We start from the raw sequence: 57671 nt of genomic DNA, 5'->3' as shown, positions 1-57671 counted from the left end.
CGGACCTTGCCCCCTTCATCGAGGCAGAAGGCGGGCAGGCCTTTCTGGATGAGAACTTCTCGCCGAACATGGCGGCTTTGGGCCGGATCGACGGCACGCAATACGGCCTTCCGGTCAACGCCTCCTCGCCCATCATGTTCGTGAACGCCGATCTGGTTCGCGCGGCTGGTGGCGATCCTGCGGATATGCCCAAAACATTCCCCGAGCTGATCGAGCTGGCGACAAGGATCCACGCCATGGACGACAGCATCGCCGGCATGTCCTATGACATCGCCGGATGGCCAGATGACTGGCTGTGGCAGGCCATGATCTACCAGCAGGGTGGCACGCTGGTCGATCAGGAAACGGGCAAGGTGGCCTTCGACAACGAGATCGGGCTGAATGCCCTGACCATGATCCGCCAGATGGCGGCCGAAGCCGGCGCCCCCACCTTTGACTGGGATCAGGCACGCCAGCAGTTCGGTGCGGGCATGACAGGTGTCCTGTTCACGACCCCCGCGCATGTGCAGACAATCGAAGGGCTGGTCGGTGACCGGTTCGAACTGACCACCACGACCTTTCCGCTGGATGACCCCGAAAAGGGCGGCGTTCCGACGGGCGGCAATTCGGCGGTGATGCTGACGCAGGATCCGGCCAAGCAGCAGGCCGCGTGGGATTACATCAAATGGGTCACCGGCCCCGAGGCCCAGAACACGATCGTGCGGATCACCGGCTATCTGCCCACGAACCTGCGCGCCACGGGCGAGGATTACCTTGCGCCCTATTATGCAGAGCATCCGAATGTGGCCACGGCGGCCAAACAGGCGGAACGTTCGCTTCCATGGGCGGGCTATCCGGGCGGAGACTCGGTCCGTATCTGGCGCACACAGCGTGACATCATCGGCAATGTGATGCGCGGGGACATCACGCCCGAGGACGGGCTGGCCCAACTGGTCGAACAGACAAACGCCCTGATGCAATAGGCCCAATGACATGGCATGCGGGGGGGTGAATTTCCCGCATGCCATGCGCGGAGAGAACGATGAAGATCATCCACCTTACCGACACGCATCTGATGCCGTCCGGCATTCTGGCGAACGGCATTGATCCCGAACAGAAACTGCGCAGTGCAATCACCGATATCTGCGCGCGCCACTCCGATGCCGATCTGCTGGTGATCACCGGCGATCTTTGCAACCACGGTGATGCCGAGGCCTATGCCCTGCTGCGCGACATCCTTGCCCCGGTTCCGTTTCCGGTGCGCCTGATGCTGGGCAACCATGACAGACGCCCCGAATTCATCGCCGCGTTTCCCGATCATCCGCAGGACGGAAACGGGTATATCCAGTCCTTCATGGACACGGACCACGGGCGGTTGCTGTTTCTGGATACCCATGCCGAGGGTATGAGCGGGGGCGTTTATGATGCCCCCCGACTTGACTGGCTGGAGATGGCGCTGGCCGGGGCGGGCGCGCTGCCCGTGACTGTGTTCCTGCACCATCCGCCCGTCAACGACGGCATCCGCCATTTCCGCAACATCAGCCTGCATGACGATGGCGCACTGCTGTCACGCCTTGCTGCCCATCCGGCAGGGGTGCGCCATGTCATCTTCGGCCATATCCATATGCCGATGGTCGGAACCAGCCCCGAGGGCATTCCGTATAGCTCTGGCCAGTCCTGCACGCATCGCTTCATTACCGATATCGACCTGCCCGATCCGTGGTGGACCGATGGCAATGCGGTGTACCGTATCCTCATGATTGACGATCTGGGCTTCAGGGCCTTTGGCGCCGAGGTGGGGGAACGTCCGATGACCCGCGCCCGGATCTGCGCGGGCCCGTAACCGGACCTGCACAGGCGGCACGGGCAGGCATGTTCCGATGGTAAAGGGGGCGGTTTTCCGTCCCCTTTTCGTCATCTATTGACCGCCCCGGAATTTGCGGGCCTAAGATGGGGTGCGGTGGCCGTGCGTATTGCGTCCGGCTGAAAAGGGAACGGGGTGCGAAACCCCGGCTGCCCCTGCAACTGTAAGTGAGGAGCAACCTCGGGAATACACCACTGGCACATGTGCCGGGAAGGTACCGGGGGCGTGTCGAGCCACGAGCCAGGAGACCTGCCGCCCATGCAACCGCCGAGAGTATCGGCAAAAATGCCGTCAGGACGGACGGCAAGGAGACTTGAATGCATATCGAACCCGGCGTCGTGGACGGCGCAAAAATGGTTCTGGCCTATGGTACGGCTGCTGCGGCAGGCGGCTACTCGCTCAAACTCGTGGCGGAGGATCTGAAGTCACATTCGATCCTGTCATTCGGCCTGCGCAGCATTCTGGCTGTTGCGGCCATTTTCGTATTCTTTGAGGTGCTTCCGCATTTCGCCGTCGGCGTATCCGAGGTGCATTTCATCCTTGGGACAACGATCCTGCTGCTGTTGGGAACAGGCCCTGCGGCGGTCGGACTGGCGGGCGGGCTTCTGGTTCAGGGCCTGTTCTTTTCACCGACCGACCTGCCGATGTACTTTGTCAACGTCACGACCCTGTTGTTCCCGCTGTTCGCGATCCACGCATTGGCAGGGCGCGTCATTCCTGCACAGAGGGCCTATGTCGACTGCAGCTATGGCGATGTGCTGAAGCTGTCGTTCGCCTATCAGGGCGGCGTTGTGGCCTGGGTGGCGTTCTGGGCGATCTATGGTCAGGGGTTCGGGGCGGAAAACCTGTCCGCAGTGGCAAGCTTCGGCAGCGCCTATCTTCTGGTGGTGCTTGTCGAACCGGTTGCGGATCTGGCCATTCTGGCCGCGGCCAAGCTGCTGCGGAATAGCGGGCAAAGCGGGCTGTTCACGCAGCGGCTGTACAACCCGGCCTGATACGGCCAGGTCGCGGAACGGGGTTACGCGCCCCGATGGTTATCGTGAAAGGGGGCGGTTGCAGGATGCACCGCCCCCTTTTTCAAATCAGATGGCAAAGGTTACCAGATTTTCCTGCGGTCCCGGCTCGGTAATATCCAGGGTGATCTTGTGGCTTCCGAACCGTGGCGATGTGACCGTCAGCGTGATGGTCCCGACCTCTCCGGTCAGCCGCAGCCACGCGCCCGAGGTGCCGCCCGCCAGCACCGTCATTTCGGGCCCGATCAAAGTGGCCGGACCCTCGACGTGCAGCGTCAGCGGATCGTTCAGGAACAGCATCTTGTTTCCCGCCTGATCCAGCGCGCGGAAGATCACGCGGATATCCTCGCTTGCATCGGCCTCGGCGGTCCATACATCGGGGACGATCTCCAATGTGGTTGGCGTGCTGTCGCCGGGGAAGATCCGTTCCGCGACCTTCTCTCCGTCCAGATATCCGGTGATGCGCCCGCCGTGCCAGCTTTGGCCCCAGTGGCCCAGCTCATCCGCCGAGAAGTGCCGGTCGTCGATGATGATGGGCGGATTGGGCAGGTGGCCGAAGCGTTCGCGATCCGGCCCCACACGTTTGACCACATCGGCAAAGACCAGTTCGACCTCGTCGCAGTTCGTCAGGATGACCAGCGGCAGAACCCCCCCGATATTGCGCTCTCCGCGCGCCCAGACCGTGACGGGTTCCATGACGATCCCTTCGCTGGCGGGCTTCTGGCTGGAATAGGCATAGGCTGCGAATTTCGGTTCGCGGAAAATCGTCATGACGCCGTGGTGGCAGATGCGGTCGCCCGCGCCGAAATCCTTGTGCGTGTTGTAATCGTACATGCACCAGCCGATGCAGCCCGAGATGCTTGGATCGGCATAGGCGGCGTTGAGCACCTCCAGATGCCGGATCGCATGTTCGGACTGATGCGCCTCGGGATCGCCCGCCTTGGTCGGGAACATATGGCCGTTATATTCGGTGATGAGATAGGGCACAGGGTGCGGCAGGCCCGTCACCTCGGGCTGCGTGCGTAGCGCCGTGCGGGGGCGGTTGGTGCCCGGTATCTCGAATTCGCCCAGCACGAAATCGTTCATCGTGTACACATCCTCCAGCAGTTCGCTTTCGGTGATGTACCGCACGCCCCCCGTCGGGCGGGTGCTGTCCAGTTCGCGGGCCGTGGCGTTGGTGCGCAGGTAGAAATCGCGATTGTCGAAACTTTCGTTGATCCGCACACCCCAGATGATGATGGAGGGGTGGTTCCAGTCCCGTTCGATCATCCGGGCGACGTTCTGCACGGATTCGTCCTGCCACGCGGCCCCGCCGATATGCTGCCAGCCGGGAATCTCCTCAAAGACCAGAAGCCCGATGTCATCACAGCGGTCCAGAAAATACGTGCTTTGCGGATAATGCGATGTGCGCGCGATGTTGCAGCCCAGATCGAAGCGCAGGATCTCGGCGTCGCGTTCCTGTGCGCGTTTGCCCTGCGCATAGCCGGAATAGGGAAAGCTCTGGTGCCGGTTAAGCCCGCGCAGCTTCAGCGCCTCGCCGTTGAGCTTGAAGCCTTCGGGCGTCCAGTCCACCTGCCGGAACCCGAAGCGGGTCAGCGTCCGGTCCCCGCTTTGCAGCGTGATGTCGGCCGTATACATCGCGGGCGTGTCGCAGGACCACAGGGTGATGCCGGTCAGATCCGCAATCGTGACCTTGGCACGATCATCCGCGATCTCGGCCGTGCCGCGACCGACCTCGGTGCCGCTGGCGTCGAAGATGACCGCGGTTGCCGTGCCCTGTGCCCCTTCGGTCCACAGGTTCAGCACGACCGTTTTCCGCGCTGCCAGAACCTCGGGGGTTTCGATCTTCACGTTGCGGATATGGGCCTTGGGCAGCACCCGCAGCCAGACATCGCGGTAGATCCCGGCATAGGTCAGATAGTCGATCCGCCCGCCGAAGGGCGGGATCTGCGGGTTCTCCGTCCCGTCGATCCGCACGGTGATCCGGTTGGCGCCGCGCGTCAGATGCGGCGTCAGGCGCGCGGTAAAGGGCGTGTAGCCATCGGCATGCCGGATAACCTCGGTCCCGTTGCACCACACTACGGCATCGGCCATCGCGGCGTCGAACCGCAGTTCGACCTCTGCGCCCTCCCATTCCGCGCACCAGTGCAGATCCCGCTGATAGGTGAAAGCGTGCTGATAGGCGGTTTCGTCGAAATAGTTCAGCGGCAAATCGACGGCATTATGCGGCAATGTAACCGCCACACCGCCCAGATCGGCCTTGATCCAGTCAGGATCGAACCCGTCTCTGAAGGACCATTCCGTATTCAGTTTCTGGTTGTTACGCATCTTACCACTCCGCAAAACTGCCGTCGGCATGGCGCCAGACGGGGTTACGCCAGCGATGGCCATTGGCGGCCTCGCGGCGGACTTTGTCCTCGTTCACCTCGATCCCGAGGCCCGGCCCCTGCGGAATGCGGGCATAGCCGTCCTCATAACCGAAGACCTCGGGGTTGGTCAGGTAATCCAACAGATCCGACCCTTCGTTGTAATGAATCCCAAGGGATTGTTCCTGGATGAAGGCGTTGTAGCACACCGCATCCAGTTGCAGGTTCGCCGCCAGCGCGATCGGCCCCAGCGGGCAGTGCAGCGCCAGCGCCACGTCATAGGCCTCGGCCATGCCGGCGATCCGGTAGGTTTCGGTGATGCCGCCCGCGTGGGACGGATCGGGCTGGATGATGTCGACAAAGCCTTCCTGCAGGATCTTCTTGAAATCCCAGCGGGTGTAAAGGCGTTCGCCAAGCGCGATCGGGGTGGAGCAGTGGTTGGCGATCTCGCGCAGCGCCTCGGCGTGTTCCGACAGCACCGGTTCCTCGATGAACATCAGCCGGAACGGTTCCAGTTCCTTGGCCAGAACCTTGGCCATGGGGCGGTGCACACGCCCGTGGAAATCGATGCCGATGCCAAAATCGGGGCCCATCTCGTCGCGGATCGCCTGCACGCGTTCCAGCACCTGATCGACCTTGGCGTGGCTGTCCACGAACTGCATCTCTTCGGTGCCGTTCATCTTCACGGCGGTGAACCCCCGCTCGCCGCACTCCCGTGCCATGCGTGCGGTATCGCCGGGGCGGTCCCCACCGATCCAGCTGTAAACCCGGATCCTGTTCCGCAATTGTCCGCCAAGCAGCGCGTGGACCGGCTGGCCCAAGGCCTTGCCCTTGATGTCCCACAGCGCCTGATCGATGCCCGCGATGGCCGACATATGGATGCCGCCGCCCCGGTAGAAGCCCGCGCGGTACATCACCGTCCAATGGTCGTTGATCAGGCGCGGGTCCTTTCCGATCAGGTAATCCGACAGTTCCTCGACCATGGCGGCCACGGTCTGCGCGCGCCCCTCCAGCACCGGTTCCCCCCAGCCGGAAATGCCCTCATCGGTGCTGATCTTCACAAAGCACCAGCGGGGCGGGACGATGAAGGTCTCTATTGCCGTGATTTTCATATTGGCCTCAGGGCGTGAAAGGGTGGGTGGAATGATGCGTCCCGATCAGGAAGGCATCCGCGACAAGGCGCAGCGGCGCCAGATCGACATCGCTTTGCCCTGCGGCGACCAGCTGCGCAAAGCGGGCATAGAGGCGCGTGTATTCCCGGTTCTCGCCGGAATGCAGCACGGTCCCGTCGATGCTGGCCTGTGCGCCGCCATCATCCAGCATCAGCGTGCCCTGATCGGTTTCGAACCGGATGCGCCAGATTTCGTCCTTCGCCAGCCGCCAGTCGAAGGTGGCCGTGATCGGAACGCCCTGCGCCGACAGGTGCAGATCCGCCGCGATGGGCGTTTCGCGGCCCTGCGGGATGTGCAGATCGGCGCGCAGCAGCACGACATCGGGCACAAGCGCCGTCAGGATCGACAGCGCATTGATGCCGGGATCGAACACACCGAGCCCCCCTGCCTTCCAGATCCACTCCTGCCCCGGATGCCATTTGCGCACATCCTCGCGCCATTCGATCGTGACGGATCTAAGGGTTTTGCCCGACAGCCACGCGCGCGCCGCCCCCACCGCGGCGGCCTCTCTCGAATGCCAAGTGGCGAAAAGAGTCAGCCCGCGGGCCTGCGCCGCATCCCGCAGCGCCCCGATTTCCGACAGCGTGGCCCCCGGCGGCTTTTCCAGCATCAGATGCCGCCCGGCCTGCAGGGCCGCCATCGCCAGATCGAACCGCCCCTGCGGAGGGGTGCAGAGCGAGATGGCCGCAATCGCGGGTTCCGCCGTCAAAAGCGATGGCAGATCGGGATAGCTCGCAACCCCGTCCAGCCGGGCATTCCGCGAGGCGATGGCCGCAAGCTGCATTCCCGGGTTCGCCGCGATCGCGGGCAGATGCTGGGCGCGGGCGATGGTGCCCAGCCCGACCAAACCGATATCCAGCATCAGCGCACCCGCAGCCCGTTGTCGGCGCGGAACACGAAGCAATCGGCGGGGTCGTATTCCAGCCCCACCATCGTGCCACCTGCAGCCTGCAGGCGTTGATCGGTTTCCACGACCAGCCGTTCGCCCGAAGGCGCGCTCAGATGCGCATAGGTGACAGAGCCGAGGTTTTCGGCATGTTCCACGCGGTAATTCCCTTGTGCCGTGATCCGCAGCGCATTGGGCCGCAGGCCGACTTCGACATCCACGCCGTTCCGCGGCATCGCAATCGCGGGCTTGATCCGCGCGTTGTCCAGCCCCGGAACGGTGATCACACCGTCCTGCACCGTGGCCGCGACGAAATTCATCGCCGGAGAGCCGATGAACCCGGCCACAAAGCGGTTGTCGGGATCATCGTAGAGATGCATCGGGGCACCGACCTGTTCGATATGGCCCGCGCGCAGAACGACGATCTTGTCGGCCATCGTCATGGCCTCCACCTGATCATGGGTGACATAGATCATCGTGGCGCCGATCTCGCGGTGCAGGCGCGCGATCTCGGTGCGCATCTCCACCCGCAATTCCGCATCGAGGTTCGACAGGGGTTCGTCGAACAGGAACACCTCCGGCCCCCGCACGATAGCGCGGCCGATGGCCACGCGCTGCCGCTGCCCCCCCGACAGGGCGCCGGGCTTGCGGTCCATCAGCGGGTCCAGCTTCAGGATGCGTGCGGCTTCGTTCACCTTGGCAAGGATGTCCGCCTTGGGGTGGCCATTCATCTTCAGGCCAAAGCCCATATTCTCACGCACCGTCATATGGGGATAGAGCGCGTAGGTCTGGAACACCATCGACACGCCGCGCGCCGCCGGATCGGCATCGGTCACATCCCGCGCCCCGATGGTGATGGAACCGGCGGTGGTTTCCTCCAGCCCCGCGATCATCCGCAGCAGGGTCGATTTCCCGCAACCGGACGGGCCGACGAACACGCAGAATTCGCCCTGTTGAACATCCAGATCAACTCCATGGATGACTTCGACAGCGCCATAGCTTTTGACGACCTTGCGCAGGGTAACTTGGGACACGTAATTTCCTCCCACAGGTGATGTGATGTCGGCTTTCCCGGTGGCCCCTGTTCAGCGGCCTTCCGGAACGCGCCGGTTATTGTTCGGGAAAGCGCCAGGCATTCGCCGCCTCTGCGATGTTCCGCGCGGTCTGCAGCACACGGGGGGCATATCCCTCCAGTTTTGCCCGATCGTGTGCATTGGCCGTGGTGATCGATAGCGCGCCAAGCACGCGGTTCGTCTGTGACAGGATCGGGGCGGCGATGCAGACGATGCCGGGTTCATGCTCCTCGTTGTCCCACGCGAACCCGCGCGCCCTGATGGCCGTCAATTCCGCCCGCAGCATCTGTTCATTCGCCAGCGTCGTGGGCGTGAAGGCATGAAAGGAGGTGCGTGCGATGGCATCCGCCAGCTTGTCCTCGGGCAGATAGGCCAGCATCGCCTTGCCCACGCCGGTGCAATAGCTGGGTCCGACCTTGCCCGATTGCGAGAACATCTCCACCGGGCGGGCCGCGTTCCGTTTGTCGACATAAAGCACCATGCCGCGTTCCAGCTGGGCCAGGTGAATCGTCTCTCCGGTTTCGGTGGACAGCGCATCAAGAAAGGGCGCCGCCACCGGCGCAAGGCTGCTTTGCGCCCATGCCGAATGCGCAAGGCGCACAAGGCGCAGGCCCGGCGCATAGGTTTGCCGGTCCGCGTCGAAGGCCAGCATGTCCTGATTGGTCAGTGCCTGCAGGAACCGATGGAGCGTTGCCTTCGGCAGTGCCGCCGCCTGCAGGATCTCGGCGAATTTCACCGGACGGGCGAATCCGGCCACCAGATCCAGCACGGCCAATGTCCGCCCGACCGTTCCGTCCTCTTTTGCCTTGTCGCCCTGCAGGGCGGCAGGGTTCTGGTGCTCGGTCATCGGTTCCTCCCTCCTCAGCCCGCTCCGTTCGATATTGACAGACTGGACGATTCGGCAGAGTGTTTCAATATACAATATCATGTTCCAACATGCGGAACTAATATTGACCGGAATTGCTTTGGGAGGAGCAAATGAAATTTAGCAAATCAGCCTTGTTGGGCGTGTTGATGCTGGGTGTGGCCATGCCCGCCATGGCGCAGCAGCGCACATTGACGATCAACAGCGATGCGTCCGATCCGGCGCCGAAGGCGGCTATCGACGCGTTGATCGCCGATTTCGAAGCGGCGAACCCTGATGTGAACGTGGTGCTGAACCTGTTCGACCATGAGGGTTACAAAACCGCGATCCGCAACTTTCTGACTGCCGACAGCCCCGATATCGCCAACTGGTACGCGGGCAACCGGATGGCCCCCTTCGTGAACTCGGGGCAGTTCATGGATGTATCGGATGTCTGGGCGGAAAACGGTCTGAACGAGAGCCTCGGCTCGGCCGCGTCATCCATGACGATCGACGGCAAGCAGTGGGGCGTTCCCTATACCTACTACCAATGGGGCATCTATTATAACAAGGACGTGTACCGGGCTGCGGGCGTCGAGGTGCCCAAGACTTGGGACGAGTTCGTTGCCAATTGCCAGCAGTTCCAGGCAGCAGGGATCGATTGCCTGACCACCGGATCAAAGGCGCTGTGGCCGACGGCGGGGATCTTCGATTATCTGGATCTGCGCACGAACGGCTACGAGTTCCACCAGCAGCTGACCAGTGGCGACATCCCGTGGACGGATGACCGTGTGAAGGCCGTCTTTGCCGAATGGGCCAAGGTGCTGCCCTATACGACCGCAAACCACGCGGCGCTGGATTGGCAGGACGCGGCCGCGCTTCTGGTGCAGGGCAAGGCGGCCAATTACGTCATCGGGAACTTTGCCGTGGCCACCTTCAAGGATGGCGGCATGACCGATGACACGCTTGGCTTCATGCCGTTCCCGGAAATCACGCCCGGTCTGCCCCGCGCCGAAGAGGCGCCGACCGACACGATGCACATCCCCGCAGGCGCGAAGAACGTGGCCGATGCCAAGGCCTTCCTTGCCTTCATCGCCAGCGCCGAAGAGCAGACCAAGATGAACGAGACGCTGGGGCAGCTGCCGATCAACAAGGATTCGACGGTGGGCGACGATCCGTTCCTTCAGGCCGGGTTCGACCTGCTGAGCACCGCCGATGGCGGCATCGCCCAGTTCTTCGACCGCGATGCCTCGCCGGAAATGGCCAAGGTCGGCATGGAGGGCTTCCAAGAATTCATGGTCAAGCCGGACCGTGTCGATGCGATCCTGGAGCGGCTTGAGAAAACCCGCGCCCGCAGCGCCCGTTAAGCGCGACCGAAACCATCGGGGGCAGGGCTGCCTTGCCCCCGACCGACGACAGATCCGAGGGGGGAGCCTTGGCCATGGTGCCATCAACTGCAAAACACACCTTAACGCCGCGCAAGCGCAGATCACGGCAATCCTTGGCGCCCTGGCTGTTCCTCGCACCGGGTTTTGCGATGTTTCTGGTCTATGTGATCATTCCCGTATTCCAGTCGATGTGGGTGTCCTTCTTCGAATGGGACGGGCTGAGCCCCAAGATCTGGATAGGCCTTGGCAACTATGTCGAGCTGTTCGACGACGAGGCGTTCTACACCTCGCTCAAGAATAACGTGATCTGGCTCGCGCTCTATATGCTGGCGGTGCCGGCGGGGCTGATGATCGCGCTGTTCCTGAACCAGACGGTCCGCGGCATCCGCATCTACAAATCGCTGTTCTTCTTTCCGTTCGTGATCTCGCAGGTGGTCGTCGGGCTGATCTTCTCGTGGTTCTACGCGCCTGATTTCGGCCTGTTCTACAAGCTGATCGAATGGATCACGGGATCGCAGGTAGCCATTCTGGCGGATGAGAATCTGGTGACCTACGGCATCATCATTGCCGGGCTGTGGCCGCAGATCGCCTATTGCATGATCCTCTACCTCACTGGCCTGAACGCAGTGGCCCCCGACCAGATCGAAGCGGCCCGCCTTGATGGTGCGAAGGGGATGAAGATGCTGTGGTATGTGGTGCTGCCACAGCTTCGCCCGGCCACCTTCATCGCGCTGGTGGTCACGGTGATCGGCGCGCTGCGCAGTTTCGATCTCGTCTCGATCATGACATCGGGCGGCCCCTACGGCTCCAGTCGGGTTCTGTCCTACTACATGTATGAACAGGCGCTGTCGGAATACGGCTACAGGATGGGCTATGGCGCGGCGATTGCCGTGGTGCTGTTCGCAATCATGATGATCTTCATCTCGGGCTTCATCTGGAAGATGTGGCGCGACGAAAAAGGAGCGCGCTGATGTTCCCGCGTCCAATCCAGAGCCTGTCGCCGACCGCGCAGCGCGCCTACAAGATCGCGCTGCCGGTGATGCTGATCCTGTGGCTTCTGCCCTTGCTGGGCGTCGCCATGACCTCGGTGCGCCCGTCATCCGATCTGGCGGCCGGCAATTATTTCGGCTGGCCCTCGGCGCTGGCGTTCGACAACTACCTGACCGTTTTCAAGAACACCGCGCTCGATAAATACCTGCTCAACAGTTTCAAGGTCACGATTCCCACGGTGATCGGGGCCGTGGGCCTGTCGTGTCTGACGGGGTTCGCGCTGGCCATCTACAAGTTCCGGGCCAATCACCTGCTGTTCTTCATGTTCGTGGCGGGCAACTTCGTGCCGTTCCAGATCCTGATGGTGCCCGTGCGCGATCTGACGGTCAGCCTCGGCCTCTACAATTCCATTTCCGGCCTCGCCCTGTTTCATATCGCGTTCCAGACGGGGTTCTGCACGCTGTTCATGCGCAATTTCATCAAGGGTCTGCCCTTCGATCTGATCGAGGTCGCGCGGGTGGAGGGGGTCACCGAATGGCAGATCTTCCGCCATGTGGTGATGCCGCTGATGCGTCCGGCCATCGCGGCGCTGTCGGTCTTGGTGTTCACCTTCATCTGGAACGACTATTTCTGGGCGATGGTGCTGACCACGGGCGCGGATACGCAGCCGATCACCGCCGGGCTCAACAGTCTGAACGGCCAGTGGATCGCGGCGTGGAATCTGGTGTCCGCGGGGTCCATCCTTGCCGCCCTGCCGCCCGTTCTGATGTTCTTTGCGATGCAGCGCCATTTCATCGCAGGTTTGACCTTGGGGGCCGTGAAGTGAGCCAGCCACAGATCTGGCATCTGGGTGATGCCTGCCAGAGCCTTGTCCTTCTGGCCGAAAACCACGAGCTGCCGCAGATCGTCTATTGGGGGGCGCCGCTGATCGGCGCGTATCCCGCAGGCGCGCACCGGATGGATGTGACCGGTGGGATGCTGGACCGGAACCCGGACCTGTCGATCTGCCCGGAGGCTGTGCGCAGCTTTCCGGGGCAGGCGGGCCTTCGGGCGCGGTCGCAGGACGGGGCGATCCTTTTGCCGCGCTTCGGGTTCGAGGGGGCGGAGGAGGGGGAGAACACCCTGACCCTCAGCTATCGCGACGGGGGGCTGCGCTATGTCGCAACCTTCGGCATCAACCCCCGCACGCATGTCCTGACGGCGCAGGCATCGGTGGTGTCGGACCGCCCGATTCATCTGGACTGGCTGGCCGCGCCGGTCTTTCCCGCGCCGCAGCTTGCGGATGAGATGATCGATTTCTCGGGCCGCTGGATCGGTGAGTTCCGGATGCAGCGGCATCGCTGGCGCGCGGGCATCCATGCGCGCGACAACCGGACGGGCCGGACGGGGCACGAACATTTCCCAGCGATCCTGCTGCCCGGCCGGGGCGCGACCAATACCGGCGGCGAGGTTTGGGCGCTGCATTACGGATGGTCCGGCGGCCATGGCATGATGGCCGAGGAATTGCCCGATGGCCGCCGCCAGATCCAGTTCGGCCATGCCCCGCAGACCGAGCATGGGGCCGCCACCGCGTTCCAAACAGCGCCGCTCTATGCCGCCTATTCGGCCCATGGTCTGAACGGCTGCGCCACCGCGTATCAGCGCCACCTGCGCGACGAGATCGTGACGTGGCCGCACCCCGAACGTCCGCGCCCCGTGCATTACAACTGCTGGGAGGCGATCTATTTCGACCATTCGCTGACCGCGCTTCGCGACATCGCGACCCGCGCCGCCGATCTGGGGGCCGAGCGGTTCGTGCTGGATGACGGCTGGTTCGGGCGCCGTGATGACGATACCTCGTCCCTGGGGGACTGGACGATCGATCCGCGCAAATATCCCGAAGGGCTTGGCCCGCTGATCGACCATGTCCACGGGCTGGGAATGACGTTCGGGATCTGGTTCGAGCCGGAAATGGTCAACCCCGACAGCGACATCTACCGCGCCCATCCCGATTGGGCGCTTGGCCCGGCGGATCAGGGGCTGGGGCGGCAGCAGATGGTGCTGGACATGTCGCAGCCGGATGTCCGCGCCTATCTTCATGGCCGGATCGCGGCGGTTCTGGAGGCCCATGACATCGATTATATCAAATGGGATCACAACCGCGTCCTGCCCTATGCCGATGCGGCCCAAACGCGCGGCACCTATGCGCTGCTGGATTGCCTGCGCGCCGATTTTCCGGGGGTGGAGATCGAAAGCTGTGCCTCGGGCGGGGGCGGATCGATTTCGGGATCATGGCCCGCACCCAACGCGTCTGGCTGTCGGACAGCAATGACGCGCTGGAGCGGCTGCGTATCCAGCACGATGCCGCGCTGTTCCTGCCGATGGCGGTGACCGGCAGCCATGTCGGCCCGCGCCATTGCCATACCTCGGGGCGGGTGATCGACATCCGGATGCGCGCATGGGTCGCGGCGGCCCGGCATATGGGGTTCGAAATGGACCCGCGCGAATTGACAGAGGACGAGGCGGCGGTGCTGCGCGATGTGACCGCGTGGTGGAAGGCCAACCGCGACTGGATGCGCCGCGCCGATATCCTGCGGCTGGAAAGCGCGGACCCGGCGGTGATCGCCGAACAGCAGCTGGCCGAAGACGGGGCGCGGTTCGTCGTGTTCGCGGGCCGGGCGGAGAGTTCGGAACAGATCCTGCCCCGGCCCCTGCGCCTGACGCAGCTTGACCCAGAGGCACGATACCGTATCACCCTGCGCAACCGCGCCGATGCGGTGGGCCTGTCGCGCGGGGCACCGGCGCTGAAAACGGGCGATCTGATCCTGACGGGTCAGTATTTGATGGGGCAGGGGATCAACCTGCCTTGGAGTTTCCCGCTGACGATGTGGGTTTGCGAGGGAGAAAGGCTATGACATCCGATCATTGGATCGCCGCCGATTGGGGAACGACGAACCTGCGGCTTTGGGCGATGCGCGGCGCAGAGATGGTGCATCAGCGCGCCTCGGCTCGGGGGATGGGCGGCTTGAACCGGACCGAGTTCGCGCAGGTCCTTGCGGATGAAACCGCCGATTGGGCCGAATGGGCCGGGGCCGCAATCGTGGCCTGCGGGATGGTCGGTTCCCGTCAGGGCTGGCACGAGGCCCCCTATGCCAAGGCCCCCACCTTGGCGCAGACGCCCTTGGCCAACGTGCCGGGCACCAGAGTCTGGATCACCTGCGGCGTATCGCAGGACGATCCGGCGGATGTGATGCGCGGCGAGGAGACGCAGATCGCGGGCCTGCTGGCGGCGCGCGCCGATTTCGAGGGCGTGGTCTGCCTGCCCGGCACCCATACCAAATGGGCGCATATCTCTGCCGGAGAGATCTGCTCGTTCCAAAGCTTCATGACCGGTGAGGTGTTCGAGCTGTTGGCCGGAAAATCGGTTCTGCGGCATACGGTTGCATCCTCTTGCGCCACGGAGGAGGAAGCCTTCGATGCCGCGGTGAACGATGCGCTGGCACAGCCGCACCGGGCCTATGGGCGCCTATTCCAGCTGCGTGCAGGGGCGTTGATCGGTGATCTGTCGCCCGAAACGGCACGGTCGACGCTGTCGGGGCTGCTGATCGGATGGGAACTGGCGGGGGCCAAACCCTACTGGCTTGGCCAGGAGGTTGCCCTGATCGGCGCGCCCGCGCTGGCGGCCCTTTATGCGCGCGCGCTGCGACATCAGGGCGTTCAGGTCAGCGAGGCGGATGCAGAGGCGGCAACCCTTGCGGGGTTGCACCGCGCATGGAAACGGATCGGAGAAACGGCATGAATCTGGTAGCAATCCTGCGCGGGCTGACCCCCGCCGAGGCCGTGGACATTGGGGCGGCCCTTGTCGGGGCCGGGATCACTCGGATCGAGGTTCCGATGAACTCGCCCAATCCGCTGGACAGCATCGCCGCCCTTCAGGCACGGTTCGGGGATCGGGCCGCGATCGGTGCAGGTACGGTGCTGACAGTGGCGCAGGTGTCGCAGGTGGCCGAAACCGGGGCGCGGCTGATCGTGTCCCCCAATTGCAACGTGGAGGTGATCCGCGCATCCAAGACGCGTGGCATGGAAAGCTTTCCGGGCGTGATGACACCGACCGAGGCCTTTGCCGCCATCGACGCGGGGGCGGATGCGCTGAAGCTGTTTCCGGGCGATCTGATTGGCCCCATAGGCCTGCGGGCGATGAAGGCGGTGCTGCCGCCCGACATGCCGCTTTATGCCGTGGGGGGCGTGACGCCCGCGAACATGGCCGACTGGCTGGGGGCAGGCGCCACAGGCTTCGGCATCGGCTCGTCGATTTACAAACCGGGGGACAGCGCCGAGGTCGTGGCGGGCAAGGCCGAGGCGCTGGTGGCCGCATGGAAGAACGCGCAATGACGGCGGCGGTCTTTGATCCGACGCCCTGCGTGCTGGGAGAGGGTGCCTTGTGGCACCCCGACAGCCAGAGCCTGATCTGGTTCGACATCCTCGGGCGCCGCATGTTCCAGCGCGGACAGTCGGGGGCGGCGCGACAGTTCCAGTTCGACCAATATGTCTCGGCGGCGGGGCGTGTCACCCCCGACAGCGTGATCCTTGCATCGCAGAATGCGCTGAACCTCCTTGATCTGCGGACGGGCGCGCATGAGGTGCTGGTGCCGCTGGACGCCGAAAACCCGCTGACCCGATCCAATGACGGGCGCGCCGATCCGCAGGGTGGTTTCTGGATCGGGACGATGGGGATCGCGGCCGAACAGGGGGCCGGGGCAATATGGCGCTATTACAAGGGGGAATTGCGCCGTCTTTTTCACGGCATCAGGATTCCCAATTCGATCTGCTTTGCGCCCGATGGCGGGCATGCGTATTTTTCTGATACGGCCCTGTCGATCATCCACAAAGTGCGCCTTGATCCCCAAGGCTGGCCAATGGGTGAGCCGGAGGTGTTTGCCGATCTGCGTGCCGAAGGGCTGAATCCCGATGGTTCGGTGGTGGATGCAGAGGGGGCCTTATGGTGCGCACAATGGGGTGCGGGCCGTGTGGCGCGCTACGATACGAACGGAAAATTCACCGATGCGGTGGCTTTTCCGGCTGTGCAGATCAGCTGCCCTGCCTTCGGCGGCGCGGGGCTGACGACGTTGTTTGCAACCTCTGCCGCCGAGGGGATGGCACAGCCGGGGGAGCAGGACGGCGCGGTATTTGTCGCCGAAGGTGTTGGCAAGGGGCAGGAAGAACATATCGTTTTGCTGTGAAGAGATCTCGGGGTCTGACCGGGGGGCGGGGGTCTGCCCGTTCTTGACACGAAAGGTCTTGTCGCAAACGTTCAGGCAATCCGATGGTGCCCGCAGCCACGGCACAATTATGCTGCTGGTGCAGCAAACTGTTGTGCGGTGGTGAGGCCGTTGAGGCTGAACTGCCCTTCCCTGATCATGTAGGCCGTCTTGACCGTGGCATCCGCAAAATGAAACGTTTTGGGCCTCTTCGTCAGGCCGGTAATCTGTTTTATGGAGCAATGATATTACCGAAGTATGCGAGCTGCAGAACCGTGATGGTCTTTCCAGCTATGGTAAACTTGAGGATCACATAGACACGCTCTAACTCGGCGAGGTTGGCACAGCTTTTGTCGATGATGCCCCCGGATCGGCACACCGTTCGCATCGACCGGCTGTTGATAGCGTAAAATCGAGGGTATTCTTGTCGCGGACGACAGCCAGATACAGATATGTCCACTTGCACTCAACATTCAGATACATTTCGTTCGCGCGCCGCAAGAGGGCAGTTGGTCGTTTGATGGCTTGGGGATTTGCCGCGATCAGGGGCACGTTTTTGCCGCCCCATCGGTTCGATGCTCAGTGATTTACGCTGACACTGCGGTTGGCCATGAATTGGTGCAGATCACGGTATGACACGCGGTGCCGGACGTGGAAAAAGACCGCATGCAGGATGGTGGAGTTTGGGAAATTGCGCGTCCTAGACGTCGATCATCTTTCCGTCCCAATCGTGCGTTATCCGACTAAGGGCTGGCGGCGCGCGGAGTTTACGGCATTGCCGCTTGGCCTATCCATTCCCAATTCGCGTCCATTGCCGGGGTCATGCCAAAGGCCCATCCGTTTCCGGAAGGGCCTTCTATCGTGATCCGTGCAGGTGCGGATGCCTTAGAACCGCATTGTCGCCTCAAGGGTGATCGTACGGCCCGGTTCCCGCAGGGGGATAAACCCGAATCCGCTGTCGGCATAATCCACGCCATATGTCGCGCGGTCCGAATACTGCTGGTCGAACAGGTTGGCCACACCGGTGCGGACGGTCATTGCAGGAATGGCGCGCGGAACATATTCGGCGAATACATTCACGACCGTATATCCCGGAATGGCGGAATCATCGGGGTCGGAGCTGTCGCTGTGGTCATAATCCAGCGCCATATCTATGCCGCCACCGACGGTCAGGCCGGGTGTCAGGCGTTGCTCCACCTCAAAGGCGATGATCTCTCCGATGGGGGCGCCGAAATCCACGCCTTCATAGCTGGAGGCCGGATCGCCATCCACGGTCACCTCGCTGTTGGAATATGTCAGGCGGGCAAATCCGCCGTTCCAGCCATAGGTCGTGCCCAGATTGAAGCCGGTGCTTTCAAAGCCGAAGTTGCCTTCTTCGACCCGCGCATTCGAAACCTGCGTTTTGAACAGTTCGCCGCCGATGCGAAGGTTGCCACGGGCCCAGTCGAAACCGGCCATGAAGTTTTCGGCCCGCGCCGCACGCAGGGCATCATAGTCGTCGATGCGGTAGAACAGGTAGTTGTCCTCGATCGACACGCCGCCGAAGACGTTGGAATAACCGGCGCGCAATGTCAGCTCGTCCGTCACGTCATAGGCGGCAGACATGTTGCCCGACATTCCGTCGTAGGTTTCCTCGTCGCCGGATGTGCCCTCGAAATCTTCAAAATCCGCACGGGCCCCGAAGCTCAATTTCAGGCGATCGATGGGTTGCAGCCGCGCTTGGGCGAACAGGCCGATATTTTGCGCATTCTCTTCCAGATCGGTGCCGTAGATATCTTCGTACCGCCCCATGCGGTCATAGAAGTCCAGACCCGCAACAACCGTATTTCCCGGTGAAAAGGTGAATGTATTCTGCGCCGTACCCGACAGCGATGACGATGTACCCTGGCTGCCTTCGGGATCGGGAATGTCGACAACGCTTTCGGACCAGCCAATGGTCAGCTTCGGATCCCACATGCCGGTATCCATCGTATTTTCATAGCTGAAGGCATAGTTCTTGCGCGTTGTATCGTAGAACCGTGTGGGCAGGGCGCGACCGACCGAGCCGATATTGGCGCGGTAGGGGCGGTATTCGCTGTCGTCCAGCTGTTGGGCCGAAAACTCGAACCGGTCGCCCTCGGTCGTCTCGAAAGCGCCTTTCAGCAGATAGCTGGTCAGGTTCGCGCCGCTGCCCGCAACTTCGTCACCATTGCCGTCTTCGTAATCGTCGCCGGTGGCCCGCTTGATGTACCCCAGCCATTCGAAGCCGTCCTGCCTGCCGGCCATGGTCAGCGCACTTTGCCAAGTGCCCCCGTTGTCCGAATAGGACAGCCGCAGGTTGCCACCAAAGTTCTTTTCCTGCTGCAGGATGTCGGCGGTATCCACCGTTTCCATCACCACAGCACCGGCCAGTGCATTCGGGCCGGTATCCGCCGCTGCAACACCCGCATCAACACGCACCTGTTTCAACAGGCCGGGGTCGATGGCATTCGCGGTTACGTGGTGAAAGGCCCTGTTGTTCTGGGCAACGCCGTCGATCGTGACGGACAGGTTGAGCATGTCGATGCCGTTGACGAATATCTTCTGTGCAACGGGCAGTGCCCCCCCGACGGATACCGAGGCGATTCCGGCAAACACATCCTTGAGATCGCCCACCCGCGCGCGCTCCAGCTCGGCATCGGACACGTAAACGGCCGTGGCCCGATCGGCTGCGCCAGACTGGACATCGCGCTGTTCCACGATGATGGGGTCCAGCGGAATATCCTGCGCCGAAGCGGGCAGTGCCATCGCACCGACAATTGCAGTGCTGGAGAGGAAGCGACGGGATAACATCATGGAACGCGAGCCTTGATCTGTATGGCGGATCTGGCTCAGGCGTTGCCTTGGCTGCGCGGTAATATGTTCGTGCGCCCCAGTCACATGCAAGTGATGAAATGGCGCGGGTATCCGCGATCAGCCTGGGTGGGGGTGGTGTCTGCAAGTTGCTGCGAGGGGGGCGAGTGGAAATGGATTGTACCACGGTCGCACGTAAATATCCGGAATATAATGATATTCGTATTCTCGTTTTGGAAATTAATTACACCGGATGACACGCGGGAAGGGCTATTTTACGCCACCTGCGCTGTAGTGACGCATGGGTGGGCGGCTCAATCCCCGGTTGTATCTTGGGGAATTGGTTGTGCCGCCGCCATGTCCTTAGGCGCATGACTTCGGCCGGCTTTGCGGTTTTCGATGTCTGCAATATTTCTAACCCCGCAGGTTGGCATCATGAGGTACGTCTTTCATACCTTCGGTGATACTAATGACAGTCCCTTATATATCATGCGACAACCACCTGAAGTTGTATTCGGTTGTGTCTGTTCAGATCCTGGAACGACGCCCGCCCCTTGTTTCCAAATTAATTACGAAGCGCGTTATCAATTCGCGTGGCATGTGTTCCGATGGATAGAGCCTCAGCCCGTGATATCAAATATGTGAAATAAACTAGCGGCTGGCGTTCCTATTCCTCAGGTGCCCCACACGCTTGCCGGCGCCCTTGAAGTGACGGTGCGAGATACAGACGAATCAAATGGCACGGCATATAGGCCACAGTTCCAGATATCATGATTATACATGGGGTTGATGCAGATCCCATCAGGTACAACCTGTTCAAGTGCATGAAATATAGGGAGATATGCAGAACGATACCCATGTATCGTTTATTCTGCTGCTCGGTGTCAGGCGTTTATGCCGGATAAATCCGTAGTAAACCGGAGTTCCTTAATTACCGCATATTCGTATTATCAACATTAATTTGAATTGTTAATCTGGCGAATATGTATATACGTATAAGGCCAAAAAATTAATTAATAATTTTGTTGATAATATATCAGTACTGCTGAACCTTTGGAGTGGGTGCATGTGTGCCTAATTCCGGAAATTGCGCGGGCGATTGAATCGCTTTGCCCACTTCATATAAGGGGTTGGTTGATGCCAACGAGTTGGAATGTTATTTATCTCGGATCTTCGGAAACAGCCCTCGATCCAGTAGAGGGCAACAATACCAGTGAAAATGCGGCACTTTTTGAGGGTGTGACATTCGGCTCCGCCGATTTGCCGCTGAAGGACCGTATCTATTTCGCGGAAACGGTTGATAACGGCGGGGCGCTTTCGGCCAATAACACCCCCATCATGGATAATGATAACAATCTATCCAATGATGAGTACAACTTTACACTTCGCAACGGTGCACCGCTGACACTGGTGCATGACGCCGCCGTATATTATTCGGCAACCATCACCTATACCGACGGTACGCCTTCAAGCACGTTCGATGCGCGCATTGTTCAGACAACGGATGGCAACCTCTTTCTTGCCCCGTCAATTGACGGAACGGATATCGCTACGCTGGAAGCGGCGCCGATCGAAACCATCACGCTGAACTCGGTGCTGAATTCGACAGAGGTCGCGTTCTTGCAGGATCGGCCGAACATCAGCTTCATTCCCTGTCTGGCGGCCGGCACGATGGTCCGGACCGCGCGCGGAGAGGTTGCGATCGAGCATCTGACCGCAGGGGATATGGTCGAAACCCGTGATAACGGGATGCAGGCCATCCGCTGGATCGGATCGCGCAAGCTATCGGCCGCCGAGCTGGCCGCGATGCCGAACGTGCAGCCCATCCGTATCCGCGCGGGCGCATTGGGCGTCGGTCTGCCAACCGCGGATCTGATCGTATCTCCGCAGCACCGCATGCTTGTGCGGTCCAAGATCGCGATGAACATGTTCTCCATCAACGAGGTGTTGGTGGCGGCAAAACAACTCTGCTCGACAGACGGTATCGATATCGCACCGGATGTGCAAAGCGTGGAATACTTCCACATGCTGTTCGAAAACCACGAGGTGATCTTTGCCAATGGTGCGGAAACAGAATCGCTGTTTACCGGCCCCGAAGCACTGAAGGGTATCGGGAATGCCGCGCTGGAAGAGATCCTTCTGCTGTTCCCCGAATTGCGCGATGCCGCTTACGAACCTTCGCCTGCCCGCCACCTCGTCGGGGGGCGTCAGGGGCGCAAGCTTGCCATGCGTCACAAGCAGAACCTGCGTTCGCTTGTCAGCTGACGCGACAGGATGACCTGATCGGGGGCCTGACATATGTCGGGCCCCTTTTCACTTCTGCCGTCAGGGATTCAGCCGCAGGCCACCTTTGCCATGCGGCGGTTTTCGCCGCACCGCGGGCATGGTGATGATCATCAGGCAGCCGACGACCATGCCCACGCCGATCCATCCTGCGGGGGGCAAACGCTCTCCCACGATCAGAACGCCCAGAATTGCGGCCACAACCGGTTCCAGCAGGGTAATCACCGTGGCCATGCTGGCAGGAACGCGGGCCAGGCCATAACCGAAACAGACATATCCCAGAAACATCGGAATTGCGGCCATATAGAGACCGACTGCGGCATTCGTCCAGGACGCCAGAAACGGCCCGCCCGTGATCAGCAGCACCGGCAACAGCAACAGACCGCCCAGGCCAAAGGTGGCACCCATCGCCACCGATGACCGGAGCCCGCCCATCATCAGCTTTCGTGCCGACCATGAATAAAGCGCGTATGTCAGCCCGGCAATCAGCCCGAGGCTCACGCCAAGGCTGATGGAGGTATCACTTCCGATCCCCGCCTCGAACCCGCGTTCGGCCATGCAAATCATGACGATACCGGTCAGCCCGATGCCCGCGCCGATGGCCCATCGCCGTGTCAGCCCTGTGCGGTCCAGAACATATTCGATCAGCGCCGAAAACAGCGGGGCGGAACCGATACTGATGACCGTCCCGACCGTAACGCCGGCCATTCGCATCGACGCATAGAACGCCAGGGGGTAGATCATCACGGAAATGGCCCCGGCCCATAACAGAGGCCATCGGGCGCGCAGAAGCTGACGGGAGCGCAGAATGCCCCCCGCGGCCATCAGCGCCTGTGCCAGCCCGCCGATGCCCATTGCCGCCGCGCCGATCGCAAGGGCGCCGACATCGGGCGCAAAGGTCGCGGCTGTTCCGGTGGTCCCCCAGACAAAGGCGGCAAACAGGATGGCGGCCACGCCCCGGGTGTATGCTCCGTTCAAATCCTGCCCTCTCTCTGTCTGCCCATAGGCTGTGCGCGCATCATGGTTTTTTTCGCACGGAAGGCAATGCGGATCGGCATTTCCCGAAGTGTCCGCAAACGGTCATTCCGGCAAGGTGCGGGCGCCTCGTGATTTACAGATTAGGCTGATGGGTGTCATAAAACCGTTTTATATTCGGCACATAAAGCCTGAAAATATAATTTCGGGACGAATTTACCATGAAGATACCCACACATGCGGCCCTGTGCCTGACAGCCGTGATGATGTGCCCGCCGACGGTCCACGCGCAGGACTGGGCGGTGAATACCGTTACCGCCATGGCGCAAACGCCGGTGCTGACCAAGGACGACATGGGGGCGGATGCCGATGATCCCGCGATCTGGCTGTCCGGAACGGACCGGGCGCAAAGCCTTGTCATCACGGCGGTCAAGAATGGCGGCATGCGGGTGTACGGATTGGACGGCACCCTAATCCAGACGATTGCCCCGCATAAGGACAGCCGGATCAACAACGTCGATGTGGTCTATGGCATGACGATGGCCGACGGCACGGTTGCGGATCTTGCCATCGCCTCTGACCGGGGGCTGGATTATGTGCGCGCCTACCGGATTGACCGCGACGGGGCGGAGCTTTTGACCGAAATCACCGATCCGGCAGAAGAACGGGCCTTTCCGACGCGCCCGCTGCGCAATGCCGAAGGGGCCGAGGACAATCCGGTGGATGATCAGGCAACGATCTACGGGCTGACCACATGGCATGACCGGAACAGCGGCACCATCTGGGTTGCAGGCACCCAGAGGCATCAGCCCGTGGTGGGCCTGTTCCGGCTGGAAGCGACCGAGAACGGCGTTCGCGCGGTAAAGGATCATGAATTCGCCGTTCCGACCACACATATGGGGCAGGACCTGTGGGAGGAAAGCGACGATGACGCCGCCCATGATTTCAGCCCGCAGTTCGAAGGCATGGTCATCGACCGGACAACGGGGATGCTTTATGCCGGGCAGGAGGATGTGGGTATCTGGCGCGTTCCCGTGGCAGGCGGCACGGCAGAGCTGTTGTACCAGACGCGGGGTGCCAAGGGGTCGTCCTTCTTCAATCCCGATAGTGTCGTCACCCGCGATGTAGAGGGATTGTCACTGTATTATGCCGCCGGCGGTGCGCGCTATCTGATTGCCTCCAGTCAGGGCGGTGCGCATGGCGGCGCACCCACATATGCCGACGCCCCCTATGATGACAGCTTTGCCGTATTCTCGGTGGATGAGGGGCTGGACCTTCTTGGCTCCTTCAGGGTCGGCGGTTCGGACGGCATCGACGGGGTGCAGGAAAGCGATGGCGATGACGTTATTTCCGTGGCGCTGCCCGGGTATCCGAATGGCGTGTTCATCACGCAGGACGGTTACGCCGGTGACCTGAACGGTCTGGATGGTGAAACGGCTGCCACCAATTTCAAGATGGTGGATTGGGCCGAAATTGCCGCAACCTTCGATCCGCCCCTGATGGTCACGCCCGAAGGCTGGGACCCCCGAGGCTGAAACCATTCCCCTGAGCGGTCGGGGCGGGGTGGGCCATGGGCCGATCCATTTCCGGCAGTTCGATGGGGGGAAATGTTACGGATGGCAATTCGGCGGCCAGCCCCTGCATTGCGGACTGGTACAATCCTTCGTACCGGTCCACCATGCGGTCGATGGTAAACAGCCGCTCTACCCTGTTGCGGGGGATGGTGCGCGGGATGTCCATCGCGCGCCGGATTGCCGTGTCATAACCGACGGTATCTTCGGGGTGGGCAAAATATCCGGCCTCACCGATGATTTCGCGAGCGGCCCCCATATCCAGCGCGGCAACCGGCACTCCGCAGGCCATCGCCTCTACCGCGACCAGGCCAAAGGGTTCATCCCAAAGCGGCGTGAACAGCAGGACAGAGGCGCGGCCCATCTCATGGGCCAAGGCATGTGTCCGCAGATGGCCCCCGTAGCGGATCAGCGTGCCCAGATGCGGCTTGATCTCGGCCTCGTAATACTCCGCATCCTCGATAACGCCGAACAGGGTCAGCGGCAGGTCCAGTCGCAGCGCCGCCTGCACCGCCAGATGCGGTCCCTTGGTCCGCGAGATGCGCCCTGACCAGACCGCACTTCCATTACCCTGTGGTGAAAACGGCCATTGCCCCAGATCGATACCGTTATGGGCGATATGCGCCTCGGGTGGGGGGCCTTCGGGCCACCAGCACTCGATCTGCTTGGCTGATGTAACGGTGAACAGCGACCATGGCGCGCAGCTCTCACGTACGGCGCGGTGGATCGCGTCAAAGGGCGGAATATGCAGCGAGGTAACGGTAGGAACCCTGTGCTGACGTGCCAGGCGCGGCGGATAGCGATGCAGCGAGTTGTTGTGGACCACGTCGAATGCGCCGTCCACCATCCCCTGCATGGCACGGGCAAACCCTGCATCCAGATAATCATGCAGGACCCGCGTCTCGATATAATCGTTCCACGGATATTTCAGATCGTAGTGTTCGGGCAGAATGGGGTGGATGTTGAACTCAGGGTCGCTATCCGCTGCCGCGAACAGCGTCACATCATGCCCCCGCGCCATCAGTGCATGGGTCAGCGCCCAGGAATGCGCCTCCATCCCGCCCATAAACGGCGGCGCGATCGGATGGCGCACATGCGAAATGACCGCAATCCGCATCATTCCGCCGCGATGGCCGGGCGCAGAAGCGATTTCTGCCCTGCGGCATCCACCGCTGCCAGCCGCGCCTTCAACAGCCGGATGACCGAGGCGGTATTGGCATAGGGCATGTCCGGGCTTTGGCGTGTCAACGCGATGTCGGCCTCGTCCGGTTCTTTCAGAATACGGATGGTCGGGCCGGAATTGTCGATCAAACCCATCAGCATGAAGGCGTAGAGCCAATGCTCCATCGTGCGGTACCCCCATTTTTCGGCAAACAGCTCGGCATTCCGGACCACGCTGTGCAGATGATGCACGGGGGGCATATGGTGGGGATGGTACTGATGGTAGACTTTTGCCCCGGCAATCCAGCCGATGCGTTGCCCCGCCATGCTGAGTGTCTTGCCGAAGTCCGTATCCTCGCCGCCGTATCCGGTGAACCGTTCGTCAAAGCCGCCCACCTTGGCGAAAACATGCGCTGGAAGGGCAAAGTTCAGCGACCAGAAGCAACGGTAATCGGTGCAGATCTCCACCCCGTCGGCGGGAGGGCCTTGCCTGTCGGAATGGCGCACGGCCACGGTGTCGAAACCGGTGCATGTCCATCCGGCTGCGTTGGCACCTCCGGGCAGATACATCACCTCTCCCATCATCAGGCCGTCAAACCCCGCGTCCAGATAATCCTGCACCAATGTCGGGGCGGGAATGCAATCCACATCCAGAAAGACAAGCAGATCACCCGTGGCCAGACCTGCTGCCGCATTACGTGCGCGCGCCAAGGGCAGTTCAGGCCCCGTGACGGCGATCTGCCGCACCGGAAAGGGCATTTCCGGCAGGTCCTGATAGGGGGCCTCCTGCATACGGGCAATCACAAGCTCTGCCGGAAGGACGGTCTGGCGCGACAGGCCCAGCATCACATTGCGCAGATGTGCGTCACGGCCCTTGGCAATGGTCAGAACGGATGCGGTCGAAGGGATCATGGGCAAACCTCAGGAAGCGGTTGAGAGGGAAATGACATTGTCGGCAGCATTGCCCCACAGGCGGGTGATCACGCCTTCCAGCCACATTGCGGCCTCGGGGGCAGGGTTTGTACCCGCAAGGGATTGCTGGCGGGCCGGATCATGCGTGGACCGGGCCGTGGCGACAGCCTCTTGCCATGCGTGGGCCGAGGAGGGCAGGGAGGGCAGATGCAGCGCCACCCCGGCAGCATGGAGGGCGCGGGCCTTCAGAACCTGTTCATCGAAATAGCGCCATTCGGGCACGGCGATCCACGGGCGCCCCGCGTTCAGGATTTGCTGACAGGTGGTATTTCCGGTGGAAGCGACAATCAGATCTGCCGCCGCGATGTGATCCTCGACGCCATCGACCCAGCCCAGATGTTGCAGGTTGGCAGGCTCTGTCGCATGCCAGTCACGGGCCACCTGGCCCACGGTGATCCACTGTGCATCGGGCATTGCACGCGCGCCGACCGCGATGGGGGCCTGCGCGAACCCATTGCCCCCCTTGCCCGACATGACCAGAACCACAGGGCGCGCGGGATCCAGTGCCAGACGTTCACGCGCCGCCGCCCGCGTTGCGACAGGCCCCGAGGGGCACCCCAGACCGGGCGCGAAATATGTCCGTTGCAACATGTCCGCATTCCAGTCCGGTTGTGCCAATGCGGAATGGAACGGGGCCAATATTCCGGCGGCACCGTCATAGGCGGCGCGGTGACCCGGATCGCGCCTGTCCCCGTGCTGCAGCACCTTGATATGCGGCACCGAACAGATACGGGCCAGTTGCGCCACCTCGGCCGATACATCGCAAACCATCAGGGCCGGATTTGCCTCGGCGAACCATGAGGTGATGCGTGTCATGGCGGTACGGATGCCGTGCCAACCCAGCGGGGCGCAATGGAGCGTGGCAGGGGTGGGCACCCAGTCCATCACGGGTTCGGCCCCTGTCGGTTCGAACAATGACGGGATGCGGATGATGCCGACATTCGGGCGCAGGGCGGGGAATATATCATCGCGCGCACAGAAGATCGTGACGGGACGGCTGTCGGGCAGGGCGTTGACCAATGCGGCGCAACGCTCGACATGGCCCCGGCCCTGATGGTGCACGAAATATCCGATGGGTGCGGTCATAGCACGCCCTCCAACCCTTCAAGGACGCCACGGGCAAAGGGCTGTCGTGTCCGCACCAGCCCCGGACGTGGCCGCAGTCCCGTCAGTTCCTCGCTGGCATTTGCCACAACGATGGCGGTGCCACAGCGGGTCAGCATGTCCAGATCATTGCCGCTGTCGCCGGCGGCAATGCAGTCGGCCAGTGTCAGATTGAAACGGCCCGCCAGATGGGCAATGGCATTCGCCTTGCCCCCCGCGGGCGGCAGGATATCGATCAGCCTGCCGTGTGAATGGACGACATGCGCGCGATGCCCTGCCATACGCAGGGCCGTTCTGACCCGCGCTGCCATATCGGTGCTGCCGAACAGGCTGATCTTATGCGCGCGCTGATCCACTTGCGCCTGCCATTCCGGATGCAGGGCTGCAATCACATCCTGTATCGCCCCCCTGTCCCAGCTTGTCGCCAGTGCGGCATCATATTCAGGGCACAGGTGCAGCCCTTTGGTACCGCGCAGAAAGATCTCGGTCCCGACCGAGGTGATGAAGGCATCAGGCTCGGGCAGGTTCCACCGACGCAGCACGGCGCGCGCCTCGGGCAGCGACCGGCCCGTGGCCACGGCAAAGGGGATATGCGCGCTTTCGGCCCATGCCGCGAACCGGCGGGCCGAGGGCGCGCAGCCGGTCAAGGTGTTATCGATATCGCAGGCCAGCAGGCGCTTCGCCTGATGCGGGACCGGCCGTGCGGCGCGGCGCAGGCCACGGTAAACCAGCACACTGTCCTCGGCATAGCGGGTCCAATCAAACTCCTTGATCCCGCGCAGTGCATTGGCAGAGGCGCGATGCCATGCATCACGATCATCAACCAGCGTCAGGCATGCGTCCGCAATGGCATCGGTATCCTTCGGCTCTACCAGAATACCGTGGTCCAGCTGTTCAAGGATCGTTGATGGCCCGCCGTGGCGGGTAGCGACCACGGGCAGGCCCGCCTGTGCTGCCTCCAGCAACGTCAGGCCAAAGGGTTCGAACAGCGCGGGGTTCACAAAGACGCCGCCTGTTTCGGCAGCCCGCCGGTACAGCGCAGCCACCTGCTGCGTATTATGCGAGGGCGGAAGGGCGAATGTTCCGGGCAGGCTGGCGGCAATATCACGCAGCTCATGCAGAATGGCCTTTGCCTCCGGCTCGGCGGTGGCATGCTGACCGGCAAGGATGACCAGATTGGCCGCGTCCCGCAGGCGGGGATTGCCGGCATAGGCCAGCGCCAAGGCGCGCAGATTTTTCTTTGTGACAGGGCGGGCGATGGCAAGGATGATCGGTTTCTGCGGATCATCCAGCAGCCCGTGAAGCAGATGGTCCGCCGCTGCGGTATCGGATGTAGAGGCAAAGGTAGAGGCACCGGGGGCAATCCGGTGACAGCGGGTGATCGCCGCAGGATCATAGGCCGGTATCTGTGCCTCTATTTCATCCCGGCTGGAGGCGATGATGGCATCTGCCTGCGCAATGGCCTTATGCTCTGCCGCAAGGCGCCGGTGTTCCTGCTGCCCGCCCTGTTTGCCAAGCGCCAGCGAATGCGGGGTATAGACGACCGGAATCCCGAATTTGGCACCCACGGCAAAGGCAATCTCTGCCGCATCGGCAAAATGGGCATGCAATACATCGGGCTTTGACGTTGTCCGCAATAATTCCGAAAGCGCATCGGCAAGTTCCGGCACCTCGGCCCACAGCGCATCCTTGGTCAGGTAATCCTGCCTGTCCGTTGACAGCCGGAGAATACGGAGCCTGTCCGTCACTGCCTCGACAGGCTGCATGTAATCGCTGCCGAAGGTATTGAAACTGCGTGTAACAATATCGACACGTGACACATCCTTGCGGGCTGCCTGACCGTGGGCGGCACCCAGGATATAGGCGATATGCCCCCCTGTATCTTCGGTCAGCCCGTATTGAATTGGCGGCGTGCGAAGGCAACCGCCAATAGCGATGTGCATGATATGCATAAATATTTCCTTTGCCGAGCACACACTAATGCGTGATCCGACATTCGGGTTCCCCGCTGAAAAAGATATAAGATGATTGATTGAAAATCGTTTGACGATATCGATGTCCGGCATACCTGCGGTTGACCGAACACAACGAACAGGTGTGCATCATGACAGTTAAGGACCAGACATCGACCACCGGCGCAGGTGGCGAAATCCATCAGCAGTCCGGCGGGGATGTACCGGCGATGACCACACAGGTCGGCGCCCCGGTATCGGATGACCAGAACAGTCTGAAGGCCGGGCGGCGTGGCCCCACCCTGATCGAGGATCAGGCATTCCGTGAAAAGATCTTCCACTTCGATCATGAACGTATCCCGGAGCGGGTTGTCCACGCCCGCGGCTATGGTGCGCACGGATATTTCGAGACCTATGAGAACATCTCCGATCTGACCTGCGCCGATCTGTTCCAGCGCGCAGGGGAAAAGACCGAGGTTTTCGTCCGTTTTTCCACCGTGGCAGGCAGCAAGGGCTCCATGGATCTGGCGCGTGACGTGCGCGGCTTTGCGGTGAAGTTCTATACAAAGCAGGGCAACTGGGATCTGGTGGGCAACAACATTCCGGTGTTCTTCATTCAGGATGCGATCAAGTTTCCCGACCTTATCCATGCCGCCAAACCGGAACCTGACGCCGATATTCCGCAAGCTCAAACGGCGCATGACAATTTCTGGGATTTCATCTCGTTGATGCCGGAATCGATGCATATGGTCATGTGGATCATGTCCGACCGGGCCATCCCGCGCAGCTTCCGGTTCATGGAAGGCTTCGGTGTCCACTCGTTCCGTTTTGTTACCGCCGAGGGGAAATCACAGTTCGTCAAGTTCCACTGGAAACCGAAGCAGGGCCTGCAGTCGGTGATCTGGGACGAAGCATTGCGCATCAATGGTGCCGATCCCGATTTCCACCGCCGCGACATGTGGACGGCGATCCAGTCCGGTGATTTCCCCGAATGGGAGCTGGGCGTTCAGGTGTTCGACGACGCTTTTGCCGAACAGTTCGATTTCGACGTGCTGGACGCGACAAAAATCATCCCCGAAGAAATCCTGCCTGTCCGCCCCATCGGCCGTATGGTCTTGAATCGGATGCCCGACAACTTCTTTGCCGAAACGGAACAGGTGGCGTTCCAGACCGGCAACGTCGTACCGGGGATCGATTTTTCCGAGGACCCGCTGCTTCAAGGGCGCAACTTCAGCTATCTCGATACGCAGTTGAAGCGGTTGGGTGGCCCGAATTTCAACCACATTCCGATCAACGCGCCGCGCTGCCCGTTCCACCATTTCCAGCAGGATGGCCATATGGCCATGCACAATCCGAAGGGTCGTGCCAATTACGAACCGAACGGCTGGGGTGGCACCGAGGGCGGTCCGCGCGAGACGCCCGAAGGGTTCAAGACTACGCCTGTTGCCGTCGAGGGCAAAAAGGAGCGTATCCGCTCCGAAACCTTTGCCGACCATTACTCGCAGGCGCGCCAGTTCTACATCAGCCAGACCGAGGTGGAGCGTGAGCATATGGCCGATGCGCTGATCTTCGAGCTTTCGAAGGTTAAGACGAAGGCCATTCGCGTTCGCATGCTGTCGCATTTGCTGAACATCCACGATGATCTGGCATCGGCCGTGGCCAAGGGGCTGGGGATCAAGGAAATGCCGGCACCCGCCAAGGCTGCTTTGCCGACGCGCACCGATCTGGTCGAAAGCCCGGCACTGTCGATCCTGAAGAACGGTCCGGCCAGCTTTGCCGGTCGCAAGGTTGGTATCCTTGTCACCGAAGGGTCGGATGTGGCGCTGGTCTCGGGCATTGCCGACGCCGCCAAGGCCGAAGGGGCCATGGTGCAATTCGTTGGCCCGCTGGCTGGCAGTGTCACGCTGTCCGATGGCACCGAACTGGTTCTGGATGAAATGGTCGAAGGCGCACCTTCGGCGATTTTCGATGCCGTCGCAATTCTGCCTGCGGCAGATCAGGTGGAAATGCTGGCAAAGATGCCTGCTGCGCGTGATTTTGCGGCAACCACATGGGCGCATTACAAGTTCTGCGCGCATAATGATGCGGCCAAGACGCTGTTCACCAAGGCTGGCCTGCCCGACGGATTGGACAGCGGCTTTGTCGCGGCTGAACAGGCGGATGATTTCATCGCAGCCTGCCGCAAGCTGCGGTTCTGGCCGCGCGCAATGGCGGCCTGATCGGGGGCTGTCCTGATTGCCAGCGGTAGCTGCCGCTGGCAATCCGTTACCTTTCTTGTGAATGCCCCGGACGCCGCACCGCATGAAGGTGCGGCGATGTCATTTCACAGGCCGGGTTATGGTTTCCCCGTCAAACGGTCTGCATCGTTTTTCCGTGCAGGCAGAATTTTCGATCCGCAAAGGAGTAGGCTGAATGTTCTTTGAAAACTGGTCCGGAATATTGCGTATTCTGGTGGTCGGTCCGCTTGCCTATGTCATTCTTGTGCTGCTGTTGCGGATCACTGGCAAACGAACATTGGCAAAGCTGAACGCATTCGATCTGGTCGTGACCGTCGCCCTCGGGTCCACCCTTGCAACCGTGCTTCTTTCCAAAACGGTGGCCCTGGCAGAAGGGATTACCGCGCTGGTCGTGCTGGCTGGGTTGCAGTGGATCATCGCTTGGCTGTCGGTTCGATCTGATGGTGTTGCCGATCTTGTCAGGTCCGAACCCACCCTTCTGCTGCGGGAGGGACGCTTTTTGCAGCAGGCATTGCGCCAACAGCGCGTCCGCGAGGATGAGGTGCGCGCAGCCGTGCGGTCCTCGGGATATGCAAATGAAACGGAGGTTTCTGCCGTCATTCTGGAAACCGATGGCAGCCTGAGCGTGATCGGTACCACGAGTGGTGGCGTGGGCAGTATCCTGCATGCCGAGGAAATACGACAGGGATCTGGCGACATTTGAGATACCGACCCGGATACGGTTGGAAATGGTGCGTATTGCGCCATATTTTCCGGCACATGGGCAAATGGCCGCAGGACGGATGCATCCGATAGGCGCATAATACCGGACCGGGGTCGAAAACATGCCGGTATCTTCTGGCCTGATGGAATGCGGGAAACAGATCATCGGTATGCCTGTTGAAATGATGGAACAAAACCGGGAGATTGAATGGCACGGGAATGGCCTGCTCTGAACCCGACCGGCGAGGCGACGGTCTATTGCGGCCCGGCGCCGACGCCCGCAGCATTGGCCGGATCGTGGAATTTTGATCCGCTGGTTCTGCTGGGCCTTGCGGTTTTCGGGTTCGTGCTGTGGCGCAGGCGGACGCAGGGGACTTTGCCTGCGGCCTGCATCGGTTGGCTGGCGTTGTTTCTGGCCTTTGTCTCGCCCCTTTGCGCGCTGACGGCGGGGCTGTTCACTGCCCGTGCATTCCACCATCTTGTGATCATGACGCTTGCCGCGCCCGCACTTGCCACGGCCCTGCCAATCGCACGCCGGGGGTCGGTGGGGGGATGGTTGGCCGCCCTGTCGGTCATCATGGTGGCATGGCATGTGCCGGTCATCTATTCGTGGATATGGCAGTCCGATCTGGCGTACTGGATGATGCAGATCGCGATGCTGGGCGCGGCGTGGGCGTTCTGGTCCACCGTTCTGGTCCCGACCGATGATGCTGCAGGACTATTCCGCGGTGTGCTGGGCATTGCGGGGTTTGCGGGGGTGATGGGGTTCATCGGTGCCATTCTGACCTTTGCCCCGACACTGCTCTATTTCGAACATATCTATGGGGCTGCCATTTGGGGAATGGATCCTTTGGCCGACCAGCAGCTGGCAGGGCTGGCGATGTGGGTGCCCGGCTTTGTGCCCCTTGCCTTTATGGCAGCAATGCTGTTGCGCCGTGGCTGGATGCAGGGTGCCCCCGCGTGATCGTGGCGCTCAAATTCCTGCATCTGGCGGCAATGCTGTGCTGGTGCGCCGCATTGATCGCGCTGCCGGTTCTGATGACGATCTATGGCGATAGCCGCAAGCAGAAGCCTTTGCAGGGCAGCCGCCAGTCACGCTATGCCGAATTCCGGCTGATCACGCATTATGGCTATGTCGGGTTTGCGACACCTGCGGCAATCATCGCGGTGGCGGCGGGAACGGGGCTGATCTTTGCCGCCGGTGTTTTCGATCTGTGGCTGGTGGCCAAGCTGGCGCTGGTTGCGGGGATGGCACTGGTCCATGCGTGGTTGGGCCATCTGGTCGTCTCCTCGGCCGAGGAGCGGGGGTTGCAGCGGAATTTCTCGCCTCTGTTCGGGTTGGCGCTGGTTCTGCCGCTGATCCTCGGGGTGCTGTGGCTTGTTCTGGCCAAACCGGAGCTGGGGGGCATAACCGATTACATGCCCGCCATCTTTCTGGAACCGCGGGAGCAGACATGAACATGGCGGCATATCCCCTAATCGGGCTTGGTTCCGATCCGGTAATCGAACACAAGCTTGCCGCCGTGCCAGCCGGTGATGCCCGTCAGCATGGCGCCAAGTGCCGAAATCATGGCGCCGAACGGCAGCACTGCCGCCTCCGGGTCGGGCAGGCGAAAGCCCCAGTTCAACCCGAGGATGGACAGCAGCATGACGGCCAGGATGAAATGCGTCCAGCTGGCGGACCGGATGCGGATGCCCGGTGTCATCAACAGCTCTATCGTGCCTGTGACACCGGCGGCCATGCCGATCATGAAGGCCGTTCCCGAGGCCCAAAGGGCCACACGCGGCCAGAATGCATCGGCGGTGAACCAGTACATGCCGTCCGCGGCAAATGTGAGAAAGGCCAACGCGATCGGAAAGGCGACCATCATCGCATGCAGGGGGTGCCCGGCAATGGCGACGTTGGTTTCCGTATCGTCGAAAGTGGCATGTTCCTCGATCGGATCGGCCAGACGGCGGCGCTGTTTCCAGCTGTATCTCTGTCGCATCTGCGGTCTCTCCTGACGGCGGCCTTTTCCTACAAGCGTGCTATCCTGCTGGCAGTTCCGCTTTTATCTGCCTGCGATGCCCCGTTGAGCGTGCTATCCCCTGCCGGTCCCGCTGCGGCCGAGGTTGCCAGACTATGGTGGGTCATGGCAACCGGCGCGGGGCTGATCACCGCATTCGTGCTGGCAATGCTGTGGGGGGCCATACGGGGCGCGCCGCGCAAAGCCTCTTTCCGGGTGTGGATTGTCGGTTGGGGACTGGTGTTCACCATGACCGTGCTGGGCGTCCTTCTGGCAAGCGCCCTGTGGACCGGGGAACGTATAATTGCCAGGGGCGATTCCGTGGTGCGGGTGCAGGCCCATGCCAGCCGCTACAAATGGGATTTCGTGCAACCCGCGCCGGGGGGCTGGCCTGTCACGACACGGAACGTGCTGTATGTTCCTGCGGGACAGCCGTTCGAGGTGGAGATACGGTCTTCGGACGTGATCCACAGTTTCTGGGTGCCCCGCCTTGGCGGCAAGATGGATGCCATTCCGGGGCATGTGAACCTGCATCGCCTGCAGGCCGACCGCCCCGGTGAATATGCCGGGCAATCCGCCGAATTCTCGGGTCCGGGCTATCGAAAGATGCGTTTTACCCTGATCGCCTATGATCCTGCCAACCCGCCGTCGGCGTTGATCGATGCCCCCGCCGAGAAAGCCCTGCCATGACCGACATTCCCCCGAACAAGGCGCAGCGCGCGTTGCATCTGCACCGTGAACTGGACAGGGTCTGGGCCGATGATCCGGGATTGCGCGGGTTTTTCACCTCGGTCAATCACGGTACGATCGGGCTGCGGTTCATGGCGACGGCCTTCGTGTTCTTTGCCATCGGCGGCGTTCTGGCCATGCTGATCCGCGCGCAGCTTGCCACCCGCAAGGGGGCATTTCTGGACAGCGAGCTTTATAACCAGGTTTTCACGATGCATGGCAGCATCATGATGTTCCTGTTCGCCATTCCCCTGCTGGAAGGGTTGGCGCTGTGGTTGCTGCCCAAGATACTGGGCGCACGGGACATGGCGTTTCCACGGCTCAGCGCATTGGGGTATTTCTGCTATCTGTTCGGCGGGACGACCATCGTTCTGTCATTGGTGTTCGGCGTGGCCCCTGACGGCGGCTGGTTCATGTATGTGCCGCTGTCGGACAAGGTGCATACCCCCGGCGTGAATGCCGATGTCTGGCTGCTTGGCGTCACCTTCGTAGAGATTTCGGCAATGGCCGCTGCGGTGGAAATCACCGTGACCATCCTGCGTTGCAGGGCCGCCCATATGCCGCTGACCCGCATGCCGCTGATGGCCTGGTATCTGCTGGGCACAGCCGCGATGATGCTGATCGGCTTTCCGCCTCTGATCCTGGGGTCAATCCTGCTGGAGCTGCAACGTGCCTTCGACTGGCCGTTTTTCGATGTATCGCGCGGTGGCGATCCGCTGCTGTGGCAGCACCTGTTCTGGCTGTTCGGCCACCCCGAGGTTTACATCATCTTTCTGCCCGCTGCCGGGGCGCTATCCACGATCATTCCGGTGCTGAGCCGTACGACGATCCTTGGCTATGGTGCGATTGTGGCGGCCATTCTGGGGCTGGTGTTCCTGTCGTTCGGGCTGTGGGTGCATCACATGTTCACCGTGGGCATTCCGCATATGGCGCTGGCGTTCTTTTCTGCGGCATCTGCGCTGGTGGCGGTGCCTACGGCGGTGCAGATATTCGCCTGGATCGGCACCATGTACGGGGGACAGGTGCAATTCCGGCTGCCGATGCTGTATATCATGGGGTTCTTCGGCACCTTCGTTCTGGGCGGTCTGACGGGCGTGATGCTGGCGATGGTTCCGTTCAACTGGCAGGCACATGATACGGCATTTGTAACGGCGCATCTGCATTACGTGCTGGTTGGCGGGTTCGTGTTTCCCATGCTTGCCGCCGTGACCTGGTGGATGCCCATGATCAGCGGGCGGTGGCGGATTTCCGGATTGGGAGAGACCGCATTCTGGCTGATCTTCATCGGATTCCACGGCACGTTCCTGATCATGCATCTGACGGGCCTGTTGGGGATGCCCCGCAGGGTCGATGCCTATCCCGGCAATCCTGAATGGGAAATTCCAAACCTGATCTCGTCCGTGTTCGGCATGGTGCAGGCGATGGGGTTTGCGCTGTTCGCCTTTGACATGGTCATGCAATGGCTGTTCGGGCGGCGCAGCTGGCGCAATCCGTGGCACGCACCGACGCTGGACTGGGCCATGCCGCTGCCCGCCCCGTCCTATAATTTCGCCTCCTTGCCCACACCGCTTCATGGTGATGCAAATGCGGTTCTGCCGTTGGCCAAGGGGCAGGGGCTGTTGCCCGGCGCCCCGCGGGGCCATCGCGAAACGCTGGTGGTGGATGCGGCAAGCGGCAGGCCGGACCATGTTGCCGTATTGGCCCGAAGCACGGCATTGCCGGTGTGGACGGCGGTGGCCATCGGCAGTTTCTTCGGGTTGATGCTGGCAGGTCTGTACTGGCTGGCACCCCTTGGGATCGTCGCGACGCTGGTGATGGTCTGGCGGTGGGGCGCGATCATGGGGGTGGAGCGGGATCTGCCGCCGATCGATGTTGCCCCCGGCCTGAACCTGCCGCCGCATTTTCATAAACGGCAGACGCTGGCCTATACCGGCTGCATCGCCTTTCTTGTGGCGGACGGGACTGTTTTCGCATCGTTGCTGTTCGCGGTCGGATTCCTGAGCGTCATCGCCCCTGAATGGCCTGCACCCGGCGCGGGCTACAGGGCCGTGCCGATGCTGTTTGCCACAGCAGCGGCCCTGCTGTCATCGGCATTTGTCGTATATGCCGCGCGTAGGGCTGAGGGGTGCCGCGGAGCGCCTGATGCTGCCATCTGGACGCGCGCGGGGCTTTGTGCCTCGGTCCTTGCCCTGATTTGCATGTGCGGGTTGGCGGCGGGGCTGGATGATCCGCGGCGCCATTCCCGGGATGCGCTGCGCGCCGCTTTGCTGGGGTATGCCGCTGTGCATGGCATCGTCGCCACGATGCTTGCGCTTCGTGCCGACAGGGATGCCCGCACGAACCGGCTGGGGGCCGAACGGCGGGGCGCGATACCGGCATGGCGGCTGTTTCACCAGTTCTGGCTGACCGTCACGGCAACCGGGGTCGGGATCGTGCTGGCCCAGGAGGTGCTTTGATGGCATGGATGGTGCGCGCTCTGGCCGGGCCCGTCCTATGGGCCACGCTGTTTTCCGGGGTCTATGCATTGCATGGTCTGGGCTGCGCGCGGGGGTGGCAGCAGCAGCCCGTGTTGTGGGGTGATCTGCATCACATGGCGCTATGGGCTCTGTGGGGCGCAGGTTTGGCGGGCCATGTGATGCTGGTCCGGACAATGCCCTGCGATCAGGGGATCAGGCGGTGGCTGATCGTGGCGGGGGCGTGGATCGGGCTGGTCAGCTCTGCCTTTACGCTGTTTCCGGTGACGATCCTGTCCACCTGCCTGTGACCCAGCCCCCTGTCATAGTGCCAGCTTCATATGGACGAACCGCGCATCCTCGCCGCCAAAGGCATCCGGGTCGGTGTAGCGCTCGAAGCCCAGGCTTTCGTACAGGGGCAAGGCCTCTACATGCCGGTCAATCGCATCCAGCCATACGGCACCATATCCCAATACCCGCGCCTCGGCCACAAGCGCCTGCCCCAGCTTGCGGCCCAAGCCGTGGCCACGTGCGGTTTCGCGCACATACATGCGGTTCATCTCTCCATCCGACGTGCCGCGAGGTTTGAGCATGACAATCCCCACGGGTTCGCCATCCAGCCACGCCATGAACGCTTCACCCTTCGGGGGCAGATAGTAGGCGCTGAAATTCTCCAGCTCTCCCGCGACGTTCTGCTTGCTGATGTAGGTATCGATCTCGCTGTGCATTTCGGGGTAGCGCTGTTTGATCACATCGAAAAATTCCCAGACAAGGGTCCGCACGGCTGCAATGTCATCGCTGGTGCGGACTTTGGTTATTTCCATCGACATGCAGGTCATCCTTTTCGGGTCGGTAAAACGTCTGTGTTTGCAATGCGTAAGGGGAGGGCGCTCTCATGACAAGCAATGTGCCTGATATCGCCCCGGGCTTCTGGCGGGCGCGGGCCGATGTTATGCACCGTCATGATCCGGTTCACGCCCAAGTGTGGTGCCCGCTGGTGCGTGGCATGAAACGGGCGGGGCAGATGGGTGACTGTGGCCGACAGGTGCTCACGACGGCTCACATTTTCCGGCAGCGGGGCAATGACGCTGGCCCCTACAGGACAAAGGCGCAGTTGCGCGATTTCAATGCACGATAGGCACTGGCGGATGTCAGGGCCGAGGTTTTCGGATTGTCGGGCAATGTGCCTGCCGTCGTCGTGAGATCCAGATCGAGCAGGGGGCCGGTTGCCTGAATGCGGTGGGTGTTGCGCGTGACGGCGGGATCGGCAATCAGCCGCACCTGCGTATCATCAAACCCCAGACCGGCGAGGGCAACGGTGGCAACCACATTGGCGTTCTTCGGGAAAAGGCGCGCGGCCTCCCGTGCGGAACCGGCGAATATCTCGGTGGCACACCCAAGCCTGTCCAGATCGAACCTGTCTTCGGCGGGCGTGCCGCGCCAGCTTCGGGGGGCCTTGGTTCCGGTGTAGATCACATGGTCCAGCCCCACGGAACCCGCGGCGGCAAGGGCATCGATCCCGCCGATCGCCCCCGGCAGCAGTGTGGCCTGTGCGCCCCCTTTGGTGGCCGCGTCCTTCAGCCCGCGTTCCAGCGCCATATCCGACAATGCGCCCACCGACAGGATGCCCAGATCGACGCCGCGCAGCAGAACCTGCGGCCCCAAGCTGTGCAATGCCTCATGTCCTGCGCATTCCAGCACGAAATCCGTATCATCCGACAGATCCGAGACATCCGTGATCGCCTGTATCCGGCCGCCAAAGGTGGACTGGATCAGCGCCTTGCGGGCGGGCCTGACAAGTATCTGGGTGACGTTGATCTGCGGATCGTGATCCGCTTTCTTCATAAGGTCCTGGGCAATAGCCCCAAAACCGATGAGCGCGATGGGGCGTGTCATTCCGCAGTCCTATGGTTTTCCTGCACAGTGTACCCCGTTCGGGCGCAAAGAAAACACAGGTCTTGCAGGGTGGGCCGCAGAACCCGGAATCCTGCGGCCCTATTGGTCATTGGCGCGGTGGCACCGCGGCCCGGAACGCAGCCTCTACATCGGAGGCGGAGACGGTATGGCCGGATTTGTTCAGGCAATCGCTCAGTGCGGCCATGTCCGGCGGTTGGGGGTGATCATCGGCTGCAGGCGGTTCACCAAGGCAGGTGCGCAGGACATTCTGCGGCACGTCCAGCGTGCTGGACACCACGGACAGATCGGGCGGCGGAGGGCGCTTTTGTTCCTGGGCCAGGGTTGCGCCTGCATTGAGGATCAGGCCCCCCGCCAGCAATGCGGTGGCAATCGTAGGAAATTTACGGATGCTGAGCATATGAAAATCTTTCTATCTTTCTGGGTGATCCGCAGTCCTATTCTGCGCGCCCTGCACGGCCGGACATATGGCCGTGCAGGAGGATCATGTGCTTTCACGGGGCAGCCCGGATTTTCCGTCGGTGCCAAAGCCGTGAAGCCGATCGCGGGCGGGCCGGGGCGCGATATGTGCCGTGGTCAGTGCCCGAGGATCGGGGGAATCTGGATGATGCGTGCGCCCTGATGTGTGCCGCTGCGGATCAAGGCAAACAGTTCCGACAGCATCTTTTCCACATCCTGCTTTACCATCGTGATCTCGGGTTTCAGCACGGCCACCAGAGGGTCCCAGTCAAAGCAGCCCACGGCCATATCAGGTGAATGCAGGTTGCCGGCGTCGCTGAGGGCTTGGGTCACCCCTTCAAGCGAGATGGTCGAATTGATGAACATCGCGTTGTAGGATTCGAAGCCGTTGCCGAACAGGGCCTTTATGGCCTCTTTTGCTTTGGGCGCCTCATATCCGCAGGGGATGATCTGGCTTTCGTCAATCGGCAGGCCGCGTTCGATATGGGCCTGCCGGAACCCGCGGATACGTTCCTTGGTGTTGTGGTCCGTCGGCTGGCCGCCGATGAACAGCATCCGGCACGTTCCCTGCACATCATCGATCAGCTTGTGCGTCAGCTGCAGCGCGCCGGAATAGTTGTCGGATATGACCGAAACGGATTTGTTGCCGGGCAGGTCGATGTTGAGCGTGGGGACGCCCACCTTGGCACACAGGTCATAAAGCTGGTCGGGATCGGTAGAACCGGTGCAGATGATGTACTCGGCCTGATACAGCAACATCGTCCGCACGGCCTGCAGTTCCAGCGCGGGGTCGCGGTGGGTGCAGGTGGTGATCGGGAAGTAGCCCATTTCCCGTGCCAGCCGTTCGAAATTCTGGGTGATGGAGCTGAAGAAGCGGTTGTCGTAGATCGGAAGGATCATGCCGATGATGCCGGACCGTTCCTTGCGAAGGGCGCTGGCCTGCATGTTGACGGCATAGCCCCGCTCCTTGGCCAGACGGCGCACCTTATTGGCCATCTGCTCGCTGATCCTGCGTTTTTTCCAGCTGCCGTTCAGAACCGCGCTAACCGTTCCCGCCGAAGTTCCAGCAAGCTGAGCAAGATCGTAGATCGTTGTTTTTCTTGACGTATCGTTCATATTTCGGCGGTGACCCTGAAATTCCGAGGATGATATTGACACCGTTATGCTCTCTATGCAAATTTAGCGCAATCGATTGTGCATAGCCTGCGCATCGGGGGGACATCCAGGGAGGATACCATGAAGGCTTTCACGAAGATCAATATCGGCATCGCTGCCGCATTGCTTGCATCCGCACCGGTTCTGGCTGCGGCTGAAACCACGATCGGCGTCGTGGTGAAACAGGGCGGCAGCCCGTGGTTCAACGCGATGGAAATGGGCATCGACCAAGAGGCAGAGGCGCTTGGCGTCAACGCTTTCATGGTCGGGCCGACCAGTAACGACCCCGCGCTTCAGGTCCGGGCGATCGAGGATCTGATCGCCCGCGGCGTGGATGTCATCGGTGTCGTGCCGAATGACGCACAGGTTCTGGAGCCGGTTCTGGAGCGGGCGCGTGCCGCCGGAATCAAGGTGATTACCCATGAATCGCCGGATACCGTGAACAACGACTACAACTTCGAACTCGTCTCTACCGAGGATCTGGGCATTGCCCACGGAGAACTGTTTGCCAATGCCACGGAATGCAAGGGCAGCTATGCCGTTTACGTCGGGGGCCTGACGGTGCCTGCGCAGAACGCATGGGCCGATGCGGCGGTCGATTATCTGACAGAGCATTGCCCCGACATGAAGCAGGTGTCCGAGCGGTTCGGTGTTGCCGAAAGCGTGGATGACAGCCGCAATACCACATTGGACCTGATCCGCGCACATCCCGATCTGTCCGGCATTCTGGCGTTTGGCAGCCAGGGACCGATCGGTGCCGCGCGCGCCGTGCAGGAACGCGGCCTGTCGGGTGATGTCGCGGTCGTCGGCCTGTTTTCCGCAGGGCAGGGCCGCCGCCTTGTCCATGAGGGGGCTATCACGGGTGGTTTTGTCTGGAGCCCGCTGGAAGCAGGCAAGGTCTTTGTCCAGCTGGGTCAGATGCTGGTCGAGGGTAAGGAAATTACCGACGGCGAAGATCTGCCCCTGCTGGGCCAGATCAAGCTGGAGGGCAACAACATCTATGCCAACAAACCTTTGGCCCTGACCGAAGAGAGTGTTGACGGGCTGGCCGAGCTGGGGCTGTAACCCCGCCGCCTGCCAGAGTGGTGGTGCGCTTGCGGGCGTGCCGCCACGCCGATTTCCGAAATTTCGCAAATTCTGGGTCTGCGCCTTGTACCGGCGGCGGAGCGACCAGTCGTGATGGGGCGCCGAAATGACAGATTACGCATTAAAAGCCGAAAATATTACACAAAAATTTGGCGCTTTCTCGGCGCTCAAGAATGTCTCGTTCGATCTGAAGGTCGGGGAGGTGCATTGTCTGGCCGGTGAGAATGGTTGTGGCAAAAGCACCCTGATCAAGGTCATCAACGGTGTCCACCGTCCGGAACCGGGCGCACGCATCGGTTTTGGCAGCGGGCAGTCCGCTGGCCACATCACCCCGTCGGATGCCAAACGCAACGGCGTGCATGTCATCTGGCAGGATCTGGCGGTCTTTCCCGATCTGACCGTGGCCGAAAACATCACCTTCGACAGTTTTGTGGCCTCTCCGTTGAAGCCCGTAGGATCGCGGGACAGGAAAAGGCGGGTGAACGAGATCATCGCCCGCCTGGACATCGATCTGGACCCCGACGAGCTGGTCGGTAACCTGAGCATTGCGAAACGCCAGCTGGTCGCGATCTGCCGCGTGCTGGACGCCGATGCCAAAATCATCTTCATGGATGAACCGACGGCGTCATTGACGCGCAAGGAAACGGAATCCCTGCTGCGGATTGTCCGCCGTTTGTCGGCTGCGGGCATATCGGTGGTTTTCGTCAGCCACCGCCTGGCCGAGGTGCTGGATGTCTGCGAACGGGTAACGGTTCTGCGCGACGGCAATCTGGTCGGTACTTACCCCACCGAGGGGATGAGCCAGAAGAAACTGTCCAAGCTGATGACGGGCATGGACGTCCACGAGGAACCGCGTGGCCCCCAGACATTTGGTGAAACCGCGATCGAGGTGAAGGGCCTGACCCGCCGTGGTGAATTTGCAGATGTGTCCTTTGCCGTGCGGCGCGGCGAAATCCTGGGGCTGACGGGCCTGATGGGGTCCGGCCGGACCGAGATTGCGCTGACGCTGTTCGGGATGAACAAGGCGGATGCCGGACAGATCCTGCTGGAAGGCAAGCCTGTCAGCTTTGGCAGCAACAAGGATGCGATTGCGGCAGGCATTGCCTATGTGTCCGAAGATCGCCTGAACCTCGGCCTGATCCAGAACCAGTCGATCATCAACAACACCGCCATCACGGTTCTGGACGATCTGGCGGATCCGCCGGTGTTTCTGGCGCCCTCGCGGCTTTCGCAGCTTTGCACAAGCTGGATTGCCCGGTTGAAGACCAAGGTCAGCGATCCGCGTCTGCCGGTATCTGTCCTGTCAGGGGGGAACCAGCAACGGATCGTTCTGGCCAAATGGCTGGCAACGAACCCCAAGGTCCTGATCCTGGATGCGCCAACGGTTGGTGTCGATGTCGGGGCCAAAGCGGGCATTTTCGAGATCGTCCGCGATCTGGCGGCCACCGGCATGTCGATCATCCTGATCAGCGACGAGGCGAGCGAGATCCACACCCATGCCGACAGGTGCCTGATCCTGCGCAACGGCCGCATCCACCAGCAGCTTGATCCCGCAGATGTCGACGAAGAAAAACTTGAGGAGCTGATCAATGCGTAAGGCCCTGCTGTCGCCCGAGGGCATACTGGTTGTCCTGATCGCCGTGGTGTCGGCCTATCTGAGTGTTGCCACACAGGGCTTTGCCACCGTCCAGAACATGTTCGACCTGCTGAACAACCAGTCGGTGAACATCATCTTTGCCGTGGGGCTGGTGGTCGTGCTGGTGTCCGGCGGGATCGACATTTCCTTTTCCGTCGCAGCCTCTGTGGTGCAATATGTCGTCATCAGCTACCTGCTGACGATCGACGGCGGGAACTGGGCCATCGCGGCGCTGCTGACCTGCGTGGTCGGCATTTCGCTGGGGCTGCTGAATGCGCTGCTGATCCACAGGTTCCGTATCGTTTCCATCATCGTCACGATCGGGACATTCAACCTGTTCTTCGGACTGCTGATGTATCTGTCCGGCGGGCGGTCCATCTATTCCATTCCCGACTGGCTGTATTCCCGCATTCCCGTATTCAGCTATGAACTGGAGCGGGGGTCGGCCACGCTTTATCTGCCGGTGCTGGTCATGGCGGTCATGGTGGTTCTGACCGGGTTCATCCTGTCCCGCACGGGCCTTGGCCGGCAGATCTACGGCTTCGGGTCCAACCCGGATGCGGCCAAACGGTCGGGGGTGAATGTCGCCTTCGTCCAGGCGTTTGCCTATGGCTGGCTGGGGCTGTGCGCTGGTATCGCCGGGCTGATGCAGGCCCATATCGTGCGGGAGGTTGTGCCCAACGCGCTTTATGGCCGCGAGCTGGATATTCTGGCCGCCGTGGTGCTGGGCGGTGCGGTTCTGGGCGGTGGCCGTGGCACCGTTACCGGTGCGGTGCTGGGGGTCATGCTGCTGGCGCTGATCCAGAACGGGCTGAACCTGCTGGGGATTTCGCCCTTTGTCTTCAAGGTTGTTGTCGGGGTCATCATCCTGTCCGCCATCACGGTGCGCAACCTTGACCGCCTTCTTCCCAAACTTTCTTCCGTGAATGGCAAAGGTGAAGCCGATGCGTAATCTGTCCGCTAAATGGTCCGGTGACCGGATCGAACTGGCTGCAATGTTCGCGTTCCTTGCTGCCGTCATCCTGTTCTTCTCCATCGCCGCGCCGAACTTCCTGTCGCTGGGAATATTCCGGTCCATGGCGTTCCAGTTGCCTGAACTGGGGCTGCTGACGCTGGCCATGTTCATCCCGATCATCGCGGGCGGTCTGAATCTGGCCGTTACGTTCTCGGCCAATATCTGCGGGCTGGCCGCAGCCTTCGTGGTGCAATCGGCGCTGATGAACCACGGGATCGTGGCCATTCCGGCAGCGCTGCTGATCAGCATCTTTACCGGGCTGGTCATCGGAATGCTGATCGGCGCGATGGTGGCCTATGTCGGCGCGCATCCGATCCTGGTCACGCTGGGGGCAATGATCCTGCTGCGCGGCATCGGTGAGACGGTTACGCGGGGCGGCGATATTTCTGGCATGCCGGATGTGTTCGAGGTGATCGGCCATGGCAGCCTGTTTGGCATTCCCGTGCCGATGATCATCTTCCTCGCCGCGGTCGGGCTGTGCTTCTACATCATGCAGTTCACCAAACTGGGCTTTTCCATCCATATGGTCGGGTCGAACCCCAAGGCGGCCCTGTTTTCGGGGATCAACGTCAACCGTGTTCTGGTCTGGGTGTACGGTCTGTCGGGTGCACTTTCGGGACTGGCGGGCTTTCTGATGCTGACCCGTTTCAATTCGGTTCGGGTCGGCCACGGTGAAAGCTATCTGCTGATCACGATCCTTGCCTGTTTCCTTGCGGGGGCGAACCCGTTCGGCGGATTCGGCCGGGTCCTGCCGCTGGCCGTCGGGCTGATCAGCCTGCAGGTCATCGCATCGGGTATGAACCTGATGGGGGCAAGCCAGCATCTGGCCACGGTGGCATGGGGCGCATTTCTGATCGTCGTGATGGCGGTTCGTGCCCCGTTCCAGACGAAATCCTGAGGGAGGGGCGAAAATGGCATATGTTCTTGGAATTGATGTGGGATCGGGCAGTGCGCGGTGCGGGGTGTTCGACGGGGCAGGGCAATTGCTGGCCACGGTGCAGCACCCGATCCGGGCCCACCGCCCGCAGGCCCGGTGTGTAGAGCAATCTTCGCAGGATATCTGGCAGGCGGTCTGTACTGCCACCAAAGGGGCCGTTGCCGCTGCGGATATCGATGCGGCCAAGGTGCGGGCCCTGTCCTTCAGCGCGACATGTTCGCTGGTCCTGCTGGATCGGTCCCATGAACCCCTGTGCCTGAGCGAGGGTGCGGCAGGCTGGGACATGTTCATGTGGATGGACCAGCGCGCGCATGAGGAGGCGCGGATCTGCAACGCCACCGGCTCCGAAGTGCTGAGGAACCTGGGCGGCTCCATTTCGGTAGAGATGCAGATCCCCAAGCTTCTGTGGCTGAAGCGAAACCGTCCCGATCTGTGGGACCGGCTGGGCTATGCCGCAGATCTGGCGGATTTTCTGGGCTGGCGGGCCACGGGCACGAACCTGCGTTCGGTCTGCACGTTGGGGTGCAAATGGACCTATGATGCGGATGCAGGGCGATGGGTTTCGTCCTTCTTCGACCAGATTGGTTTGGCGGATCTGCGCGAAAAGGCGCAGCTGCCCGAGGTAGCATCAGCCGTCGGCGCATTTGCCGGCCCCCTTACCGCGCAGGCGGCGGCAGAGTTGGGACTGACAACCGGTTGCAGGGTGGCGGTGGGGCTGGTTGATGCCCACGCCGGGGCCTTGGGCACATCCGGGCTTTATGCCGATGATGCGCTGGATACGCGGCTGGCATTAATCGCGGGCACGTCGAACTGCCATATCGCGCTGACGAAACAGCGGGTAGAGGTGCCGGGCATCTGGGGGCCGTATCAGGGGGCGGTGCTGGATAGCATCTATGCGCTGGAAGGCGGGCAGAGCACCACGGGTGCCATGCTGGACCAGATCGTTTCCCTGTTCGCGGCAGCGCAGCATTATGGCGATGCCCCGCACGGTCCGCTGGCGACCAAGCTGCTGTCACGGATGGAGCGGGAGCCGGATCAAGCCGGTGACATCATGGTGCTGCCCGATTTTCTGGGCAATCGTGCGCCCTTTGCGGATCCGACCCTGCGGGGGGCCATCCTTGGGCTGACGCTGGAGGATCCGGAGGAAACCTTTCTACGTGTCTATTGGGCTGCCTGTGTCAGCATCGCCTACGGCACGCGGCAGATCATCGATGCGATGCGCGCCAAAGGGGTCCCGATCCGCAAGATCCACCTGAGCGGGGGACATGCCAAATCAGCGTTGCTGGTCCGGCTTTATGCCGATGCGACGGGGTGTGAGGTTCTGCTGTCGGAAACGGCCGAACCCGTCCTGTTGGGCGCGGCGGTGGCAGCCTGCAAAACGCTGGACGGCGAAATGGATATCGCCAGAAGCGTCAGCGCCCGCGCGGCGCGCGTGGTGGCCCCGAACCCCCGATCCGCGGAAATGCACAACGACCGCTATGCCCGCTGGTGCGGGGAGTATGCGCGCAGGGGTCTGGGCATCGGGGCATAGCCGCCCCGTACCGGCGGCATGGCCCCGTGCCGTGCCGCAATACCATAATCAGGAGAATACCGGACATGACCCTTATCTCATTGGAAACCGCCGACCGGCTGCTGGACGAATTGCGTCCGGGCCTGGGGGTCGATGTGTTGCAACAGATCGAGCCTTTGGGCCAGCTATTGGCCACGGCACGGCGTATCGTTTGCCATGGCGTCGGCCGCGAGGGGCTGATGATGCGCGCGCTTGCCATGCGGCTGTTCCATCTGGGCTGCGATGTCCATGTGGTGGGCGACATGACCCTGCCGCCAGTCGGGGCCGGTGATGTCTTTCTGGTCAGCGCGGGGCCGGGTGATATCGCGACCATCGCCACCCTTTGCGGCATTGCGCGGACAGCCGGGGCAAAGGTTGTCTGCTTTACCGCCGAGCCGGACGGGCCGGTTCCGCAGGGGGCTGATCATGTGGTGCACCTGCCCGCCCAGACCATGGCGGCGGATCAGGGAAGCAGGGCCACGTCCATTCTCCCCATGGGTTCCTTGTTCGAGGCTCTCATGTTCCTGTTCTTCGAACTGGTGGTGCTGGATCTGCGGGACCGGCTGGAAATCACACCCATGGCAATGCGGGCCAATCACACCAATCTGGAATAGGCAGGTTTTGCCCTGTCCGGTGCGGTTTGGCCGGAAAGTGACCATTTTATAGCCGAAGCTGGGCTGTGGGCCGAACGGTATGCGGACCCGGCATTGTCTTTTCCGGTCGGGTATAAATGATCGCAGGTACATACCGCGCGGCCCTCCCGGCCTCATCCCGGACTGCACGAGGGTTTCATGAAGGACTGCATTATCGAAGCCGGAGCCGTGATCTGCGGGCGCGGTGCCGATGGTCTGGCCGAAGTGCATCATGACGCGGGCATCCGGGTGCAGAATGGCGTGATTGCCCGGATCGGGCCGCTGGCCGAAATTGAAAAAGAAAACGACCATTTGCCGCGTTTCGGCGGACAGGGAATGATCGCGATGCCGGGGCTGGTGAACAGCCACCACCATTTCGGCATCACGCCCTTGATGAGCGGTGTTCCCTTTGCTCCGCTGGAAATGTGGCTGCCGCAGTTCCGCGGGATGCGCCAGATCGGCCCGCGGCTTGATACGCTGTATTCCGCGATCGAGATGCTGGAAAGCGGCACGACCACGGTCCATCATATCCACTCGGGGCTGGTCGGCGGGCCGGATCAATGGGCCGATGCGACCGATGCCATTCTGGGGGCCTATGGCGATATCGGGATGCGTGCCGGTTATTCTTTCATGATGCGCGACCAGAACGTCATGGGATACGGGCCGGATGCCGGTTTTCTGGCAGGGTTGCCCGCGCCGCTGCGGGGATGGCTGTACGAACAGCTTGCCGCAACGCGCACACCGACGGCTGACTACATGGCCTTTTTCCGCGCCATGCGAACACGATGGTCGGATCGTGCGCCGGACCGCGTTCGCATGCATCTGGCCCCCGCCAATATCCATTGGTGCAGCGACGAAAGCCTGCAGATGATATTCGGGACAGCGCGCGAAGTCGGGTCCAACATCCACATGCATCTGGCGGAAACCGAACGTCAGGCGCGGTTCGCGCATGAATACTACGGCTGTTCGGCGGTGGAGCATCTGCACCGCCTTGGCTGCCTCGGGTCGCATCTGACGATCGGGCATGGCAACTGGACAACGGCACGCGATCTGGACCTTCTGGCCGGCTGCGGCTGCATGGTCTGCCACAATGCCAGCTCGGGTCTGCGCCTTGGTAGCGGTATTGCCCCTGTGAACGAAATGGTGAAACGCGGCATTCCGGTGGCGCTTGGCATCGACCAGTCCAATATTCTGGATGACAGGGACATGACCGTCGAAATGAAGCTGGTCTGGGCGTTGCACCGGGAAACGGGCCTGTTCAATGACCGGCTGGATGCAGCGCAGGTGCTGCAATCGGCAACCGAGCATGGCGCACAAAGCGCGGGCTTCGGGGGGGAGGTCGGCCGCCTTGAACCCGGGTTGCGGGCCGATATCGTGCTGCTGGACCGGGGCAGGCTGGAACGCCCCTTTGTTGATCCGCGTACACCGATCGTTGATACCGTGCTGCATCGGCTGACCAGATCCGCAATCGCGCAGGTGTTCGTGGATGGCGAACTGGTTGTCGACGGTGGACGCGTCACGAGAATTGACCGCGATGCCGTGATGGCCGAAATCCGTGACCGTATGGCCGCACCGCAGACCAAAGGAGAGGCCGTCAACCGCGCAATGGTGGCCGACCTGATGCCGCACATCATCGCGGATCTGCGGCGCAGCGATCTGGATCGCGGATACGAACCGTATCGTTACTCATCTTTCAACGCGGGGCGGCCTTGATGTCCATCACAATACGCAACGCTGTTCTGGCCGAGGCGCCGGATACGCGCCTTGATCTGGCAATCACCAACGGGCGCATTGCGGCAGTCGGCACGAACCTGACCCCGGCCGAGGAGGATATCGATCTTGGCGGGCGGCTGATCGTACCCGGTTTTGTCGAAACCCATATTCATCTGGACAAGGCCTGCATCCTTGATCGCTGCACCATCTGCCGCGGCGACATCCAGGAGGCAATCCAGCAGGTCGCCTCGGTCAAGGCGGGTTTCACCGAGGATGACGTATACCGGCGTGCCAGCGATACATTGGCCAAGAGCGTGGCGCGTGGCACCATGCGCATGCGCACGCATGTAGAGATCGATCCCGTCATCGGCCTTCGCGGTTTTCACGGGGTGCGCCGTGCCATTGCTGATTACAAATGGGCGATGGATGCCGAGATCTGCGTGTTCCCGCAAGAGGGCCTGTTGAACAACCCTGGCACCGATGCGCTGTTGCGGCAGGCGTTGGAGGAGGGGGCAGAGGTGCTGGGTGCCGCGCCCTATGTCGATACCGATTCAAAGGGGCAGATCGACTGGACATTCGACACGGCGCGCGAATTCGATGTCGATATCGACATGCACCTCGATTTCGGTTCGGACACCAGCATGATGGATGTGGACCATGTGTGCCGCCGCACCGAGGAATACGGTTGGGGTGGGCGCGTCACCATCGGCCATGTTACCAAGTTCAGCTATCTGCCGCGGGCGCAGCTGGCTATGCTTGCAAAACGGCTGGCCGATTGCGGGGTGGCGGTGACCGTGCTGCCTTCTACCGATCTGTTCCTGATGGGGCGTGATCATGATCATGCCGTGCCGCGCGGCGTGGTCCCCGCGCATGAGCTGTTGACCTATGGCGTGAATTGCTCGCTCTCTACGAACAATGTGATGAACCCGTTTACGCCCTATGGCGATTGTTCGCTTGTGCGTATGGCGAACCTCTATGCTAATATCGCGCAAATCGGCGTGGCGGAGCAGATGGCCGAATGTATGGCGATGATCACTAACCGCTCGGCAAAGCTGTTGAACCTGCCGGATTATGGGCTGGAGGTCGGGAGGCCCGCGGATTTTGTGGCGCTTGATGCGTTCAGCCCGGCATCGGCGGTGGCAGAGATCGCGCAGCCGATCATGGGTTACAAACGCGGCCGTCGCAGTTTTACCCACCCGCTGCCGCAATTGCATCGCCCCTGAGGCGGGCATGGAATAGAATGCTTTGGTGGCTGCCAGACCGTAACGATTATCAGATAGTATATCTTATGTGATATAAAGGCAGTGCGCGTTACGTCATGTCCGAAATAACCGCTATGCATTCGTCGGTCCTGACTTTATGGTTTTGGAAACAAACGCTTATAGGTTCCTTTCATGTCCATTGTCCGTCCTGCACTTGCCGCGCTTATGCTGTCCGCTGTTCCCGCCTTTGCCGATACACCACGGATTGCCGTCATGTCGGCGTTCGAGCCGGAATGGATCAGCCTTCAGGCCGATATGACGGATGCGGAAACCCAGGTGATCAACGGGCAGCGGTTCATCACGGGCCAACTGTCCGGGCAGGATGTGGTCCTGTTCCTTTCCGGCGTGTCGATGGTGAACGCAGCAATGACCACGCAGCTTGCGCTGGATCATTTCGATATCCGGTCGATTGTCTTTTCCGGCATCGCAGGCGGCGTGAACCCTGATCTGCACATCGGTGATGTGGTGGTGGCGGCCGAATGGGGCCAATGGCTGGAAACCGTCATGGCCCGCCGGGGTGAGGATGGGTACGAACTGCCGGGCTTCATCTCCTCGCCCTTCCCGAACCACGAGATGTTCTTCACCACCGAGACGACCGTCGCCTCCGATCGTGGCGAACCGGAGCAACGATTCTGGTTCGATGCCGATGCCGATCTGCTTGAGGTTGCCCGCAAGGTGGCGGCCGATGCCCATCTGGCCGATTGCAACGCCGAGAACAAATGCCTGGCCGAACCGCCGCAAATCCATGTTGGCGGGCATGGAGTGTCGGGGTCATCCTTTATGGACAACGCCGAACTTCGGGAATGGATCTTCAATACGTTTGACGCGCAGGTCGTCGATATGGAATCCGCCGCCGTGGCACAGGTGGCATGGTCCAATCAGGTGCCCTTTATCGCCTTCCGCTCCTTGTCCGACCTTGCCGGTGGTGGTGAGGGGGAAAACGAGATGGGCGTGTTCATGTCTCTCGCCTCGGAAAACTCTGCAACGCTTGTGAAGGCATTTCTGACGGCACTGCCGCGGTGATCCATTACGGATAACGAACATCCGAGGCTGGCGCCGGCTGCATCATGCCAGCCGGCGTTTTCTGTCGTTTCTCCATTTCATGATGATCATGTCGAAGCTCAGCGCCATCAGGAAAACACAGGTTCCGAGAACAAAGTTCTTGCCCAGATCTGCGCCTGCAAGCGTACGCTGAAGCTCCTGCCCCTGATCCTGCGTGCCGATAAAGGCGGCAATGATGACCATGAAGAATGCGAACATGATGGCCTGATTGAACTCCACCGCCATGGTGGGCAAGGCCAGAGGCAACTGTACGAACCACAGTTTCTGCATCCGCGTCGTACCGGACACCCTCCCCCGATCCGTTCCCGCCGTTTGCCATGGGGCACTTGGGGGGCAATGCCCCGATAGACCGCGCAAACACTGCCTGCGCCATCCATCAGAGCAATTGTCTTCAGGCGGGCATGCCCATCTCGGTATGGACGATCTCGGCCCAGAACCGGATTCCGAAGGGGATGGCCTCATCGTTGAAATTGTACTTCGGGGTATGCACGATATGGACAGAGCCGTCGGGCGCCGTTCCGTTTCCGATCCATGAAAACGTGCCGGGAACCACACGCATCATTTCCGAAAAATCCTCTCCGCCAGTGGTCTGCGGAATATCGGTCATGACGTTCTCGATGCCGACCACGGCCTGTGCGGCAGCGGTCGCGACCTTGGTCTGTTCAGCCTCGTTGGTCACGCCATAGGTCTTGTGCCAATAGGTCACCTCGGCCTCGCAGCCCTGCATTGCCGCGCACCCATTGGCGATTTCGGTGATCCGCCGTTTCATCGTCTCGTTGATGTCAGAGTCGAAGGTTCGCACGATCCCTGCAATCAGGAATTCGGCGGGCATCACATTGGGTGAGGTGACAACCCCCGACGATACATGCCCCACCGATACGACCGCCGTATCGCTGGAGGGGATATTCCGGCTGATGATGCTGTGGACCATCGCCAGAAAATTGCCACCGGCCACCGTCACATCGGTTGCCTTATAGGCCCAACCGCCGCCATGACCGCCCGTACCCTTGAACTTCACCTGCCACCATGATCCCGCAGCCATGATCGGGCCGGGGCGACATCCGATCTGCCCTAGGGGCATTCCGGGGCGGTTGTGCATTCCGTAGATGGCGTCGCAGGGATATTTCTCGAACAGACCATCCTCGACCATCTTGCGCGCCCCTCCGCACCCTTCCTCACCGGGTTGGAAAATCAGGATGACGGTCCCGGCAAAATCGCGCGTTTCGGCCAGATAGCGTGCGGCCCCCAGCAGCATGGTGGTGTGCCCGTCATGGCCGCAGGCGTGCATGATGCCGGGGGTCTCCGAGGCATAGGGCACGCCCGTTTCCTCAATGATGGGCAGGGCATCCATATCCGCCCGCAAACCGATGGTCCGCTGCCCCGGACGATTGCCCCGGATGATGCCGACGACCCCCGTACCGGCCATGCCCACATCCGTCTCGATACCCCATTCCCGCAGCTTGTCCGCCACCAGCTGTGATGTTCGAACCTCTTTCAGCCCCAGTTCGGGATGGCGGTGGATGTCCTGCCGGATATCGACCAGTTCCTGAAGATAGGGGGCAATGTGCTGTGCTACATCCTGCGTGTGTGTGCTCATGTCATCTCCTGGAGTTTGCGCCTATCCTTGCGCGGTATGCCGCGGGATGCGAGTCCCCTATCACCATGTTTCCAATATATTTTATTGATATTTCGCATGTATATTGGGCAAGTCTGCGCATGTGTGCCACAAATCTGGTCCGGCAACACGGGCCGCCGTTTCCGAAGGGCTGGACATTTCGTTGCATGAGCATACGAAGCGGTTGATCGATGTCGTGCGCCTTGCCAGAAACCATTTTATCTACGGAAGCCGAAATGCAGCAGACTATCCAATCCTACAGGGTTCCGGGGCTTTGCATCCGTGATATCAGCCTGCCCGTACCGCTTGACTGGTCCAACCCGGACGGCGAGGCGATCGATCTGTTCGCGCGTGAGGTGGTGCTGGCGGAACACGCGACAAAGGACCTGCCGCTGCTGATTTTCCTGCAAGGGGGTCCGGGGTGCAAGGGGCCGCGCCCGGTTCTGGGCCGGAATGCTTGGTTTGCCGAGGCGTTGAAATCCTACCGCGTGATCCTGCTTGACCAGCGCGGAGCCGGACGGTCCAGCCCCGTGACCGGCGCGCGCATCGCGAAATTTCCGGGCGGTGAGGCCGGGGGTGCCTACCTGGCGCATTTCGGCGCGGATAGCATCGTGCGTGATTGCGAGCATCTGCGCAAAACGGTCTATGCCGGTGTGAAATGGACAACCTTGGGCCAAAGCTACGGCGGCTGGATCACGCTATGCTATCTGTCAACGGCCCCCGAGGGTCTGGAAGCCTGTCTGGTGACGGGCGGTCTGGCAGGACTTGATGCGGGGGCCGACGATATCTACCGCCGCACCTATCCGCGCGTTCGTGCCAAGAACGAGGAGTTCGCCGCCCGTTACCCCGCCGCGCGCACGGCGGCCAACAGAGTGGCCGATCTGATTGCGGAACATGCACCTGTGCTGCCGGATGGTGACAGGCTGACCGTCCGCCGTTTCCAGCTTCTGGGCCTGTCATTCGGGCAAAGGCCGGGTTTCGAACATCTGCACTGGATGCTGGACGAAGCCTTTGATCCCCATTCGCCCTGCGGTCTGTCGGAAACCTTTCTGTCCGCCGTGATGGCCGAAACGGGTTTTGCCGAGAACCCCTTGTTCATGGCGCTGCATGAATCGATCTATTGCCAGAACGGGCAATCCAGCAACTGGGCCGCCGAACGGCAGCGCGCGGCGCACCCCGATTTCGCGCAGACGGCCCGCCCCCTGCTGTTCACCGGCGAGATGATGTATCCGTGGATGCTGTCCGAAATCCGTGCGCTGCGCCCCTTCCAATCCGCGGCTGAGGCCCTGGCCCGGCGCCCTCTGGATCGGATGCTTTATGACCCGGCACGCCTTGCCGCGAACGAGGTGCCGGTGGCCGCTGCGGTATATTATGATGATATGTACGTGGACGCGGGCCTGTCACTGGAAACCGCCGGACGCATCGGTGGCCTGAAGGCATGGGTCACAAACGAATATGAGCATGACGGACTGCGGGAAAGCGACCGCGTGTTCACCCGTCTTCACGGCATGATCCTGAACGATCGCTGACGCCGGGCCCGACCCGCGTCTTGCCTCCCCCGGATCGCCATGCAGGCAAACCGGGGGCAATGTCAGTCCACCCGCGACCAGTCCGCGATGTTCCACAATTCGCTGTCCCAGTTGTTCATCCGCGGGCCATCCAGCGATTTCGCCTTGCCCGAGATATTGCCGCGATGAACGATGGGCAGCATCGTGAAGGATTGCGCAAGGATATCGTTCATCTCTCGCGCAACGGCGGTGCGCGCCTCCAGGCCGTCGGTCTCGCGCAGTTTCTCCGCCAGCGCGTCATATTCCGGCGAACAGAACCGCTGGACATTGCTGCCCTGCCACTGGTTCGAAGGCGACGGAATGCTGGCACAGGTCCATTTTGCCAGAAAGGATTCCTGATCCGTGCCTTTGGAATTGTCTGTGTACATCTCGATATCGGCAAAGAACTTTTGCCGCGTGTCCGGATTGCCCGCATCCCCGCCAAAGAAGACGGAACCCGCCACGTTGCGCAATTCCACCTCGGCACCGATATCCTGCCACCATTGCTTCAGGATACCTTGTGTATCCTGTCGCACGCCGCTGGTCGTGGTGGTGAACAGCAAGGACAGCTTGCGCCCGTCCTTGTCACGGATGCCGTCGCCGTCGGTATCGACCCAACCGGCTTCGGTCAGCAAGGCCTTTGCGCGATCCACGTCCTGAGTCAGGCATTCGTCATTCGCGGTGGACACATATTGCGCGGGGGCGGGAACGATGTTGCATGTCGGTTTGCCAAGGGGGCCGTAAAGCGCCTCGGCCAGCACGGGACGGTCAATCGCCAGCGAGAGCGCGTGACGAACGTCAATATCCGCCAAGATTGGATGTTCCCCTCCCTCCACGGTGGAGCGTAGCGCGTTCAGTGCCGGATCGGGGTCGGTCTGGTTCAGGAATACATATTCAACGGCTGACCCGAATGCCGTGACCGGATCGCCCCTGCCCTTGGCCATCATCTGGTCAAGCACATCGGGCGCCAGTTGGAGGTTCCACGCGAAATCCGTCTCTCCAGTCTCGAATACCGCCCGCGCGGCCGATGTCGCATCCCCACCGCCCTTGATGACGACATTCGCGAAATGCGGCTTGTCCGCGTCACGATACAGCAGGTTCATGGCATAGGTCGCCACGTCGTTGGGCCGGAAGTCCGTCACCACATATGGGCCTGACATATGGGCCTGTGCCGATCGGGGCGAAGTTCTGGGCGGTGCATTTGATGATCTTGGCGCCGGTGCAATCCCGGAACTGTCTATTCCGTCGATGACGGGTTATGGGCGTTATCCGGGTGGTCGGGGCGCGGGGTGCCTACGTCGGCCGCGCTGTCGAAATGCTTTGCCGAAACCCTTGTCTGCCCGACTACGGGGGCTGGATACTGGCCGCATAAGGCCCCCTCGACCGTTCATGCACGAAGGGTTCTGGGCTGTGCCGTGCAACGGTTCCGGGGGGCCGTTGAACCAATGGCGGGACCGGCAGGAAGCGCGTCGGAATGTGCAGGGCTGACAGCGCGCCTGCACATGCACGCTATGCGAAGATGGAGGCGATTTCAGCCGCTGACAGCAGCTTCCACTGGCCGGGTGCCAGATCATCGGGCAGGGAAAGCCCGCCCTGACGTTCGCGGTGCAGATCCTCCACGTGGTTGCCGGTGGCTGCGAACATGCGGCGCACCTGATGGTAGCGTCCTTCCGTCACACTCAGCAGGGCTTCGGTGGGGGAAACCACTTCCAGTCGGGCGGGGGCAAGCGGCTTTTCCTCCCCCTCCAGCATCAATTCGCCCGAAGCGAACAGGCTGCCCTCGGTGCCATCCAGCGGGCGTGCCAGTTTCGCCCGATAGGTCTTTGTCACATGGCGTTTGGGGCTGATCACGCGGTGCAGCAGATCCCCGTCATCCGTCAGCAGCAGCAGGCCCGACGTCTGCTTGTCCAGCCGGCCCACCGTCGACAGTGCCGGATCGCGCAGTTTCCAGCGCTTGGGCAGAAGGTCATAGACCAGCCCCCCTTCTTCCTTGTGCGAACACGTCACGCCCAGGGGTTTGTTCAGCAGGATGACCATTCCGGCCACAGGGTCCAGCGGTTCTCCATCTACCTCCATCCGGGTGGGCAGATCGGGGGTAACGGGGATCCGCATTGTCACATCCGTCAGATCGTCCCCGTCCAGCGTGATCCCCCCTGCCTTTGCCATCCGCGCCATATCCTTGCGAGAGCCGTAGCCCATCGAGGACAGCAGCCTGTCAACGCGGGAGGTGGGGATTTTGGCCATGGCATTTCTTCTTTGCATGAGGGTCTGCGATCCTAGCGAGCCGGGGCCAAAGTTGAAATCCTCATTCGGCATGTCCC

General features: G+C 61.5%; 47 protein-coding genes, 2 pseudogenes and 1 riboswitch (1 of these 50 running past the window's edge). Of the genes and pseudogenes, 29 read left to right on the top strand and 20 right to left on the bottom strand.

All coding sequences use genetic code 11. The features are described from left to right. From TR36_RS12085 to TR36_RS12075, 3 genes are all read left to right on the top strand, one after another. Nucleotides 1–962 carry the 3' portion of an ABC transporter substrate-binding protein gene (locus TR36_RS12085; RefSeq protein WP_045393062.1) on the top strand. The gene continues 322 nt to the left of window position 1, outside the view, so the window shows 962 of its 1284 coding nt (coding positions 323–1284); the start codon falls outside the window, past its left edge; its stop codon occupies nucleotides 960–962. Between the two features lie 59 nt (nucleotides 963–1021). Next, a complete protein-coding gene (locus TR36_RS12080; protein ID WP_045393065.1) occupies nucleotides 1022–1822 on the top strand; it encodes a phosphodiesterase in 801 nt (266 codons plus the stop codon). A gap of 98 nt (nucleotides 1823–1920) precedes the next feature. Next, a riboswitch (cobalamin riboswitch) is annotated at nucleotides 1921–2115 on the top strand. Nucleotides 2116–2160: 45 nt separating this feature from the next. Continuing rightward, nucleotides 2161–2838, top strand: coding sequence for an energy-coupling factor ABC transporter permease (locus TR36_RS12075; protein WP_062763342.1), 678 nt, complete (start codon nucleotides 2161–2163; stop codon nucleotides 2836–2838). Nucleotides 2839–2925: 87 nt separating this feature from the next. On the opposite strand, the gene TR36_RS12070 is transcribed toward TR36_RS12075, so the two are convergent. The 5 genes from TR36_RS12070 to TR36_RS12050 all read right to left on the bottom strand — a co-directional run bounded on the left by TR36_RS12070 (nucleotide 2926) and on the right by TR36_RS12050 (nucleotide 9200). Continuing rightward, complete coding sequence (locus TR36_RS12070; RefSeq protein WP_045393071.1) at nucleotides 2926–5184, bottom strand: glycoside hydrolase family 2 TIM barrel-domain containing protein; 2259 nt, start codon at nucleotides 5182–5184, stop codon at nucleotides 2926–2928. A 1-nt stretch (nucleotide 5185) separates the two neighbouring features. After that, the gene (dgoD, locus tag TR36_RS12065) at nucleotides 5186–6334 is read right to left on the bottom strand and encodes a galactonate dehydratase (RefSeq protein WP_045393074.1); all 1149 of its coding nucleotides are present in this window, start codon (nucleotides 6332–6334) and stop codon (nucleotides 5186–5188) included. Between the two features lie 7 nt (nucleotides 6335–6341). After that, nucleotides 6342–7256, bottom strand: a complete 915-nt coding sequence (locus TR36_RS12060; protein WP_045393077.1) for a Gfo/Idh/MocA family protein — start codon at nucleotides 7254–7256, stop codon at nucleotides 6342–6344. Further along, nucleotides 7256–8314, bottom strand: coding sequence for an ABC transporter ATP-binding protein (locus TR36_RS12055; protein WP_045393080.1), 1059 nt, complete (start codon nucleotides 8312–8314; stop codon nucleotides 7256–7258). The genes TR36_RS12060 and TR36_RS12055 overlap by 1 nt, the downstream gene beginning before the upstream one ends. Nucleotides 8315–8390: 76 nt before the next feature. After that, nucleotides 8391–9200, bottom strand: a complete 810-nt coding sequence (locus TR36_RS12050) for an IclR family transcriptional regulator (RefSeq protein WP_045393083.1) — start codon at nucleotides 9198–9200, stop codon at nucleotides 8391–8393. A gap of 131 nt (nucleotides 9201–9331) precedes the next feature. On the opposite strand from TR36_RS12050, the gene TR36_RS12045 reads away from it, so the two are divergent. The 7 genes and pseudogenes from TR36_RS12045 (at nucleotide 9332) to TR36_RS12015 (ending at nucleotide 16794) form a co-directional block, all read left to right on the top strand. Then, nucleotides 9332–10564, top strand: coding sequence for an ABC transporter substrate-binding protein (locus TR36_RS12045; RefSeq protein ID WP_045393085.1), 1233 nt, complete (start codon nucleotides 9332–9334; stop codon nucleotides 10562–10564). Between the two features lie 74 nt (nucleotides 10565–10638). Further along, on the top strand, nucleotides 10639–11556 hold the full coding sequence (locus tag TR36_RS12040; RefSeq protein WP_082714956.1) for a carbohydrate ABC transporter permease: 918 nt from the start codon (nucleotides 10639–10641) through the stop codon (nucleotides 11554–11556). Continuing rightward, nucleotides 11556–12401: a carbohydrate ABC transporter permease gene (locus tag TR36_RS12035; RefSeq protein ID WP_062763340.1), complete on the top strand. Its 846-nt coding sequence runs from the start codon at nucleotides 11556–11558 to the stop codon at nucleotides 12399–12401. The genes TR36_RS12040 and TR36_RS12035 overlap by 1 nt, the downstream gene beginning before the upstream one ends. Continuing rightward, nucleotides 12398–14469: pseudogene (locus TR36_RS12030) on the top strand (alpha-galactosidase). The gene TR36_RS12035 and the pseudogene TR36_RS12030 overlap by 4 nt, the downstream one beginning before the upstream one ends. Then, nucleotides 14466–15353 carry a 2-dehydro-3-deoxygalactonokinase gene (locus TR36_RS12025; RefSeq protein ID WP_045393097.1) on the top strand — a complete coding sequence of 296 codons (888 nt, stop codon included), beginning with the start codon at nucleotides 14466–14468 and terminating at the stop codon, nucleotides 15351–15353. The pseudogene TR36_RS12030 and the gene TR36_RS12025 overlap by 4 nt, the downstream one beginning before the upstream one ends. Then, nucleotides 15350–15946 (top strand): 2-dehydro-3-deoxy-6-phosphogalactonate aldolase, encoded by a 597-nt coding sequence (locus TR36_RS12020; RefSeq protein ID WP_052362672.1) that lies wholly within the window; start codon nucleotides 15350–15352, stop codon nucleotides 15944–15946. Before TR36_RS12025 ends, TR36_RS12020 begins: the two co-directional genes overlap by 4 nt. Further along, on the top strand, nucleotides 15928–16794 hold the full coding sequence (locus TR36_RS12015; protein ID WP_237763579.1) for an SMP-30/gluconolactonase/LRE family protein: 867 nt from the start codon (nucleotides 15928–15930) through the stop codon (nucleotides 16792–16794). Before TR36_RS12020 ends, TR36_RS12015 begins: the two co-directional genes overlap by 19 nt. Before the next feature lie 903 nt (nucleotides 16795–17697). Here TR36_RS12015 and TR36_RS12010 read toward each other — a convergent pair. After that, the gene (locus TR36_RS12010; RefSeq protein WP_062763338.1) at nucleotides 17698–19626 is read right to left on the bottom strand and encodes a TonB-dependent siderophore receptor; all 1929 of its coding nucleotides are present in this window, start codon (nucleotides 19624–19626) and stop codon (nucleotides 17698–17700) included. Nucleotides 19627–20760: 1134 nt separating this feature from the next. Between TR36_RS12010 and TR36_RS14780 the strand changes: the two genes are divergently transcribed. Then, nucleotides 20761–21888 carry a Hint domain-containing protein gene (locus TR36_RS14780; RefSeq protein ID WP_045393109.1) on the top strand — a complete coding sequence of 376 codons (1128 nt, stop codon included), beginning with the start codon at nucleotides 20761–20763 and terminating at the stop codon, nucleotides 21886–21888. Between the two features lie 60 nt (nucleotides 21889–21948). Here the strand turns inward: TR36_RS14780 and TR36_RS12000 are convergent, their stop codons facing one another. Then, nucleotides 21949–22884: a DMT family transporter gene (locus TR36_RS12000; protein WP_045393112.1), complete on the bottom strand. Its 936-nt coding sequence runs from the start codon at nucleotides 22882–22884 to the stop codon at nucleotides 21949–21951. Between the two features lie 218 nt (nucleotides 22885–23102). Here TR36_RS12000 and TR36_RS11995 point away from each other — a divergent pair, with 218 nt between their 5' ends. Beyond that, nucleotides 23103–24416, top strand: a complete 1314-nt coding sequence (locus TR36_RS11995; protein WP_045393115.1) for a phytase — start codon at nucleotides 23103–23105, stop codon at nucleotides 24414–24416. Here TR36_RS11995 and TR36_RS11990 read toward each other — a convergent pair. Genes TR36_RS11990 through TR36_RS11975 form a run of 4 tightly spaced genes read right to left on the bottom strand, consistent with a single transcriptional unit; the run spans nucleotide 24385 to nucleotide 29641 of the window. Continuing rightward, nucleotides 24385–25569: a glycosyltransferase gene (locus TR36_RS11990; protein ID WP_067397936.1), complete on the bottom strand. Its 1185-nt coding sequence runs from the start codon at nucleotides 25567–25569 to the stop codon at nucleotides 24385–24387. The two genes, TR36_RS11995 and TR36_RS11990, sit on opposite strands and share 32 nt — an antisense overlap. Beyond that, complete coding sequence (locus TR36_RS11985) at nucleotides 25569–26525, bottom strand: glycosyltransferase family 2 protein (RefSeq protein WP_045393118.1); 957 nt, start codon at nucleotides 26523–26525, stop codon at nucleotides 25569–25571. The genes TR36_RS11990 and TR36_RS11985 overlap by 1 nt, the downstream gene beginning before the upstream one ends. Nucleotides 26526–26534: 9 nt before the next feature. Beyond that, nucleotides 26535–27671 carry a glycosyltransferase gene (locus TR36_RS11980; protein WP_045393121.1) on the bottom strand — a complete coding sequence of 379 codons (1137 nt, stop codon included), beginning with the start codon at nucleotides 27669–27671 and terminating at the stop codon, nucleotides 26535–26537. After that, entirely contained in the window at nucleotides 27668–29641 is a 1974-nt protein-coding gene (locus tag TR36_RS11975) for an HAD-IIB family hydrolase (RefSeq protein WP_045393124.1), read from the bottom strand. Before TR36_RS11975 ends, TR36_RS11980 begins: the two co-directional genes overlap by 4 nt. 152 nt (nucleotides 29642–29793) lie before the next feature. Here TR36_RS11975 and TR36_RS11970 point away from each other — a divergent pair, with 152 nt between their 5' ends. The 4 genes from TR36_RS11970 (at nucleotide 29794) to TR36_RS11955 (ending at nucleotide 34038) form a co-directional block, all read left to right on the top strand. Continuing rightward, on the top strand, nucleotides 29794–31860 hold the full coding sequence (locus TR36_RS11970; protein WP_045393126.1) for a catalase: 2067 nt from the start codon (nucleotides 29794–29796) through the stop codon (nucleotides 31858–31860). Nucleotides 31861–32053: 193 nt separating this feature from the next. Beyond that, nucleotides 32054–32581, top strand: coding sequence for a DUF421 domain-containing protein (locus TR36_RS11965; RefSeq protein ID WP_045393128.1), 528 nt, complete (start codon nucleotides 32054–32056; stop codon nucleotides 32579–32581). A 207-nt stretch (nucleotides 32582–32788) separates the two neighbouring features. Continuing rightward, complete coding sequence (locus tag TR36_RS11960) at nucleotides 32789–33544, top strand: cytochrome c oxidase assembly protein (protein ID WP_045393131.1); 756 nt, start codon at nucleotides 32789–32791, stop codon at nucleotides 33542–33544. Further along, nucleotides 33541–34038 carry a CopD family protein gene (locus tag TR36_RS11955; RefSeq protein WP_045393133.1) on the top strand — a complete coding sequence of 166 codons (498 nt, stop codon included), beginning with the start codon at nucleotides 33541–33543 and terminating at the stop codon, nucleotides 34036–34038. The genes TR36_RS11960 and TR36_RS11955 overlap by 4 nt, the downstream gene beginning before the upstream one ends. A 17-nt stretch (nucleotides 34039–34055) precedes the next feature. Here TR36_RS11955 and TR36_RS11950 read toward each other — a convergent pair whose 3' ends face one another. Continuing rightward, on the bottom strand, nucleotides 34056–34568 hold the full coding sequence (locus TR36_RS11950) for a DUF2231 domain-containing protein (RefSeq protein WP_045393135.1): 513 nt from the start codon (nucleotides 34566–34568) through the stop codon (nucleotides 34056–34058). A gap of 90 nt (nucleotides 34569–34658) precedes the next feature. Here TR36_RS11950 and TR36_RS11945 point away from each other — a divergent pair, with 90 nt between their 5' ends. Genes TR36_RS11945 through TR36_RS11935 form a run of 3 tightly spaced genes read left to right on the top strand, consistent with a single transcriptional unit; the run spans nucleotide 34659 to nucleotide 38079 of the window. After that, nucleotides 34659–35276, top strand: a complete 618-nt coding sequence (locus tag TR36_RS11945; protein ID WP_370553407.1) for a cytochrome c oxidase subunit II — start codon at nucleotides 34659–34661, stop codon at nucleotides 35274–35276. Continuing rightward, nucleotides 35273–37771: a cbb3-type cytochrome c oxidase subunit I gene (locus tag TR36_RS11940; protein ID WP_045393137.1), complete on the top strand. Its 2499-nt coding sequence runs from the start codon at nucleotides 35273–35275 to the stop codon at nucleotides 37769–37771. Before TR36_RS11945 ends, TR36_RS11940 begins: the two co-directional genes overlap by 4 nt. Beyond that, entirely contained in the window at nucleotides 37771–38079 is a 309-nt protein-coding gene (locus TR36_RS11935) for a hypothetical protein (RefSeq protein WP_062763336.1), read from the top strand. Before TR36_RS11940 ends, TR36_RS11935 begins: the two co-directional genes overlap by 1 nt. A 12-nt stretch (nucleotides 38080–38091) precedes the next feature. Here the strand turns inward: TR36_RS11935 and TR36_RS11930 are convergent, their stop codons facing one another. From TR36_RS11930 to TR36_RS11915, 4 genes are all read right to left on the bottom strand, one after another. Then, nucleotides 38092–38598, bottom strand: coding sequence for a GNAT family N-acetyltransferase (locus TR36_RS11930; RefSeq protein WP_052362673.1), 507 nt, complete (start codon nucleotides 38596–38598; stop codon nucleotides 38092–38094). A gap of 265 nt (nucleotides 38599–38863) precedes the next feature. Next, nucleotides 38864–39664 (bottom strand): aspartate dehydrogenase, encoded by an 801-nt coding sequence (locus TR36_RS11925; RefSeq protein WP_062763334.1) that lies wholly within the window; start codon nucleotides 39662–39664, stop codon nucleotides 38864–38866. A gap of 106 nt (nucleotides 39665–39770) precedes the next feature. Beyond that, the gene (locus tag TR36_RS11920; RefSeq protein ID WP_045393143.1) at nucleotides 39771–40082 is read right to left on the bottom strand and encodes a hypothetical protein; all 312 of its coding nucleotides are present in this window, start codon (nucleotides 40080–40082) and stop codon (nucleotides 39771–39773) included. 176 nt (nucleotides 40083–40258) lie between these two features. After that, nucleotides 40259–41257 carry a substrate-binding domain-containing protein gene (locus TR36_RS11915; RefSeq protein WP_045393145.1) on the bottom strand — a complete coding sequence of 333 codons (999 nt, stop codon included), beginning with the start codon at nucleotides 41255–41257 and terminating at the stop codon, nucleotides 40259–40261. Between the two features lie 120 nt (nucleotides 41258–41377). Here TR36_RS11915 and TR36_RS11910 point away from each other — a divergent pair, with 120 nt between their 5' ends. The 9 genes from TR36_RS11910 (at nucleotide 41378) to TR36_RS11870 (ending at nucleotide 52149) form a co-directional block, all read left to right on the top strand. Then, the gene (locus tag TR36_RS11910) at nucleotides 41378–42361 is read left to right on the top strand and encodes a substrate-binding domain-containing protein (RefSeq protein ID WP_045393147.1); all 984 of its coding nucleotides are present in this window, start codon (nucleotides 41378–41380) and stop codon (nucleotides 42359–42361) included. Nucleotides 42362–42488: 127 nt separating this feature from the next. Then, nucleotides 42489–43979: a sugar ABC transporter ATP-binding protein gene (locus tag TR36_RS11905; protein ID WP_045393149.1), complete on the top strand. Its 1491-nt coding sequence runs from the start codon at nucleotides 42489–42491 to the stop codon at nucleotides 43977–43979. Continuing rightward, a complete protein-coding gene (locus TR36_RS11900; RefSeq protein ID WP_062763332.1) occupies nucleotides 43972–44970 on the top strand; it encodes an ABC transporter permease in 999 nt (332 codons plus the stop codon). Before TR36_RS11905 ends, TR36_RS11900 begins: the two co-directional genes overlap by 8 nt. Continuing rightward, complete coding sequence (locus TR36_RS11895; protein ID WP_045393153.1) at nucleotides 44963–45931, top strand: ABC transporter permease; 969 nt, start codon at nucleotides 44963–44965, stop codon at nucleotides 45929–45931. Before TR36_RS11900 ends, TR36_RS11895 begins: the two co-directional genes overlap by 8 nt. Nucleotides 45932–45944: 13 nt before the next feature. After that, complete coding sequence (locus TR36_RS11890) at nucleotides 45945–47501, top strand: FGGY family pentulose kinase (RefSeq protein WP_062763330.1); 1557 nt, start codon at nucleotides 45945–45947, stop codon at nucleotides 47499–47501. A gap of 65 nt (nucleotides 47502–47566) precedes the next feature. After that, nucleotides 47567–48133 (top strand): SIS domain-containing protein, encoded by a 567-nt coding sequence (locus TR36_RS11885; protein ID WP_045393157.1) that lies wholly within the window; start codon nucleotides 47567–47569, stop codon nucleotides 48131–48133. 177 nt (nucleotides 48134–48310) lie between these two features. Then, the gene (locus tag TR36_RS11880; protein WP_062763328.1) at nucleotides 48311–49864 is read left to right on the top strand and encodes an amidohydrolase family protein; all 1554 of its coding nucleotides are present in this window, start codon (nucleotides 48311–48313) and stop codon (nucleotides 49862–49864) included. After that, a complete protein-coding gene (locus TR36_RS11875; protein WP_045393161.1) occupies nucleotides 49864–51087 on the top strand; it encodes an amidohydrolase family protein in 1224 nt (407 codons plus the stop codon). Before TR36_RS11880 ends, TR36_RS11875 begins: the two co-directional genes overlap by 1 nt. 171 nt (nucleotides 51088–51258) lie before the next feature. Next, a complete protein-coding gene (locus TR36_RS11870) occupies nucleotides 51259–52149 on the top strand; it encodes a 5'-methylthioadenosine/S-adenosylhomocysteine nucleosidase (RefSeq protein ID WP_045393163.1) in 891 nt (296 codons plus the stop codon). Between the two features lie 42 nt (nucleotides 52150–52191). On the opposite strand, the pseudogene TR36_RS11865 reads toward TR36_RS11870, so the two are convergent. Then, a pseudogene (locus TR36_RS11865) lies at nucleotides 52192–52473 on the bottom strand (ABC transporter permease subunit); the annotation flags it as partial. A gap of 106 nt (nucleotides 52474–52579) precedes the next feature. Continuing rightward, nucleotides 52580–53785, bottom strand: coding sequence for an amidohydrolase (locus TR36_RS11860; RefSeq protein WP_045393169.1), 1206 nt, complete (start codon nucleotides 53783–53785; stop codon nucleotides 52580–52582). Between the two features lie 254 nt (nucleotides 53786–54039). Here TR36_RS11860 and TR36_RS11855 point away from each other — a divergent pair, with 254 nt between their 5' ends. Beyond that, nucleotides 54040–55332, top strand: a complete 1293-nt coding sequence (locus TR36_RS11855; RefSeq protein ID WP_062763326.1) for an alpha/beta fold hydrolase — start codon at nucleotides 54040–54042, stop codon at nucleotides 55330–55332. A 62-nt stretch (nucleotides 55333–55394) separates the two neighbouring features. On the opposite strand, the gene TR36_RS11850 is transcribed toward TR36_RS11855, so the two are convergent. Both TR36_RS11850 and TR36_RS11845 read right to left on the bottom strand, forming a co-directional pair. Then, nucleotides 55395–56510: a peptide ABC transporter substrate-binding protein gene (locus TR36_RS11850; protein ID WP_052362674.1), complete on the bottom strand. Its 1116-nt coding sequence runs from the start codon at nucleotides 56508–56510 to the stop codon at nucleotides 55395–55397. Between the two features lie 349 nt (nucleotides 56511–56859). Then, nucleotides 56860–57671: pseudouridine synthase (locus tag TR36_RS11845; protein ID WP_370553402.1), on the bottom strand; the 812-nt coding region annotated here is incomplete at its 5' end.

It is taken from the genome of Falsirhodobacter sp. alg1, assembly GCF_000739715.2.
Classification (GTDB): Bacteria; Pseudomonadota; Alphaproteobacteria; order Rhodobacterales; family Rhodobacteraceae; genus Falsirhodobacter.
Note: the sequence above shows the minus strand (reverse complement) of the source record. Positions and strands in the feature narration are given on the sequence as shown.

Coding starts and splice junctions, on each gene's coding strand:
- TR36_RS11940 (WP_045393137.1), top strand. CDS start 35,273: ATGACCGACATTCCCCCGAACAAGGCGCAGCGCGCGTTGCATCTGCAC.
- TR36_RS11900 (WP_062763332.1), top strand. CDS start 43,972: ATGCGTAAGGCCCTGCTGTCGCCCGAGGGCATACTGGTTGTCCTGATC.
- TR36_RS11965 (WP_045393128.1), top strand. CDS start 32,054: ATGTTCTTTGAAAACTGGTCCGGAATATTGCGTATTCTGGTGGTCGGT.
- TR36_RS11990 (WP_067397936.1), bottom strand. CDS start 25,569: ATGCGGATTGCGGTCATTTCGCATGTGCGCCATCCGATCGCGCCGCCG.
- TR36_RS11915 (WP_045393145.1), bottom strand. CDS start 41,257: ATGAACGATACGTCAAGAAAAACAACGATCTACGATCTTGCTCAGCTT.
- TR36_RS11910 (WP_045393147.1), top strand. CDS start 41,378: ATGAAGGCTTTCACGAAGATCAATATCGGCATCGCTGCCGCATTGCTT.
- TR36_RS11860 (WP_045393169.1), bottom strand. CDS start 53,785: ATGAGCACACACACGCAGGATGTAGCACAGCACATTGCCCCCTATCTT.
- TR36_RS11950 (WP_045393135.1), bottom strand. CDS start 34,568: ATGCGACAGAGATACAGCTGGAAACAGCGCCGCCGTCTGGCCGATCCG.
- TR36_RS11960 (WP_045393131.1), top strand. CDS start 32,789: ATGGCACGGGAATGGCCTGCTCTGAACCCGACCGGCGAGGCGACGGTC.
- TR36_RS11870 (WP_045393163.1), top strand. CDS start 51,259: ATGTCCATTGTCCGTCCTGCACTTGCCGCGCTTATGCTGTCCGCTGTT.
- TR36_RS12080 (WP_045393065.1), top strand. CDS start 1,022: ATGAAGATCATCCACCTTACCGACACGCATCTGATGCCGTCCGGCATT.
- TR36_RS11975 (WP_045393124.1), bottom strand. CDS start 29,641: ATGCATATCATGCACATCGCTATTGGCGGTTGCCTTCGCACGCCGCCA.
- TR36_RS14780 (WP_045393109.1), top strand. CDS start 20,761: ATGCCAACGAGTTGGAATGTTATTTATCTCGGATCTTCGGAAACAGCC.
- TR36_RS12035 (WP_062763340.1), top strand. CDS start 11,556: ATGTTCCCGCGTCCAATCCAGAGCCTGTCGCCGACCGCGCAGCGCGCC.
- TR36_RS11935 (WP_062763336.1), top strand. CDS start 37,771: ATGGCATGGATGGTGCGCGCTCTGGCCGGGCCCGTCCTATGGGCCACG.
- TR36_RS11890 (WP_062763330.1), top strand. CDS start 45,945: ATGGCATATGTTCTTGGAATTGATGTGGGATCGGGCAGTGCGCGGTGC.
- TR36_RS11885 (WP_045393157.1), top strand. CDS start 47,567: ATGACCCTTATCTCATTGGAAACCGCCGACCGGCTGCTGGACGAATTG.
- TR36_RS11920 (WP_045393143.1), bottom strand. CDS start 40,082: ATGCTCAGCATCCGTAAATTTCCTACGATTGCCACCGCATTGCTGGCG.
- TR36_RS11850 (WP_052362674.1), bottom strand. CDS start 56,510: ATGTCAGGCCCATATGTGGTGACGGACTTCCGGCCCAACGACGTGGCG.
- TR36_RS12015 (WP_237763579.1), top strand. CDS start 15,928: ATGGAAGAACGCGCAATGACGGCGGCGGTCTTTGATCCGACGCCCTGC.
- TR36_RS12075 (WP_062763342.1), top strand. CDS start 2,161: ATGCATATCGAACCCGGCGTCGTGGACGGCGCAAAAATGGTTCTGGCC.
- TR36_RS12010 (WP_062763338.1), bottom strand. CDS start 19,626: ATGATGTTATCCCGTCGCTTCCTCTCCAGCACTGCAATTGTCGGTGCG.
- TR36_RS11905 (WP_045393149.1), top strand. CDS start 42,489: ATGACAGATTACGCATTAAAAGCCGAAAATATTACACAAAAATTTGGC.
- TR36_RS11985 (WP_045393118.1), bottom strand. CDS start 26,525: ATGATCCCTTCGACCGCATCCGTTCTGACCATTGCCAAGGGCCGTGAC.
- TR36_RS12060 (WP_045393077.1), bottom strand. CDS start 7,256: ATGCTGGATATCGGTTTGGTCGGGCTGGGCACCATCGCCCGCGCCCAG.
- TR36_RS11930 (WP_052362673.1), bottom strand. CDS start 38,598: ATGTCGATGGAAATAACCAAAGTCCGCACCAGCGATGACATTGCAGCC.
- TR36_RS12045 (WP_045393085.1), top strand. CDS start 9,332: ATGAAATTTAGCAAATCAGCCTTGTTGGGCGTGTTGATGCTGGGTGTG.
- TR36_RS11895 (WP_045393153.1), top strand. CDS start 44,963: ATGCGTAATCTGTCCGCTAAATGGTCCGGTGACCGGATCGAACTGGCT.
- TR36_RS11875 (WP_045393161.1), top strand. CDS start 49,864: ATGTCCATCACAATACGCAACGCTGTTCTGGCCGAGGCGCCGGATACG.
- TR36_RS12050 (WP_045393083.1), bottom strand. CDS start 9,200: ATGACCGAGCACCAGAACCCTGCCGCCCTGCAGGGCGACAAGGCAAAA.
- dgoD (WP_045393074.1), bottom strand. CDS start 6,334: ATGAAAATCACGGCAATAGAGACCTTCATCGTCCCGCCCCGCTGGTGC.
- TR36_RS11995 (WP_045393115.1), top strand. CDS start 23,103: ATGAAGATACCCACACATGCGGCCCTGTGCCTGACAGCCGTGATGATG.
- TR36_RS12020 (WP_052362672.1), top strand. CDS start 15,350: ATGAATCTGGTAGCAATCCTGCGCGGGCTGACCCCCGCCGAGGCCGTG.
- TR36_RS11855 (WP_062763326.1), top strand. CDS start 54,040: ATGCAGCAGACTATCCAATCCTACAGGGTTCCGGGGCTTTGCATCCGT.
- TR36_RS11925 (WP_062763334.1), bottom strand. CDS start 39,664: ATGACACGCCCCATCGCGCTCATCGGTTTTGGGGCTATTGCCCAGGAC.
- TR36_RS11880 (WP_062763328.1), top strand. CDS start 48,311: ATGAAGGACTGCATTATCGAAGCCGGAGCCGTGATCTGCGGGCGCGGT.
- TR36_RS12025 (WP_045393097.1), top strand. CDS start 14,466: ATGACATCCGATCATTGGATCGCCGCCGATTGGGGAACGACGAACCTG.
- TR36_RS12040 (WP_082714956.1), top strand. CDS start 10,639: ATGGTGCCATCAACTGCAAAACACACCTTAACGCCGCGCAAGCGCAGA.
- TR36_RS11970 (WP_045393126.1), top strand. CDS start 29,794: ATGACAGTTAAGGACCAGACATCGACCACCGGCGCAGGTGGCGAAATC.
- TR36_RS12070 (WP_045393071.1), bottom strand. CDS start 5,184: ATGCGTAACAACCAGAAACTGAATACGGAATGGTCCTTCAGAGACGGG.
- TR36_RS11980 (WP_045393121.1), bottom strand. CDS start 27,671: ATGACCGCACCCATCGGATATTTCGTGCACCATCAGGGCCGGGGCCAT.